The organism is Mesorhizobium sp. B2-5-4 (assembly GCF_006441095.1).
In the GTDB taxonomy this organism is placed as follows: domain Bacteria; phylum Pseudomonadota; class Alphaproteobacteria; order Rhizobiales; family Rhizobiaceae; genus Mesorhizobium; species Mesorhizobium salmacidum.
In genome coordinates this window covers 113856-170279 of record NZ_VFUR01000012.1, presented here as the reverse complement: position 1 = coordinate 170279, position 56424 = coordinate 113856, and the positions used below count along the sequence as shown (strand labels likewise).

Genomic DNA, 56424 nt, shown 5'->3' with positions numbered 1-56424 from the left:
GCGCGCCGTAGGAGAACTCGATCATCCGCGGCCCAAGCTCCGGGCCGAACATCGCCTCGATGGTGTCCGGATCGTATTTGAGGCCGGGATTGACCTGGCCGCCATTTCTGCCCGACGCTCCCCATCCCGGCTGATGGGTCTCGATCACGCAGACGTCTTCGCCGGCTTCCGCCAGATGCAAGGCGGTGGAAAGGCCCGTGAAGCCACCGCCAACGATGGCGACACTTGCCTGCTGCGGACCGGCAAGGGCGGGGTAATTGCCGGCGCCGCCAGCCGTTTCGCGATAGAGGCTCCTGGGCGGGCTGCTTTCCAGCATATGACGGGCTCTCACGATAGGGCGGCGGGCTTGACGGGCAACCGGCTTTCAACTGCCCGATATCCGGCACGCGCGGCAGACCCAGACTTTTTTGTCGGGTACGCCAGGTAATTCTGCAGGGCTTTCGGAATCTCAGCTTTGGACATGTTGGTCTCCCCCATCGCCGGCCGATTATCGTCTTGGACAAACCTCGAACAATCGCCGCCCGTGGCATCTCGTATGAACGAGCTAACTTTGTGATCGCGCGTGCGGCGGATAACGTCACCCTCAATCTCACTCGAGGCTGTTTGTACATGCTTGTATATGCAAGTCGATCTGATAGTCTCTCTGCCACGCAACCGGAGCGGCCAAGGAGGATCAATGCGCAACGCTTCTCTTTTCGACCTTTCGGGCAGGAAGGCGCTTGTCACCGGCGCCAGCCGCGGCATTGGCCGCAGCATCGCCGAGGCGCTGAGCGCCGCCGGCGCCGACGTCGCAGTCACAGCGCGTAACCGGGACTCGCTCGGTGAGACGGTGGCGGCCATCCGCGCCGCCGGCGGGGTCACGCATGCCATTGCCCTTGACGTGACCGATGTCGGCCGGTGCCGTGCGGCCACCGCCGAGGCAGCCCGCCTGCTTGGCGGCCTCGACATTCTCGTCAACAATGCCGGGGTGGAAGAGGTCCGGCCCTCGCTCGACGTCGACGAGCCCCTCTGGGACCGGATCATCGATACCAATCTCAAAGGGGCGTTCTTCTGCGCCCAGGCGGCAGCGCGGCAGATGCGGGACGCCGGGCGGCCCGGCGCTATCATCAACCTCTGCTCGCTGACTTCAGAAGTCGGCATTCCAACGGCGGTGCCATACGGTTCGTCGAAATCGGGCCTGCTCGGCATGACACGGGCGCTGGCAGTGGAATGGGCGGAACTTGGCATCAGGGTCAACGCCATCGCCCCGGGCTATTTCAGGACGGCGATGACGGAAGTGTTCTACGGCAACGAGGCGTGGCAGCAATCCATGCTCGCCAAGATTCCGCAGCATCGTTTCGGCGATCTGCGCGATCTGCACGGCATCGCCGTGTTCCTTGCCTCGGATGCCGCAGCCTACATAACCGGCCAGTCCATTCCGGTGGATGGCGGTTTCCTCGCATCGATCTGAGGCGGCTCGCCCAGGTTTGAAAACAGAGTCTTCCGCAATGTGACCGGCCGGCACATTGCGTTCCAACAGGAGGGAATACCATGTCCGACATCAACTTCCATGATCTGTCATCCCTCGATGCCACCCGGCGGGCCGGTCTGCTGAAACGCGCCGAGAGCGATCTGTCGGTCTTCGTCGAAAAGGTCCGTCCGATCATCCAGGTGGTCAGGGACGAGGGTGACGCCGCCCTGATCCGCTTCGCCAGGGATTTCGACAAGGCCAATGTGGCCGAAGGCGGACTGAAAGTGTCGGAAGCGGAATTCGATGCCGCCTTCGACAAGGTCGAGAAGGATGTCGTGGAGAGCATCAGGTTCGGCATCGAAAACATCCGGCATTTTCATGAAGAGCAGAAGCCGGAGACCATGTGGCTCAAGGAGGTCCGGCCGGGCGCCTATGCCGGCGACCGGTATACACCGATCGCATCGGTCGCGCTCTACGTGCCGCGCGGCAAAGGCGCCTTTCCGTCGGTGACGATGATGACGTCGGTTCCGGCTGTCATTGCCGGCGTGCCACAGATCGCCATCGTGACGCCGCCAACCTCGGATGGCTCTGTGGACGCGGCCACGCTGGTCGCCGCTCGCCTCGCCGGCGTCGAGACCGTGTACAAACGCGGCGGCGCGCAAGCCGTCGCCGCGGTCGCCTACGGCACCGAGACGGTGAAGCCGGCGCTCAAGATCGTCGGCCCCGGCAGCCCTTGGGTGGTGGCGGCCAAGAGCGTGCTGTCCTCGATCATCAACACGGGTCTGCCGGCCGGGCCGTCGGAAGCCATTATCTTTGCCGACGACAGCGTCGACGGAGGCCTTGCCGCGCTCGATCTGCTGATCGAGGCCGAGCACGGGCCGGATTCCTCGGCCTATCTGGTGACGCACAGCCGCAAGGTTGCCGAAGCAGCACTTGCTGCACTTCCCGACCACTGGTCGCGCATGACCGAGCAGCGTGTGGAATTCTCGCGCGCGGTGCTGACGGGAGAGCGCGGCGGCATCGTGCTGACCGCGTCGTTGGAAGACTCCTACCGCTTCATCAACGACTATGCGCCCGAACATCTCGAGATACTCTCGAAGGAGCCGTTCGCGCATCTCGGCCACATCACCGAAGCGGCCGAAATCCTGATGGGTCCGCACACGCCGGTCACCCTCGCCAATTTTGTCCTCGGGCCGAATGCCGTGTTGCCGACCAGCCGCTGGGCGCGGACCTATGGGCCGCTCTCGGTAACGGATTTCGTCAAGCGTTCGTCGGTCGGCTATGTCACCTCGGCCGCCTATCCGGAACTGGCGCTGCATGCCCGCAGGCTCGCCCGCTACGAGGGCTTCAGTTCGCACGAAAACGCGGTTTCGGAAATCCGCGACCGCTATCTCGCCGGCTGAGCGGAGACGATCACGATGAAGGCGGCACGACTTTATGGACCGGGCGATCTGCGCGTCGAGGATATCGCCGCGCCAGGCATTCCGGATGCCGGCTGGGTGAAGCTCAGGGTCGATGCCGCAGGCATCTGCGGTTCGGATCTGCACAATTTCCGCACCGGCCAATGGATAAGCCGGTCGCCTTCGACAGCTGGCCATGAGCTGACCGGCACGGTGATCGCGCTGGGCGAGGGCGTCGATACCGTCGCCGTCGGCCATAGGGTGGTCGCGGATTCCCGCTTCTGGTGCGGAGATTGCACGCAATGCCGCGCCGGCAAGCGGCATCTCTGCACTTCGCTGGGCTTCGTCGGCGAAATCTGCGATGGCGGCTTTGCCGAACAGGCGGTGCTGCCCGCACGTCTGCTGCATGTCATCGACGCCGGTCTCGACGAGCGGGTCGGTGCCATGGCCGAGCCGCTCGCGGTCGCGCTGCACGCGGTGCGGCGGTTGCCGAGAACGGCGGGCTCGGTGCTTGTCGTCGGTTGCGGTCCGATCGGTGGTCTCGCCGCGCTGCTGCTCTCCCGAACCTCCGCCGGCACGGTGCTTGTCGCTGACCGCAACCGGGACCGCTGCGCCCGGGTGGCGCGGGTGACCGGCGCCACCATCGTCGATCTCGACCGCGATGCCATTGCAGCCGCGACCGCCAATGCCCCGCTGCTGGCGGCCGTCGAGGCGACGGGCAGCATCGCCGCATTCAACCAGTTGCTCGGCGTTCTCGATCCCGGCGGCGCGGTGGCGATGGTCGGCATCTTCCATGGCCGGCTCGACATCGACCCCAATGTTCTGGTCGAGCGCGAGATCGCATTGCTCGGATGCAATGCCTTCGCCGACGAATTGCCAGAGGCCGTGCGGATGCTGGGCGAACTAAGTGAACCGCTGCTGGCCCTGATCGACCGTGAGATCGGCCTGGACGAGATTCCAGCCGCCTATGAGCGGCTGCTGGCCGGGAAGAGCGATGGCTTGAAGACAATCATCCGCGTGCGGCAACCTGCCGGAAAGGATTTTTGAGATGATCGATTTGCCCGACACGGCGAGCCCCCTTTACGAGAAGGTGAAGGATTACATCCTGACCAACATCGGAACGGGCAAATGGGGCAAGGATCGCAAGCTGCCGTCCGAGAACGAGCTGGTGGTTTCGCTGGGTGTGTCGCGGATGACGGTTCACCGGGCCCTGCGGGAACTGACCGCCGCAGGATTCCTGATCCGGCTGCAAGGTGTCGGCACGTTCATCGCGCCACCCCGGCCACAATCGACGCTGATCGAGATCAACAACATCGCCGCCGAGATCGTCGAGCGCGGCAACAGGCATCGCTCCGAAGTTCTCGTCCTCGAAACCATCGTGCCCACGAAGGAACTCGCGCTGTCGTTCGAGTTTGCGAAGCGCACTTCGGTCTATCACTCCGTCGTCGTCAATTTCGAGAACGACCTGCCGGTGCAACTGGAGGAGCGTTTCGTCAATCCGAACCTGATCCCCGACTACGACAAGCAGGACTTCACCAGGACGGCGACCTACGACTACCTCATGCAGAAGACCCCGGTGACCGAGGTCGAGCATATCATCTCCGCCATCCCGGCCGACAAGGAGACGGCGCAGCATCTCGGTATCGATGTCGGCAGTTGCTGCCTTCTCCTGCATCGCCGGACGTGGACGGGGGCGGTCGTGGCCACGATCAGCAAGCTGACCTATGCCGGCAGCCGCTACTCGCTCGGCAGCCGCTACTCGCCTTCCAGGGCAAGCTGAAGCCAACGAGCCAATGCAAGCCGAGATTTCACGGCGACAGGAAAAGTCCTGATCGCAGCATTGCTCGCCAATCCACCGGCAGCATGCCGCGACGCTCGAGTTCCAACAGCAAGGAATGGTCGGCGGCGCGCCCGATGGCGGAACCGACCGGATGACCGGTTTTCTCGATCCGATCGATCCTGAAAAAGCGTGAGCACTCGGGCGGGAGATTCGCCGGTTCAAACGTAAGATTGGACTCCATCAACTTGTATATGCATGTATGTATTTCCGCCTTGACATCCGCTGCCGCTGACGCTGAGATATGTCGGCACTTCAACCATGAAGTGGCGGGCAAGACGCCGAGGCACAGTGCCGCAAGAGCAGAACCCCGCAGTCTCACCAGACCGGATGCCTGGGTAAAAGCGGTCTGATCATCAAGGGGAACGAAAGATGATGCTCAACCTAGCAGGACAATTTCGCGCATTGGTAATGGCCGTTGCCGTCGGGCTCACCGCCGCCCCGGCCGCCCATGCGGCCGATGCGGCCATTCCCACGACGCCCGAGGCCGGATCGTTCAAGATCGGCATCGAGCCCTGGCTTGGATATGGCCAGTGGCACGTCGCCGAGGCCAAGGGCCTGTTCAAGACGAACGGCCTGTCGGACGTCCAGATCGTCAATTTCGCCGAGGACAAGGATATCAACGCGGCACTCGCAAGCGGCCAGCTCGACGCCGCCAACATCGCCACCCACACGGCGATGGGCATGGTTGCGGCCGGCCTGCCGGTAAAGATCGTGCTGCTGCTCGATGTCTCCATGACGGCCGACGCCATCGTCGCCGGCAAGGACATCACCTCCATCGCCGATATCAAGGGCAAGCAGGTCGCTTTCGAGGAAGGCACGACGAGCGACATCCTGCTCAAATACGCGCTCGCCAGGAACGGCATGTCGGTAGCCGATATCCAGCCGGTTCCAATGCCTGCCGCCGACGCCGGCAGCGCCTTGATCGCGGGCCAGGTGCCGGTCGCGGTCACCTACGAGCCGTACCTCACTGTCGCCATGGCGCAAAACAAGGATGTCAAGCTGCTGTTCACCGCCGGCGAGGATCCCGGCCTGATCAGCGACGTCCTGGTGGTGCGCGACGAGGTGATCAAATCTCGGCCCGGCCAGGTGCTGGCCATGATCAAGAGCTGGGACGCCGCGCTCAAGGACTACAAGGCCGACACCCCGGGCGGCCGCGCCATCATCGCCAAGGCTGTCGGTTCCGACGTCAAGGACCTCAACACCGCCTTCGACGGGGTGCGCTACTATTCCCTGGCCGAAAACAAGACGGCGCTCACCGGCGATTTTACCACCAAGACATTCGCCGACGTCGAAGCGGCCGCCAAGAACGCCAAGCTACTTCAGGCCGACGTGACGCCGGAGCAGATGATCGACCCGTCCTTCGTCAAGGCGGCGCAATGACGAGATCCGGATCGCGGTGGTAACGCAGATGTCCGGGGAGCCTCCCGCGAAAACCGGTTTGGCCCGCCCGACGCCGGCGCCCGCCGCAAAACCGGCGAGGCGTCGCCGATCCTCCGGGATCGGCGTGCCCATCGCCAGGTCGCGTTTCCTGGCGATAGCGGTGGCTGTCTTTGTCGGCCTTGGTCTCGCCTGGTGGGCGGCGACCGGGCTGGAATGGGTGAAACCCATCTTCCTGCCGTCGCCAGGCAGCGTCGCGACCCAGATCACCAAGCTCGCGGCCGACGGTACCTTGTGGCTGGACCTCAGGGCCTCGATGTACCGCATTTCCATCGGCTTTCTTCTCGCCTCGGCATTGTCCATACCGATCGGCGTGCTGATCGGCAGTTTCCGCTCCTGGGAGGCGGCCATCGAGCCGCTGGTGGATTTCATCCGCTATATGCCGGTTGTCGCTTCGTGCCGCTCTCCATCCTGTGGGCCGGTACCGGAGACACCCAGAAATTCCTGATTATCTTCATCGGCACCTTCTTCCAGCAAGTGCTGATGGTCATGGACAATGTGAAACGGGTTCCTACCGACTTCATCGGCCTTGGCCGCACGCTCGGTCTGCCGGACCGCAAGATCCTGACGCGCATCGTCGTGCCCAGTGCCTTGCCGGGCATCTGGGACACGCTGCGCATCAGCCTCGGCTGGGCATGGACCTGGCTGGTGCTGGCCGAACTCGTCGCGGCGACATCCGGCCTGGGCTATCGCATCACCGTGTCGCAGCGCTATTTCCAGACAAACACCATCATCGGCTACATCCTGCTGCTGGGCGTGCTCGGCCTCATTACCGACCAGGTCATGAAGGCCTTGGAGAAGGTACTGTTCCGGCAGGAGGGCCACCCGCAATGAGGAACCGCCGATGACAGTTCCCAAATTGCGCATCGCCGGTCTCGACAAGAGCTTCGGCACCGGCGAACGGCGTACGCAAGTGCTGCGGGACATCAATCTCGACCTTGCCGACAATGAGTTCGTCTCCCTCGTCGGCACATCGGGCTGCGGCAAGAGCACGTTGCTGTCGATCGTCGCCGGACTGCAGGATTTTGACGCCGGCGACCTCAGCATCGATGGCGCACCGATCTTGCAACCGGGTCTCGACCGTGGTGTCGTGTTCCAGTCCTACACGCTGCTTCCCTGGCTGACGGCGCGGCAGAACATCGAGTTTGCCCTGAAGGCGGCCGGCTATGACCGATCCTCGTGCCGCGAGATCGCGCTCGAGCATCTCGACCTCGTCAAGCTGTCGCAAAGCGCTGATCGTTTCCCGTCCGAACTGTCGGGCGGCATGAAGCAGCGCGTCGCCATCGCGCGCGCGCTCTCCTATCGCCCCAAGATGCTGCTGATGGATGAGCCCTTCGGTGCGCTCGATGCCTTGACGCGGCATCAGATGCAGGAACTGCTGACCCAGATCTGGGAAGAGCATCGGCTCACAGTGCTGTTCGTCACGCATGACGTCGAGGAGGCCGTCTACCTCTCGGATCGCATCGTCGTCATGGGGATCGGCCCCGGACGCATCATGCAGACCTTCAACGTCGACATCGAGCGCCCGCGCCGGGAAGAGGTGATGGAAACTCCGGCCTTCATGGATTTGCAGCGCGGCGTTCACAAGGCGATCCGCGAGGCGTCAAGACGTCCCGAAATGGCGTAATACCAGCAAACTTCGTTGGCCACCGACGGTCAGGAATCAGGGGCCGTGGGGACTGCATATGTCGAGCGTCCATGCGATGGTGCCGCAAAAGTCGCCGGCATACCCACGGTAACTGCCGTAACCATTGTAATAGCTGTCCATCCAGTTGCTGTTGTCGGTCGAATTCTCGCCGGTCCAACCGGCATCAACCCAAACGTAACGATGTCTGTGTCCGCGGCTCGCGGCGTGCGTGTGGCCATTATGGGCGGTGGTGACGCGGACATAGTGATGCCTGGTGACTGCGGCATCGGCGACAGTGGCAAACGGGACAGCGCTCGTGGCCAACGTCAACACGATGGAACAGAGGAATACGCTTGGCTTTCTCATAAGCATGTCTCCTTTTCATTCGAGACATATGGAAAAGAACGCGCGCCTCCCCGCACACGTTCCTTCACGAAATCGGGCCTTCACGGTCCCGAGGACGGCGTGCGGGTCAGCGGCCACATCAGGGGATCTCTCGGCAAGGGGTATGGAAGCAATCCGTCCGTTCGCACCCCGCCAGCACGAGCTTACGTTGCTTTGCCGGCCGCCGCGTCCATTCCCATCTCTTCCGCGGAAATGTCGTCGAAGGAAGCGTAGTTCATATTGTAGAGGCGGGCATAGAGGCCTTTCCTCTTCATCAGCTGCTCATGATTGCCGCTTTCGACGATCTCGCCGTTCTGCAGCACGATGATGCGGTCGGCGCCGCGGATGGTGGCCAGGCGATGCGCGATGACCAGCCCGGTGCGGCCCTCCAGCAGTTTGATCAGCGCCTTTTGGATCAGCATCTCGGTGTAGGAATCGATGCTGGCCGTGGCCTCGTCGAGGACGAGGATCTTGGCGTCGGCCACCAGCGCCCGCGCGAAGCTGATCAGTTGGCGCTGGCCGAGCGAGAGGTTGCCGCCGCGCTGTTCGAGCTCGGTGTCGTAGCCATCAGGCAATTGCTCGATGAAGTCGTGCGCGCCGACGGCCTGGGCGGCGCGCACCACCTCTTCACGGCTGGCACCGGTCTTGTGATAACGGATATTCTCCAGCACGGTGCCGGAGAACAGGAACGGCTCCTGCAGGACCATGGCCACCTGGTCGCCGAGCGAATCCTGCGTCAGGTCGCGCACATCATGACCGCCGACCAGGACTTCCCCCGACCAGACATCGTAGAAGCGGTGCACCAGCGCCATCGAGCTCGACTTGCCCGATCCGGTCGGGCCGACAAGCGCGACCGTTTCGCCCGAATTGACGCGGAAGGAGACGTTCATCAGCACCGGCTGGTTCGGCCGGTAGCCGAAAATGACATTCCGGAACTCGACCGAGCCGTCCATGTCGCGCGACAGCGCCACCGCATTTTCCTTGTCGCTGACATCCACCGGCACGTCGAGCACTTCGGAGATACGCTGGCCCGAAGCCATGGCGCGCTGCATGACGCTGTATTGCATGGTGAGCGAGCGGATCGGGTCGAAGAAGCGCTGGATGTAGAACAGGAACGCCACCATCACGCCGATGTCGAGACTGTGCGACAGCACCATCGACCCGCCGACGACGATCACGGTCGCCATGGCGATGCCGGTCAGCGTGTCGACGATCGGCACCATCACCTGCGCATATTTCGCGGACCGCAAATGGGCGTTGAGGTTGGCCAGCACCTTCTCGTCATAGAGGTCGAAATTGACGTGCTGGCGCTCCAGGCTCTGCACGGTGCGCACGCCATGGATGCCTTCCGCAAGCGCGCCGTTGGCGATGGAGTTGGTCTCGTGCGCCGCCATGAAGGCGACCTTGGCGCGCGGCAGCCAGAACAGGCGCACGATGAACAGCATCGGCATGGTCGACAGCGTCAGCAGACCGAGCCGGAAATCGAGCCACAGCAGGACGGTGACGATGCCGAACAACAGCACGATGTCGCCCACTGACATCACGGATGTCTCGAGGAATTCCTGCATCGAATTGACGTCGCCCTGCAGGCGCGACATCAGCCGGCCGACCTCGGTCCTGTCCATGAAGCCGAGAGAGACCCGCTGCAGGTGGCTGAACATGGCACGACGCAGGTCGGATAGCACGTTTTCGGCCACCTTGCCGACAACGCTCTCCTGGACATGGCTGGCGGCGTAGTTGATGAGGATGATGACGGCAAAAGCGACGATCGCGGAGATCATCACCGATCGGTCGAGCTTGCCTGGCGCCATGCCGTGATCGATGGCGTAGCGGATGACCAGCGGGATCGCCAGTTGCGTCAGCGTGAACACCAGCACCGCGGCGACCGAGATGAAGATCCGGCCCTGATATGGTCTGACGAAACTCCAGATGCGCCTGACACTGCGCGGATCGTAGGCCTTGCCGAAGACCTCTTCCTCATCGCGGTGCGAGCCGACGACCGCCTTGGTCGGGCGCCGGCTTGTGTCTTCCTTCTCGTCGTCGTCCTGCGTCGACATCAGGCGGCTCCCTCGAGCCGATCTTCGTCCGGCCGCAGCTGCAGGTCGTAAAGCGCGCGGTAGCGTCCGCCGAGCGCCAGCAATTCCTCATGCGTGCCGCGTTCCACGATCCGGCCGCCCTCGACGAACAGGATCTGGTCAGCATGCATCAGCGAACTCAGCCGATGCGAAATGATGAGCGTCACGCGATCCCTGGCGAAGCGCTTCATCGCCGCCCGGATCCGCTGCTCGGTGCCAGCGTCGACGGCGGCCGTGGAATCGTCGAAGACCAGCACCGATGGCCGCAGCATCAAGCTGCGCGCGATGGTCAGGCGCTGCCTCTGACCGCCCGAAAGCGACGCCCCACGTTCACCGACGACCGTGGTGTAGCCGGCCGGAAGGCCGATAATGTAATTGTGCAACTGGGCATACTCAGCGGCCTGCCCGATGCGGGTCTCGCGCGCCCAGGGATTGCCATAGGCGATGTTGTTCTCGATCGAGGTGGTGAACAGGAACGCGTCCTGCTGCACGACGCCGACAGCCTTGCGCAGCGATTGCAGCGTGACTTTGCGGATGTCCTGCCCGTCAATGGTGATCGCGCCTGAGGTCACGTCGTAGAAACGCGGGATCAGATGCGCGATCGTCGACTTGCCGCTGCCGGGCGGGCCGACGATGCCGACGGTCTCGCCGGGCCTGGCTTCGAAGGAAAGGCCGGAAAGCATCGGACGCTCGCCGGCGCCCTCATAGCGGAAGCCGACATTGTCGAAGCGCAGCACGCCGTCGGTGATGACCAGGTCTTTGGCATCGGGCGCGTCCTCGATGTCGAGCTCCGCATCGAGCAGTTCGAACAGCCGCGTCCCGCAGGTCGAGGCGCGCGCGAAGGAGTTGACCATCAGGCCGAGCTGGCGCACCGGCATCTGCAAGATGGTCATGAAGGTGAGGAACTGGGCCAGCGTGCCGACGCTGATCTGGCCCGCGATCACCTTCTGGCCGCCGAACCACAGCACCAGGCCCATGGCGGCCAGGAACGAAAAGTTCATGGCGCTGGTGTTGGAGACGCGGATGTCGACGCGCTCATTGGCGAGCTCCAGCGCATCCTGCTTGGCGCGGTCGAACTTTGCCAGCTCATGCCGCTGAGCCGCGAAGGCGCGCACGACACGGATGCCGCCGAGATTCTCGTCCATCACCCGGCTCAGCACCGACAGCCGCTCCTGCAGCGTCAGCCAGGTGCTGCGCAGCCGGAGCTGCGTCACCGAGGAGCGCCAGGCGACGAATGGCACGAAGCTGAGGCTCAACAATCCGAGCACGAGATCGGTGCTGATCAACAAATAGGCGCCGACGCCGATCAGCACGCCAAGCAGCACCACGCGCAGGATGCCGGTGGAAAAGAACATGCGCACGCCGTCGAGATCGAGCAGCCCGAGCGTGATGAGGTCGCCGGTATGGACCTTGTCGTGGAAGGAAAAGCTCAGCCGCTGGATCTTCTCGTAGAAGGCGAGCCGCAGCTCATAACCGGTCTGATGGCCGACGGCCTCGCCATAGTAGTTCTGCGCCATGGTGAAGAGGCCGCGCAGGATGCTGACGACCAGCAGCGTCAGCGCGGTATTCCACAGCGCCTGCTCGGCCGCGGTGCCGGCACCCGTGGCCATCACACCTTGCGCCTGGTCGATGGCGCGGCCCAAGAGGCGCGGAATGAAGAGCTGCAGCGTCGCTGCGACAAAGGTCGAGATGAGGGTGATGGCAACCTGCCAGGGATGGCGCAGCGTCATGCGCACAATGCGCAGCAACGTGCTGAGGCCCTTGCCCCAGGAGGCTTCCGCCACATGGGCAAATGATTTGCCGCGCTTGGCCGCGCTGGTTGCATCCGTGTGCAAGGAAAATACCCAGACCAATCCGGACATTAGCCCGAACGAATGTAGCAGACTCAATCAGATAGCGCGATTTTACGCGCGTCCGGCTTGCCCGTTCAAGGGGCCAATGACGGCATCGCACTGTACCTGAAAGGCGGTGCCGCGTGCCATCTCGGCCATGGCCATCAGGGCCTGATCGGCGGTGCGGTCACCGGCAAGATCGTGTCGCAACTCGCCGCTGGTCTGCCGCCGGTGATCGATCCCGCACCATTCCGGGCGGATAGGTTCTGGTTATTCAGCGCCTGCTTTATCAGTAGGCCTCCGTCCTGCATGAGGGAACGACGTGACCGCGACCACAGACATACACGCCGTTGAGCCGATCGATCCGCAACGCGCCTACGCCGTTCTGGTCTGCGACCTGATCGGCCTGCGCTTCGACGCTGATGGAAAGCCAGACCCTTCGGAGGTGTGTGCCCATATCGAAGCCAAGGGCGGCCGCTTTCATGCGACCGGACTTGGCGACAAGACCGCTCTCGAACCTGGCCGGGTGCATTTCTTCTACCAGCCGGATCTCAGCACCCGCGAAGAGCTGATCGAGGCCGCCGGTGACGGACGCTATGACGCCGTCATTGCCGCCGCCACCTTCCTGCCTGCCGAGACCGTTTTTCCGCTGGCCGGCGTGCGGATCGGCGCCGGCACCGGCAATATGGGCTCGCGCTCGTGGGGCGGCGGCAGTGGCGAGGGCGGCTCGGCGGTGCTGATGAACACGCCCGGCATCAACAGCCGCGCCACCGCGCAGATGGTGATGAAGGCGATCCTGAAAGTGCTGCCGGATCTCCCGGTCGACACACTTCACGACCGGGTGGCGCGGGGCGCCTTCGACACCGGCAGGGAACTGCGCGATTTCCCCACCGAAAAGCTCGAAGGCAAAACGATTGCGATCATCGGCTACGGCAATATCGGCCGCGAGGTGGCCAAGCTTGCCCGCGCTTTCGGCATGCGCGTGGTGATCCATGCGCGGCCTCGGCATCGGGACTGGATAGAAGCCGAGGGCTTTGCCTATGCGGCGGACCTCGCCGACGCGGCTCAAGGCGCCGATGTGCTGAGCGTTCATGTCGGCTTGGGCAAGCAGGATGCGCGGACCGGCCGCTATGCCAATGCCGGGCTCATCGGCACGGACATTTTATCTCGCATGAAAAGCGGCGCGGTGCTGGTCAACTACGATCGCGGCGAGCTCGTCGACGTCGCGGCCTTGGGCGACGCCCTGAATGCAGGGCAGGTGCGCCACGCCGCGATCGATGCCGACCTGTTCAGGGATTCCTCCACTGGCAGCCTGTCCGGCCCGATGCTGCCTTATCTCGGCTTGGTCGAGAGGCATGGCGCCAGGCTTGAGCTCCTGCCGCATGCGGCGGCCGACACGGATCATCCCTCGCGCGTCGCCGGCGCCAAGCAGGCCGTCGACCAGATATTCGATGTCCTCTGCCGCGAGACAGTGACGAATGCAAAAGGTACCGTGCCGCCAGGCTATCTTTCGCTTGGAGCGACCACGCCTCCCGGCATCGGGCCGGTGACTGCGGATCATCTATTGAAATTGACCTCCAACGACTGCGCTGAATTGGCAGACGTCTGTGATCGGCAGAACCGGTTGTGGAGGATCTTGGCTGACATGCCGCAGCCCGAGCGCGGTAAGATTGTCGCCGAACAGGGTGAGGCGCTTGTCAGGCTGATCGACCGCTTCTGCCTTTTGGCCGAGCAACTGAATCTCCGGGGCCCGTTCCAATAGGAACGCGATTGCTGGATGGAGCGCCGGCTCAGTCCCGGGGACCGGACACCATACGGGCGACCCGAGTCATGTCGGCGCTCATCTCGCGGTCGTCGTCGAGCGGGCTGACGAGCGCACGGACGGCGGCAAAGGTGCGCTGCGGTCCTTCGCCCATGCTGTCGACGACACCCCGCAACTCCACGCCCGTCGCCGCGAAGATCAGTTCCATAGCAACGAGGTAGCGCAGGCGCTCGACAATCTTGGCGGTTTTGGCCACCACGCGCGGCGCCATCGACGACTGGTCTTCGATGCCGTCCGATACGGCAAGCGGGCTGAGCGACATCGGGTTGGCGAGATGCCGGATCTCGGCTTCCAGCGCGGCGAGCGGCTTTTGCAGTTCAGCGTAGCCCTGGCGGCTGCCGCCCCTGGCCGACAGGAAGCGCGGCAACTCCGCAATTGTCGGCGACATCAGCTTCATGCAGCGGTTGGCGGTGCCCACCGCGCAATGGGCGAGGGCCTGGCCGAGATGCTCCCAGGCCAACGTCATCGCCGTGAGGTCGAAATTGCCGTTTGAGACGACGCGTTCGTCCTCGGGCAGGATCACCGGGTTGTCGCCGGAATGGGTCAGTTCGATCTCCGTCGCCAGCTTCGCCTGTTCGAACGCATGCAGCAGGCCGCCCCAGACCTGCGGCACGCAGCGATAGCTGAGCGGATCCTGGAGCCGCCGCGCCGCTTTGTCCTTCAACAAGCCGCTTCCCGCCAGTTCCGCACGCAGCCGGGCGCCGATCTCGCGCTGGCCGAACGCCGGCCGGGCGGCCAGGGCATCCTCGTCGATCGCGGTCAGGGAAGAACGGAACGCCTCGTAGTTGAGCGCCACCGCGGCCAGCGCCCAGTCGATGAGATGGGCGACGTCTTCGAGACACAGGCACGCCGTGCCGGTCGACAGGCTGTTGGCGACGATGATGGCGTGGCCGTCCTTCTCGCGCAGGTCGAGCGGTTCGAGCCCGGCGAGTGCGAGCGCCTCGGCCGACGGCATGATCTTGCACTGGTATTCCGTCTCGCCGTCGCCGCGCAGCGCTCGCGCCATATGGCCGAGATGGGCAAGGTCCGCCGCGCCAATCGATCCCCAGGTGGGGATCACCGGATGGACGCCGGCGTTGAGCGCCGCCACGAGGCCCATCACCACGCGTTCGGAAGTGCCGGTGCCGCCCGCAGCCATGCCTGAGATGCGCGCGGCCATCAGCGCCCGCACCGCCTCGGTCGGAAGGGCCGGGCCGATACCCATGCTGTGGCTGAGCGGCACGCTGTGCTGGAAGGCGATCAGATCGGCCTGCGCGAGCGGCGTGTCGACACAGGCGCCAAGGCCGGTCGTGACGCCATACATCGGCTTGCCGAGTTGCGTCAGCTGCTCGACGAGCGCGCGGCTCGCCCGGATGCGCCGCATCGCCTCCTCGCCCAGCGTCAGCCGCGCATTGCGCCGCGCGATCTCGGCGACGTCAGCCGCGCTGAGCGGCTTGGCGTCGAGCAGTATCATTCGGGCTGTCATGTCTCGCCTGTATCCCGTGACCGGATGCCCGGGCCGGTGGCGCTGCGAGCGTCATCGTTTGTGGCGCCTTGCTGGCACGACTGCAAGCCATTCCGATTATGACAGCAGCAGGGCGAAGGAGTTTCGGGCGAAAGGCCGGGGTTCCGGCTAGGCGAGGCGCTCCGTGACAGCGTCGGGCACCACCACCAGCTTGCCCACGAAATCCTTGGCGACGAAATCGGCCTGCGCGTGGTGGAAATCGGACAGCTTGTAGACGCCGCCGACCAACGGCCTGACCTTGCCCTCCTCGATGTAGCGAACGATGCGGCGGAAATCGGCGCGCGTGCCCTGGCTCGAACCATGCAACTGCAGCTGCTTGAGATACATGGTCCTGAGGTCGAGCTGGACGACCGGGCCTGCAATCGCGCCGGCGGTGGTGTAGCGGCCTTCGGGTCGCAGGATGCGCAGCAGATCGTTGAAGATCGCGCCGCCGACGAGATCGGCGACCACGTCGATCGGCTGGCCGCCGGTCGCTTCGGTCACGGCTCGCGGCAGGTCTGCGACGCCACGGGTGATGACCGCCTCGGCGCCGATGTCGAGTACGGCCTGTTCCTTGCCTTTGCCGACGACGGCATAGGGAATGGCGCCACGCGCCCGCGCCAGCTGCACGATGCCGGAACCGACGCCGCCCGAGGCGCCGGTGACCAGCACCCGTTCTCCGGCCTTAAGTGCGGCGCGTTCCAGCATCTGCTCGCCAGTAAGGTAGGCGCAGCAGAACGTGGCGAGTTCGACGTCGCTCAAGGTGGTGTCGACGACATGCGCGTTGTCAGCCGGGACGGTCTGGTATTCGGCATAACCGCCATCGCGGCCATGGCCCATATAGTCGATGTCGGCGAGTGAATCGTCGTCGCGGTTGTAGATGGAGAAATCGACCATCACCCGTTCGCCGATGCGATCGGGCGAAACGCCTTCGCCGACGGCAACGATGGTGCCGACCGTGTCGGTGCCCTGGATGCGCGGGAAGGTCAGCGTATTGCCCTGCCTTCGCCAGGTCGACACCGCGTCCGCATCCTTCTCGGTACCATAGGCGCCCTGACGCACCCAGACATCGGTGTTGTTCATCCCGCAAGCGCTGACCCTTATCAGCACTTCACTTGAAGCGGGGGCAGGCACTTTGACATCGGTGCGGTAGACGAGCTTTTCCGGTCCGCCGTGCCCGGTGAGCAGCACGGCGGCCATGGTGGCGGGGAGGGTTTTGGTCATGGCATTCATGGGTCGGTCTCAGAGATTGGCGAATACGCTGCTCACGGCATCGGCGGTCTTGGCCACCACGATGTCGGCTTCCTCGCGGGTCAGGCACAGCGGCGGCGCGAAGCCGAGAATGTCGCCCTGCGGCATGGCGCGGCCAATGACGCCGCTTGCGGCAAGGGCCGTGGCAATTTGCGGTCCGATCTTCAGCGAAGGGTCGAAGAAGACACCGTCGTCACGATCTCTCACGAATTCGACCGCTGCCAGCATGCCGTCGCCGCGCACCTCACCGACGTGTTTGTGACCGCCGACGGCCTTGGCCAGTTCGGCACGGAAATAAGCGCCGGTCTCGCCGGCATTCCGCACCAGGTCCATCTCGTCGATCAGTTCGAGATTGGCGACCCCGGCGGCGACGCAGATCGGATGCGCCGAATAGGTCCAGCCATGGCCGAGCGAGCCGAGCTTGTCGGAGCCCTGCACCAGCACCTGCCACATCTTGTCGGCGACGATGACGCCCGACAGCGGCGCATAGGCAGAGGTCAGACCCTTGGCGATGGTGATCAGGTCCGGCTTGATGCCGTAGTGGTCGGAGCCGAACATCGTGCCCAGCCGGCCGAAACCCGTCACCACCTCGTCGGCGACCAGGAGCACATCATACTTTTTCAGCACCGCCTGGATTTTTTCCCAGTATCCGGCGGGCGGCGGCACGATGCCGCCGGTGCCGAGGATCGGCTCGCCGATGAAGGCGGCAACCGTGTCGGGACCTTCGGCCAGGATCATCTCCTCGAGTTTGTCGGCGCAATGCTGCGAGAATTGCTCCTCGTTCATCGAGCGGTCGGCGCGGCGGAAATAATAGGGCGCCTCGGTGTGCAGGATCGGCGCACGCGGCAGGTCGAAGGCGTCGTGGAAGAGGTCGAGCCCGGTCAGCGAGCCCGTCATTACGCCCGAGCCGTGATAGCCGCGCCAGCGCGAGATGATCTTCTTCTTCTCCGGGCGTCCCAGCACGTTGTTGTAGTACCAGATCAGCTTGATGTTGGTTTCGTTGGCATCCGAACCGGATAGGCCGAAATAGACCCTCGACATGCCCTTCGGCGCGCGGTCGATGATCATCTTGGCCAGCGTGATCGAGGCCTCGGTGCCGTGCCCGACATAGGCGTGGTAATAGGCGAGGTTCTTCGCCTGGGTCGCGATGGCATCGGCGATCTTCTGGCGGCCATAGCCGACATTGACGCAATAGAGGCCGGCGAAGGCATCGATGCTCTTCTTGCCGTTGTTGTCCCAGACGGTGACGCCTTCACCACCGGCCATGATCCGCGTCGGGGTCTCGCCACGGGCATGCGTGCCCATATGCGTCGAGGGATGGAAGAAGTGGTCGCGATCCCAAGCGGCGAGTTCGTTGGACTGATCGAGCATCTTTTTTGACTCCTTGAAAGAGATCCGGGTGCGAGCCTACGCCACATCCAGGCAAAGGTATTTGAGGTCGGTGAAAGCTTCCAGCCCGTGGCGCGAGCCTTCGCGGCCGATGCCGGACTGCTTGACGCCGCCGAACGGGATCGGCGCGCCGGTGATCTTCACACGGTTGATGGCGACCATGCCATAGTCGAGCGCGCGGCCCATGCGCTGTTGGCGGGCGCCGTTCTCTGTCACCACATAGGCGACGAGGCCATATTCGGTCGCATTGGCGCGGGCGATCACCTCGTCCTCGTCGTCGAATGCTGTCACCGCGGCGACCGGACCAAAGGTCTCCTCGCGCATGATCAGCGCTTCGTCGGCGACATCGACGAGCAGTGTCGGCTGGTAGAACAGCGGCCCGGCCTGATGCCGCTTGCCGCCGGTGAGGCAACGCGCGCCAAGGGCCATGGCGTCAGCAACCTGTTCCTCGACCTTCTTGACGGCGCGCTCATGCATCAGCGGCCCGATGTCGATGTCATCGGCCAGGCCATTGCCGGCCCGCAGCGCCTCGATGCGCTTGGCGAAAGCGATGCAGAATCGGTCGTAGAGCGGACGCTGGACATAGATGCGGTTGGCCGCAAGGCAGTCCTGGCCCGAGGTGGCGAATTTGGCGTCGATGGCGATGGTCACCGCTTTGTCGATATCGGCGTCGGCAAAGACGATCAGTGGCGCGTGGCCGCCGAGTTCCATCACCAGCCGCTTCATCGTCGGCGCACTTTGCGCCGCGATCAGCCGGCCGATCTCGGTCGAGCCGGTGAAACTCATGGCCCGCACGCGCGGGTCTTCGCACATGCGTCCAACGATCGTCGCGGCCTTGCCGGTGACGATGTTGAAAACGCCGGCGGGCAGGCCGGCGCGTTCGCCGAGTTCGGCCAGCGCCAGCGCCGAAAGTGGCGTCTCCGAGGAGGGATGCGCGACGATGGTGCAGCCGGCGGCGAGTGCGGCAGCTGCCTTGCGCGTCAGCATGGCCGACGGAAAATTCCACGGCGTGACCACGCCGACGACGCCGAGCGGTTCGCGCCGCACCATCATCTCCGCGTTCGGCAGATGGCTGGTGACACTCTCGGCGTTGAGACGTTTCGCTTCCTCGGCATACCATTCGATGAAGGAGGCGGCGTAGTCGATCTCGCCGAGCGACTCCTTCAACGGTTTGCCCTGCTCCAATGTCATCAGCAGGGCGAGGTCGTCTTTCGCCGCGATGATCAGGTCGAACCATTTCCGCAGGATTTTCGAGCGCTCCTGCGGCAACAGCGCCCGCCACGCCGGAAAGGCGCGCGCGGCGGCGTCGATTGCCTTTGTGGTCTGCCCGGCATCGAGCGCCGCAACGAAGGCCACGGTGGCGCCGGTCGCCGGATCGGTGACCTCGAAGCTCTCCGCAGCCTCACTCGCCGTCCAATGGCCGTCGACGTAAGCGAGTTCGCGCAGCAGCCGGCGGTCGGCGAGCCGGTCTAGCGCTTCGTGGCGATGCGAGCGGGCGAAATGCGCGGACATGGTCGAAGCCTCCCGGTTCGGTTTGATGCGGGGAGACTATCCATCAGCGGCAGACAGAGAGGCTGTTTGAACGCCTGGCCGTAGAGAGAATCTCTCTATTGCACCGAGAGGGCAGCCCATTTCTCCGGCGCTATGTCGGTGCCGGCAGCAGGTCCGCTATCGGCAGCGCGACATCATCTTTTACCGTCTTGATGACGATGTAAGTGAAGTAGCGGTCGATGCCGATCTCGCGATCGAGCAAGCCGTCGACCAGCCGCTGATAGGCGTCGATGTCGCGTGCCATCACCTTCAACACATAGTCGACGCCTCCACCCACCGACCAGCAGGCGACGATCTCGGGGATGTCGCGGATGACGCGCTCGAAGCGGTCGAAATCGGCCTGGCGGTGGCTGGCGAGCGTCACCTCCATCAGCACCGTGGCGACCGGCGCCACGACGCGTATGGCGATCCGGGCGTGATAGCCCGAAACGATGCCGGCTTTTTCGAGCTTGCGCAGCCGCATCCAGCACGGTGTTGGCGACAGCCCGACCTGCTCGGCCAGCGCCAGCTTGGTGATACGTCCGTCACGCTGGATGGCGTCGAGGATTTTAAGGTCGATCGCGTCGAGTTTCGCGGCAGTCATCAGCGCTCACTTTTTCGTCGATCGTACCATGACGGCGCATTATTTCGATTGTCAATTGCACTGATTTCGATCTCTAATAAGTCATGACATTGTGGCAACCCGATCCTACGCTCATCCGGCGGCCAGCCTATCAATCGTTGGCCGATCAGTTCGCGCGCGCCATCCATGACGGCCGCCTTGCCAATGGCGCGCGGCTGCCGACGCATCGCAGGCTGGCGGACGATCTCAAGCTGTCAGTGCAGACCGTGAGCCGCGCCTACGAGGAATTGATCCGGCGTGGCCTGATTTCGGGCGAGATCGGCCGTGGCAGCTTCGTCCAGACGCAGCGCCGCGAACCGGAGCCGCCTTATCTGCCCGAGCGCCTCGGCGAGGTCATCGACCTGTCGATTCTGAAACCGGTCTGCGAGCCGATGCACCTGGAGCGCATGAAGCAGGCGCTGGGCTGGCTCGCCGAAAACCTGCCGTCGAGTTCGGTGCTGTCGTTCCGGCCAAACATGGTATTCCCGCGCCACCGCGCCGTGGCGGTCGAGTGGCTGAAATTGTGCGGCCTCGATGCCTCCCCGCAGAACATCAGCCTGACCAATGGCGCCACCGCCGGCATGACAGTGGCGCTGATGAGCGTGGCGCCGCCGGGCTCCACCGTCGCCACCGAGGCGATCGGCCATCACACGCTGGTGCCGCTCGCCCGTTATCTCGGCTTCAATCTCGAAGGCCTGCCGATTGACGGCAATGGCTTGATTCCGGAAGCGCTGGACGAGGCCTGCCGGCTTTCCGATATCCGCGCCGTGTTCGTCCAGCCTTCCGTCATAAATCCCACGGCAACGCTCATGGATGCGGCGCGCCGCGAGCAGATCGCGGCGGTGGCGCGCAAGCACGACATCGCAATTATCGAGAACGATGTGCTGGGTCCGCTGGTCGAGGATCGACCGCCGCCGGTCGCCGCTTTCGCACCGGAGCGGACGCTCTACGTCACCTCCTTCACCAAGATCACCGTGCCCGGCCTGCGCATCGGTTATCTCGCCGCGCCCGATCGTTACGTTGCGGCCGTCGCCAACCGGCATCTTGTCTCGAACTGGATGGCGACACCAATGGTGGCCGAGATCGCCACCAAATGGGTGACCGACGGCACCGCGATGGAACTGGTGCGCTGGCAGCGCGCGGCGTTGCATCGCCGGCAGGATATCGCTGGCGAGGTACTCTCAGGCGTCGACTACCGTGCCCGCCGCGACGGATTGCATATCTGGCTGCAACTGCCGGCCGACCGCTCCGAGGAGAGCTTTGTCGCCCAGGCCCGGTTGCAAGGCGTGGCCATTGCGCCAGGCACCTCCTTTCGCATTTCGGATGCGCCCTGGCATCCGGCGGTACGCATCTCGCTGGGTTCGACCACCGAGGGGGAACTGCGGGCCGGTCTCGGCGTTGTCACCAAACTCTTGCTTGGCGATCCCGAGCATTTGCTGCTCGCAATCTAAGCGTGCCCCGGCTGTGCTTGAGTGGAAAATGTGCGCAATCGGAATAATTGTCATGATATTATTTTCCCAATTGACATGATTTGGCACGTTCAGCATCGTTAAGGGCACCAGCCTTCTCCAGCACGGGGAAATTCATTTGTCCGCATCCGCACCCATCATCAAGGTCGACAGCATCTCGAAGAGCTTTGGCAGCTTCAAGGTCCTGGACGGCCTCTCGATGCAGGTCATGCCGCGCGAGAAGCTGGCGCTGATCGGCCCCTCCGGCTCGGGCAAGACGACGATCCTGCGCATCCTGATGACGCTGGAGCGCATCGACGGCGGTCACATCCAGATCGACGGCGAGCAGCTCTACCACATGGAGCGCAACGGCCAGCTGCTGCCGGCCGACGAGCGCCATCTGGCGCGGATGCGCCAGAAGACCGGCATGGTCTTCCAGCTGTTCAACCTGTTTCCGCACAAGAGCGTCATCGACAATGTGACGTTGGCGCCGATGCTGACCAAGGGAACGCCGCGCGCCGCTGCCGAGAAGCGGGCGATGGAACTGCTCGAGATGGTCGGCATGGCCGACAAAGCGAAGGCGATGCCGGCCCAATTGTCCGGCGGCCAGAAGCAGCGCGTGGCGATCGCCCGCGCGCTCGCTTTGCAGCCGAAGATCATGCTGTTCGACGAGGTGACGTCGGCGCTCGACCCGGAGCTGGTCGAGGAGGTACTCAACGTCTTGTGGCGGCTCTGCGCCGAAACCGACATGACCATGCTGCTGGTCACGCACGAGATGGGTTTCGCCCACGACTTCGCCGACCGGGTGCTGTTCTTCGATCGCGGCCGCATAGTCGAGGAAGGCAAGCCAGACGAGATTTTCCGCAATCCCAAGCAGGAACGCACGCAAGGGTTCCTGAAGAAGATCATCGCGGCCGGACACCGTGTCTGACCGCATGCCAAAGGCGGCTAAGCCGTCCTGAAATCACGCAAACCAAGACAAGAACAAGGAGTTGGGAACAATGAAGAAATTTGGCATTCTGGCCGGCGTCGCTGGCCTCGCACTGACGGCGGTGCTTGCGACATCAAGCCTGGGCTCGGCCGCGGACAAGAAGCTCGAACAACTCAAGGCGCAAGGGTTCGCACGCGTCGCTATCGCCAACGAGCCGCCCTACACGGCGGTCGCCGCCGATGGCAAGGTTTCGGGCGCCGCGCCCGACGTGGCGCGCGAGATTTTCAAGCGTCTCGGAGTGGCCGATATCGTCGCCTCGATCTCTGAGTATGGCGCCATGATCCCCGGCCTGCAGGCCGGCCGCTTCGACGTCGTCACCGCCGGCCTGTTCATGAAGCCGGAGCGTTGCGCGGCGGTCGCCTATTCGGAGCCGGTGCTGTGCGACGCCGAGGCGATGCTGGTGAAGAAGGGCAATCCGAAAGGCTTCAAGAGCTACGAGGATGTCGCCAAGGACACGTCCGCCACCATCGGCGCGCCCGGCGGCGGCACCGAGGAGAAGCTGGCGCTCAACGCCGGCGTGCCGCGCGAGCGCGTCATCGTCGTGCCGGACGGCCAGAGCGGCCTGAAGATGGTGCAGGACGGCCGCATCGATGCCTATTCGCTGCCTGTGCTGTCGATCAACGATCTGATGAAGAAGGCCGCCGATCCGAACCTCGAAGTCATCGCTCCGGTGCAGGGTGCGCCGGTCTATTGCGACGGCGCCGCCTTCAAGAAGGGCGACGAGGCTCTGCGTGATGCCTATGATGTCGAACTGGCAAAGATGAAGAAGTCGGGTGAGTTCGCCAAGATCATCGAGCCCTACGGCTTCTCGGCGGCGGCGGCAATGTCGACCACGCGCGACAAGCTCTGCTCGGCGAAGTAGCGCGCGCTTTTCTTGCCTTCTCCCCGTTCACGGGGAGAAGGTGGCCCGAAGGGCCGGATGAGGGGCGGCGCCGGTTTGCCGAGCTGGCGCTGCCCCTCATCTGCCTGCCGGCAATCTTCTTCCCGTAAACGGGAAGAAGGACCCTAGTACTACAAACGTTGGAACCTCAATGACCCAGTGGTCCGGCTATTTCGGCCTGATATTGCAGGGAGCGCTTGTCACCATCGAGCTGACGCTGATGGGGTCGGTGCTGGCCCTGATCATGGCCTTTCTCGCCGGCTTGGGGCGCCTGTCGCGCTTCTTCGCGCTGCGGGCCCTGGCGACGGCCTATATCGAATTCTTCCGCGGCACATCGATCTTCGTGCAGCTGTTCTTCGCCTATTTCGTGTTGCCCCTGCTGGGTCTCGAACTGACCCCGTTGCAGGCCGGCGTATTGGCGCTGGGCTTGAATGTCGGAGCCTATGCCGCAGAGGTGGTGCGCGGCGCCGTGCAATCGATCGGCCGCGAACAGCATGAGGCCTGCATCGCGCTCAATCTGGGCCGCTGGCAAGGCATGCGCCACGTCATCCTGCCACAGGCGTTTCTGGTGATGCTGCCGACCTTCGGCAACAATGCCATCGAGCTGCTCAAGGCGACATCGGTCGTCTCGCTGATCTCGCTTGCCGACCTCACTTTCCAGGCACAGGTGGTGCGCGCCCAGACGGGCAACACCATGGTGCCGTTCACCACCATTCTTTTCATCTATTTCATCCTGGCGCTGCTCATCTCGTGGGGTGTGCGCTCGCTGGAACGCCGCATGGCGCGCGGCCTCGACGGAGTGCGGGTCTGATGGCCGGAGCATTCCTGATGAATTGGGTTCGCTGATGGATTGGGATTGGGATTTTGTCCGGCAGATCCTGCCGACCCTGATCCAGGGGGTGAAGATCACCATCCTGGCGACGCTGCTCGGCTCGGTGCTGGCGGCGATCGTCGGCTTGGGCATCGCGCTGGCGCGCCGCTCGCCCAACAAAGCGGTGTCGCGTACCGTCGGTTGGGTGGCCGAATTCATCCGCGGCACACCGCTCCTGGTGCAGCTCTATTTCATCTTCTATGTGCTGCCCGACATCGGCATCCTGCTGCCGCCTCTGGTCGCCGGCGTCATCGGGCTCGGCCTGCACTACGGCACCTACACGGCGGAGGTCTACCGCGCCGGCATCGACAATGTACCGCGTGGCCAGTGGGAAGCCGCCAAGGCCTGCAATCTCAGCGCCCGGCAGACCTGGACGCATATCATCATCCCGCAGGCCATTCCGCCGATGATTCCGGCATTGGCCAACTACTTCATCGCCATGTTCAAGGAGACGCCGCTGCTCTCGGCGATCACCGTTCTAGAGCTGATGAACCAGGCAAAAAGCGTCGCCAACACCTACTATCGCTACCTCGAGCCGATCACGTTGGTCGGTGCCTTCTTCCTCGCCATCAGCCTGATTTCGGTCGTGCTGCTGCGCTGGCTGGAACGCCGCTATGGCAAGATCGAAAGATAAAAGATGAAGCCCTTGCCCGAGATCAAGCTTGTGCCCAACCGGCCAGCGCTCGATGAGCGTCCGCTGGAGCGGCGCGTCGGCCTCATCATCCTGGCCACCGACCATACCACCGAGCCGGATTTTCGCCGCATGGTGGCGAGCGAACGGATCGGCGTCTATGTCGCGCGCATCCCCTATGCCAATCCGACGACGCCTGAGAACCTGCGCAAGATGCAGCCGGCGTTGACGGCGGGCGCCGCCTTGATCCTGCCGGACGAGCCGCTCGACGCCATCTGCTATTCCTGCACGTCGGCCTCGGTGGTGATTGGCGATGGAGAGGTCGAGGCTGCGATCCAGGCCGCCAAAGCAGGCGTGCCCGTCGTCACGCCAACAATGGCCGGCGTGCGCGCGCTGAACGCGTTCGGCGTGCGCAGGATCAGCATCCTCACGCCCTATACCATGGAAACCTCCAGGCCGATGGCGACCTATTTCGCCGAACGTGGCTTCGAAATCCTAAGCTTTACCTGCCTCGGCTTCGAGGACGATCGCGAGATGGCGCGCATTGCTCCGGCAGCGCTTGTCGATCTCGCGCGCCAGGCGATGCACCCGCAGGCCGATGCGCTGTTCTTGTCCTGCACGGCACTGCGCGGCGCACTCGCGGTCACCGGCATGGAAGAGGCGATCGGCCGCCCGGTGGTGACCAGCAACCAGGCGACCGCCTGGAACTGTCTGCGCCTTTGCGGCGACGAGACAGCCCATCCCGAATTCGGCCGTCTGATGACGCTGCCCCTGCCGCGCGACTGACGATCATGGCGACAGTAACCCTTGGCGATATCCGCGCCGCACGTGAGCGAATTGCAGGCAAGGTCGAGCGCACTTCGGTCGTGCTTTCGGCGAGTCTCTCCGAGCGGCTGGGCGTGCCGGTCCATCTCAAGCTCGAGCACCGCCAGACCACCGGCAGCTTCAAATTGCGCGGTGCTTCGAACGCCGTCGCTTCGCTGGATGCCGAGGAGAAGGCGCGCGGCGTCATCGCGGCATCGACCGGCAACCATGGCCGCGCGCTCGCCCATGCGGCAAAGCTCGAGCGTATGCGTGCGGTTATCTGCATGTCGCGTTTGGTACCCCAGAATAAGCTCGACGAAATCCGCCGCCTCGGCGCGGAAATCCGTATTGTCGGCAACAGCCAGGACGATGCCCAGCAGGAGGTCGAGCGGCTGGTGGCGGAGGAAGGGCTTGTCATGCTGCCACCCTTCGACCATCCCGCGATCATCGCCGGGCAAGGCACGCTCGGGCTGGAGATGATGGAGCAGGTCCCGGATGCCGCTCTGGTGCTGGTGCAACTCTCTGGAGGTGGCTTGGCTTCCGGTGTCGCCGCCGCCATCAAGGGCGTTCGTCCCGGGGCAAAAGTCGTCGGCATCTCGATGGCGCGCGGCGCCGCGATGAAGGCGAGCCTCGATGCCGGCCACCCCGTGCTGGTCGAGGAACTGCCGACGCTGGCGGATTCGCTCGGTGGCGGCATCGGCCTCGACAACCGGCTGACCTTCGCCATGTGCCGCGACTTGCTCGATGATGTCGTTCTGCTCAGCGAGGACGAGATCGCCGCCGGCATTCGCCATGGCTATGAACAGGAACGCGAGATCGTCGAAGGAGCAGGCGCGGTGGGCATCGCGGCGCTGCTCGCTGGCAAAGTCAAGGCCGAGGGGCCGGTCGTGGTTCTGCTTTCCGGCCGCAACATCGACATGGAACTGCACAGGAAGATCGTCTGCGGGGAGATACCATCGATTTCGGAGCGCGCCGCATGAGCAGGATGACTATCCTCACTGAAGCTGAACTGCGCGCAATCGTGACACTCGACCTCGATGCCGTCGCCTGTGTCGAGAATGCCTTTCGCGCGCTTGCCACACTGCCCGTGGCGATGCCGCCGATCCTGCGGCTCGATATTCCGCAGCATCGCGGCGAGGTTGATGTGAAGACCGCCTATGTGCCTGGGATCGATGGCTTCGCCATCAAGATCAGCCCCGGCTTCTTCGACAATCCCAAGCTCGGCCTGCCCAGCGTAAACGGCATGATGGTGCTTTTGTCAGCCAGAACCGGCCTGGTCGAAGCCTTGCTGCTCGACAACGGCTATCTCACCGACGTCCGTACCGCTGCTGCGGGAGCAGTCGCGGCCAAACACCTGTCACGGCCGGACTCATCCGTCGCCGCGATCTTCGGCGCTGGGGTCCAGGCAGGGCTGCAACTGGAAGCGCTGATGCTGGTGCGGCCGATCAGGCAGGCGCGCATCTGGGCGCGCGATGTCGCCAAGGCGGAGACCGCCGCGGCTACCTTGCGCGAAAGGCTCGGCATCGACGTGCGTGCCGAACCCAATGCGGCCAACGCCGTTGCCGGCGCCGACATCATCGTCACCACCACGCCGTCGACCGAACCGCTGATCAAAGCCGGGTTTGTCTCGGCCGGCCAGCATATCACCGCCATGGGTTCCGACGCCGAGCACAAGAACGAGATCGCGCCGGCGATCCTGCGCATGGCTGATCTCTATGTCGCCGACAGCGCGAAGCAGACGCGGCGGCTGGGTGAATTGCACCATGCCATCGCGGCAGGCGTGATGGCCGCTGACACTGATGTGACCGAGCTCGGCCAGATCATCGCCGGCGCGAAGCATGGCCGGCGCTCGGCCAGCGACATCACCATCGCCGATCTTACCGGCACCGGCGTGCAGGATACGGCGATCGCCACGTTCGCCCGCGACCGTGCGCTGGCCGCGAAAGCCGGAACGGTTTTTGAAAGCTGATCCCGGCCGCAGGAGCATGATCCGGAAAAAGTGGCGACCGGTTTTCCCGGCAGATCATGCTCCGACAAAAAAGAATTTCCTGGAGCCGGATTCAACAAAGTTGAAACGGGCTCCAGCCCCAAAAAACGAGGACCAACACTATGCAGCCGAACCTGAAATTCTCGCGAAGCGAATATGCGGAACGCCTCGCCAAGACGCGGAAAGCCATGGAGGCGAAGGGCGTCGATCTTTTGATCGTCAGCGATCCCTCCAACATGGCCTGGCTGACCGGCTATGATGGTTGGTCGTTTTACGTCCACCAGGCGGTCATCGTGCCGCCGTCGGGCGAGCCGGTCTGGTATGGCCGTGGCCAGGACGCCAACGGCGCCAAGCGTACCGCCTATCTCGCCCATGACAACATCGTCGGCTACGCCGACCATTATGTGCAGTCGACCGAGCGCCATCCGATGGACTTCCTGTCCAGCGTGCTGACCGATCGCGGCTGGGGCAAGCTCACCGTCGGCGTCGAGATGGACAATTACTGGTTCTCCGCCGCCGCCTTCGCCTCTTTACAGAAACATCTGCCCAACGCCCGCTTCGTCGATGCCACCGCGCTGGTCAACTGGCAGCGCGCGGTGAAGAGCCCGACCGAAATCGACTATATGCGCAAGGCCGCCCGCATCGTCGAGGCGATGCACCAGCGCATCGTCGACAAGATCGAAGTCGGCATGCGCAAATGCGATCTGGTCGCCGAGATCTACGATGCCGGCACGCGCGGCGTCGACGGCATCGGCGGCGATTATCCCGCGATCGTTCCGCTGCTGCCGTCGGGCGCGGACGCCTCGGCGCCGCATCTGACCTGGGACGACAAGCCGATGAAGCATGGCGAGGGCACGTTCTTCGAGATCGCCGGCTGCTACAACAGGTACCATTGCCCGCTGTCGCGCACCGTCTTTCTCGGCAAACCAACGCAGGAATTCCTCGATGCCGAGAAGGCGACGCTGGAAGGCATGGAAGCAGGTCTTGCCGCCGCCAGGCCGGGCAACACATGCGAGGATATCGCCAACGCCTTCTTTGCCGTCCTGAAGAAATACGGCATCGTCAAGGACAACCGCACCGGTTATCCGATCGGTATTTCCTATCCGCCGGACTGGGGCGAACGCACGATGAGCCTGCGTCCCGGCGATCGCACCGAGCTCAAGCCCGGCATGACTTTCCATTTCATGACCGGTCTCTGGCTGGAGACAATGGGACTGGAGATCACCGAGTCCATCCTGATCACCGAAACCGGTGTGGAGTGCCTGGCCAATGTGCCGCGCAAACTGGTGGTGAAGGATTGAGCCCGATGTCCAGTCTTCGCCCGTCGCCCATCGCGCCGACCGTCGATTTCGATCGCGGCGGCGTCCAACATGGTTTCCTGCGCCTGCCCCATAGCCGCGACGACTCGGCCTGGGGCTCGGTGATGATCCCGATCTGCGTCATCCGCAACGGCAAGGGGCCGACGGCGCTGCTGACCGGCGGCAATCATGGCGACGAGTATGAAGGGCCGCTGGCGCTCTACGAACTCGCCAGGACGCTCGATCCCGACCAGGTCAGCGGCACGGTGATCATCGTGCCGGCGATGAACTATCCGGCCTTTCGGGCCGGCACGCGCACCTCGCCGATCGACAAGGGCAACATGAACCGCAGCTTTCCCGGCCGGCCCGACGGCACGGTGACGCAGAAGATCGCCGATTATTTCCAACGCGAGCTGCTTCCCCGCGCCGACATCGTCTTCGACTTCCATTCCGGTGGCAAAACGCTGGATTTCGTGCCGTTCTGCGCCGCCCATACCTTGCCCGACAAGGCGCTGGAGCAGAAAGCCTTTGCCGCGGTGGCGGCATTCTCGGCACCGTTCTCGATGCGCATGACCGAGATCGACGCAATCGGCATGTATGACACGGCGGCCGAAGAAATGGGCAAGGTCTTCGTCACCACCGAGCTCGGCGGCGGCGGCACTTCGCGAGCCGAGACGGTGCGGATCGCCCGGCGCGGCATCCTCAACGTGTTGCGTCATGCCGGTATCGTCGCCGGGGCGGTCGAGACCGGCAAAACCCAGTGGCTGGACATGCCCTCGGGAGATTGCTTCTGCTTCGCCGAGGACGACGGCATGATCGAAACCATGGTCGATCTCGGCGAGCCCGTCGAAGCGGGCGTGGTTCTGGCGCGTATCCATTCCACCGGCCGCACCGGCGTTGCTCCGCAGGATATCCGGGCGAAAATGTCGGGCATGCTGGCGGCGCGGCATTTTCCTGGCCTGGTCAAGGCTGGCGACTGCGCCGCGGTGGTCGCCGTGAAGGTCGATTGACTGATGTGATTTCCCCGCCCGGACCATGCCGGGACGCCGCTGCCAGCGGACCGGTTCGCTGCTGCTTGGTCTGGAGCGAATCACCGCCTGCCACCGGTTCGCGGAATTGCGCGGAGTTTCAGCTCTGCGCCGGCTTGCGTTCGACGATGTAGATGTGGTCGGCCGCCAGCACCACCTCGCCACGCTGGTTGATTACCTCGCAGCGCTCGATCACCCGCCCCGAGGTGGGCCGCTTGGGGTCGTCCTCCTTGGCCGCGATGGTGGTGCGCGTGCGGATCGTGTCGCCGATGAACACCGGCTTGATGAAGCGCAGCCGGTCATAGCCATAGGAAAAGGCGACAGGGTTGATCACGTTCGCCGTCAGCCCGATGCCGACCGACAACACCAGCGTGCCATGCGCGATGCGCTGGCCGAACGGCGTCGTCTTCATGAACTCGGCGTCCATGTGGTGCGGGAAGAAATCGCCGGTGTGTCCGGCATGGACGATGAAGTCGGTCTCGGTGATCGTGCGGCCGCTGGTCAGCCGCGTCGAGCCGATCTCGTAGTCTTCGAAATAGGTGATCTGTTCCATGTCCTGCCTTACGGCTTTTCGGCCAGCGGCGTCGCCGGCGCCGCGCTCGATTTATAGGCGGCTTCCACCAGCGCCATGGTGGTCCAGGCGTCTTCGACCGAACTGACCAGCTTGTCGTCCTCTCCGCAAGCAAAGCGCTGGACATTGGCCATGCGCCCGACAAAGGCGTCGGGAAACCATTCGCCGGCCAAAGGCACGGCTATCCAATCGGTCCCGCCTTTCGGATAGATCTCCAGAATGTCCGGTTCGCCACGGGGATAGTCGAGGTTGAGGCCGAGCTTGAGATAAGCGGCACCTTCCGTGCCGCAGATGCGGAACTCGCAGGCCTGGTGCCGGCGCCCGAACTTGTGGTCGTGATTGATCGACAGCGCGCAACGCACCGTGTCGCCATAGTCGAGAATGGCGCTGGTGCGCGTCTGCGCCACCTTGTGGTTGGGATGGCCGAGTGTCTTGGCGTGGACGCCCCTGGGGTCGCCGAGCAATTGCCGGATCAGATCGAGATAATGGATCGAATGCATGGCGATCTCGACGCGCGGCGCCTTGAGCAGGAATTCCCACAATTGCCACGGCGTCGCCAGCGCCAGCCAGGCGTCGAAGTCGACGACCTCGCCGAGCCAGCCCTTGGCGATCGCGTCCTTCAGCGCCAGCATCATCGGCGCGAAGCGCAACTGGAAATTCACGGCCGCTTTGAGGTTCTTGGCGCGACATATCTCGAGGATTTCGGTTGCCTCGCCGAGATAGTTGCCCATCGGCTTTTGGATCAGCGCGAACGCACCGTCGGGCAGAGCCTTCAGGATCTCGGCGTGCCGCCCCGGTGGCGTTGCCAGATCGAAGATCGCGTCCTTCACTTCAGCGGCCTCTTCCACCGAGCGGAACGCCGTCACGCTCCATCTATCGGCCAGGGCCTGCGCCTTGGCCTGGTCCGGATCGTAGAGGCCTGCGATCGGAAATTCCGCCTTCCGGTAGGCCGGAAAATGCGCGTCGCCGACGATAGATCCGGCACCGAAGGTGACGATCGGTCGGGGTTTTGAGGGTTTTGGCCAGGACTGGATGAGCGAGGCGGGGTCGAAACCGGCCTCAGTCATGGTGGAAGACTTCGTCCATCGAAGCCCACCACTCACCTTCCTTGCGGGTTGCAAGCGGCTCTTGGCAGGGCACGCAGACGGACCACCATTCCTGCGTCTTCGGGTCGGCCGCCATCTTGGCCATATCGGCCGCGTAGTCGGTGCCGTGATATTCGTAATAGGAAAACAACAGGTTCTCCGGTCGCTTCAGGTAGATCGAATAATTCTTGATGTTGCAGGCCGAGATCATGGTCAGCACATCCGGCCAGACGGCGGCATGGAGGCGGACATATTCCTCGACCTTTTCCGGCTTCAGCCCCAGAACCATTCCCATCCGCTGCATGTTCGTTCCCCTATTTCGTGATCGCCGTGGTGAATTCGGCGATGCTCATGGCCTTGACCGCGTCCCAGTCCCAATCGATGCCGATACCGGGCTCGTCGGGCGCCAGCGCATGCCCATCCTCGATGCGCATGTGCCTGCCGGTCAACTGGTCGAGTTGCGGAATGTACTCGACATACCTGCCGTTCTGAACAGCACAGGTCAGGCTGACATGCAATTCCATCAGGAAATGCGGGCAAACCGGAATGTCGAAAGCCTCCGCCGCATGGGCGATCTTGAGCCAGGGGGTGATGCCGCCGATGCGGCCGACATCGACCTGCACGACCGAGCAGGCGCCTTTCTGCATGTATTCGCGGAAGTGGCGCATGGAATAGAGCGATTCGCCAACCGCGATCGGCGTCGGCGTCGAGCTCGACAACCTGATATGTCCGTCGATGTCGTCGGCCGGCAGCGGCTCCTCGATCCATGCGAGATCGAGTTCGCGCAACCTCGCCGCACGCCGGATCGCCTCGTCCACCGAGAAGCCCTGATTGGCGTCGGTCATGATCTCGTAGCCGTCGCCGACCGCCTTTCGCACCGCCGACAGGCGCGCGAGATCCTCAGACCCATGCGGCCTGCCGATCTTCACCTTCGAGCCACGAAATCCCTTCGCCTTGGCGGCCAGCGCATCGTCGACCAGCGCCTGCGTATCGATATGCAGCCAGCCGCCTTCGGTCGTGTAGAGCGGGCAGCGGTCCTTGGCGCCGCCGGCGAGCTTCCACAGCGGCAGGTTCTTTTTCTTCGCCCTGAGGTCCCATAGTGCGATGTCGATTGCCGCGATGGCGATCGCCGTGATCGCACCTATCGTGGTGGCATGGGTGGCGAATTCGAGATCGTGCCAGATCGCCTCGATCATATCAGGATCGCGGCCGATCAGGCGCGGTACCAGGTGGTCGGACAAGAGCCGCATCACCGACGAACCGCCGGTGCCGATCGTGTAGCTGTAACCGGTGCCGACCGCGCCGTCGGAATCGGTGAGCGTCACGATAGGCGTTTCCTGGCTGACGAAGCTCTGGATGGCGTCTGTGCGCTTGACCTTTGGCACAAGGTCCACCATCCGCAGTTCGATTTTCTCGATCCTTGCCATGTCGGTCAGCTCCGCAATGTCTTTCCGGTCTCGCTGGCAAACAGATGCGCCTGCGACAGGTCGAGGCTCATGGCGACGCGCTCGCCGGATCGCAGCGGGCGGGGGTTCAGCATGCGCGAGACCCAATCGCTGCCGTTGAACTCGACGAACACCAGCGTCTCGTTGCCGAGCGGTTCGGTGACGGTGATCGGCAATTCGATCTGGTGCACGTCGGCGGAACTTCCCGAACTGATGCCATGGCCGGTCGGGTAGATGTCGTCGGGTCGCAGCCCGAACACGACCTTGTCGCCGATGGCGACATTGGCCTTGAACTGGCTGGGCAGCGGCAGCTTGGCGCCGCTGGCGAAAGCCAGCTGGCCGTCGTCTATCGTGGCCTCATGCAGGTTCATAGGCGGCGAGCCGATGAAGCCGGCGACGAAGCGTGTCGCCGGGCGCCGGAAAACCTCGTCTGGTGTGCCGACCTGTTCGATGTAGCCGTCGCGCATGATGACGATGCGGTCGGCAAGCGTCATCGCCTCGACCTGGTCGTGGGTGACGTAGATCACCGTCGATTGGACCTTGGCATGCAGCTTCTTGATCTCGGTGCGCATCTGCGTGCGAAGCTTGGCATCGAGATTGGAAAGCGGCTCGTCGAACAGGAAGACATCGGGGTCGCGCACGATGGCGCGGCCCATGGCGACGCGCTGGCGTTGCCCGCCGGAGAGTTGCGACGGGCGGCGGTCGAGCAAAGTATCGAGCCCGAGGATGGCTGAAGCCTCGGCGACACGGCGGTCCATATCCTCCTTGGCGGCACCGGCGATCTTCAGGGAGAAGCCGAGATTTTCGCGCACCGTCATATGCGGGTAGAGCGCATAGGACTGGAACACCATCGAGATGTTGCGCGAGCGTGGCGGCAGGTCGTTGACGACGCGCCCGCCGATCTCGATCGAGCCGGCGCTGATCTCTTCCAGCCCGGCGATCATGCGCAGCGTCGTCGATTTGCCGCAGCCTGACGGGCCGACCAGCGCGATGAATTCGCGGTCGGTGATGTCGAGGTCGATGCCATGCACGATCTGGATATTGCCGTAGCGCTTGGTCAGCTTTTTGAGGGAAACCGTTGCCATTGGATCAGCCTTTCACCGCGCCGGAGGTTAGGCCGCCGACAAGGTGTTTCTGGACGATGAAAGTGAGGGTGAGCGCCGGGATGATCATCACAACGGCGAGCGCGCACATGCCGCGCCAGTCGATGGTGAACTCGGCCGTGTAGTCGAGCAGGCCGACCGGCAGCGTCTTGGCGCTCACCGAGCGGGTCAGTTGGGAAGCCAGCGCGAACTCGTTCCAGCAGGTCAGGAAGGCGAAGATCGCCGCCGACGCAATGCCCGGTCCGGCGAGTGGGAATTCCACCTGCCAGAAGGCCTGCCAGCGCGTGCAGCCGTCGATCTGCGCTGCTTCCGCGAGGTCCTTCGGCACCTGGCGAAAGAAGCCGTCGATCAGCCAGATGGTGAACGGCACGTTGAGTGCGACATAGGCGAGGATCAGCCCGAAATGCGTGTCGATGATGCCGAGCCGCACATAGAGGAAGAACAGTGGCAGCGACAGCGCGATGCCCGGCACCGTGCGCGTCAGCATCAGGCCGAGGAAGACGCTCGACTTGCCGCGGAAGCGGTAGCGCGCGAAGGCATAGCCACCGGCCATGCCGATGGCGACCGCGATAACCGTCGAGGTCACCGAGATGATCAGCGAGTTGCGGAAATACTCGATGACCGGAATGCCGCCCTTGCCGATGCCTGAGAACATCGCGACATAGGCATCGAACGAAATGTCCTGCGGGATCCACACAGGCGGCTTCGCCATGATCTCGACCGTCGGTCGCAGCGACGACAGAACGATCCAGAGGCCGGGCAGGCAGATCGTCAGCATCGCCAGAAACAGGCCGATACGATAGACGATATCAAGCAGCCGGCGCTTGAGGCGGGCGGAAGAATTCTCCTCCATCTTCACCACTCGGCACCGGTCTGCGTGCGCGCCGCGGCGAGCTTGTTGAAGAAGTAGACTGTGAAGGCGATCGACAGCAGGATCGAGAAATAGGCCATGGCGTTGGCCATTCCCATGCGTCCGTCGCTATAGGCGGTGCGCGCCACCAGCGTCCAAAGCAGTTCGGTGCGGCCGGCCGGCCCGCCATCGGTCATGATCTTGACGATGTCATAGGCGCGCGCCACGTCGAGCGAGCGGATGGTCATGGCGATGTAGGCGAAGGGCATGACGAACGGCCACGTCACATAGCGGAATGTCTGCCACGGCGTGCAGCCATCGACGCGAGCCGCCTCGATCGGTTCCTTGGGCATGGCGAGCAGCCCGGCCAGGATCAGGATGGCGAAGATCGCCGTCGACGACCAGATCTCGGCGACTGAAATTGCGACGAAGGCGAGATGGCCTTCGATCAGCCACGGGATGGCGTCGCTGGTGATGCCGAGCGACTGCAGCGCGTTGTTCACCAGACCGATATTATCGTTGAACATGAACTTGAACTGGAAGCCGACGAGGATCGGCGAGAACATCATCGGAAACATCATCAGCGTGCGCAGGATGCGCTGGCCGCGTGTCGCCTTCTCGACCAGCATGGCGAGGCCGAGGCCAAGCAGCATTTCAAGATTGAGCGCGATCGTCAGCAGCAGAACCGTGCGCCCGAACGCCCACCAGAAATCGATATTGGCCAGGATCGAAAGATAGTTCCGCAAGCCGATGAAGACGAAAAACGTCTCGGGCTTGGTCAGCCGGAAGGGCGTGAAGCTGGAATAGAGCGAGAGAAGCAACGGCACCACCACGACCGCCGCCAGCACGATGAACGCCGGAAGCAGCAGCAGGAATGGTGCGGATGGCTTGAAGCCCTTCATCGGGGTCCTTTGGTATCTGGCATGCAATTTTGGGCCGGGGCCCGACCGGTGAATGGACAGCACCGGCAAGACGCGATCGCCTCCCCCATTCACAGTGGGGGAGGCGGTCTTGAGAACAATGCTTAGAGTTTGCCGGCGTCCTGCAGGATCTGCGTCGCCTTGGCGGCGGCTTCATCCAGTGCCTGCTTGGAGGTCTTGTCGCCGAGGATAGCGGCCTGCAACTCGGGATAGACGGCGTTCGAGATCTCGATCCACTCAGGCGTCTGCGGCACGGCAAAGGCGTGCTTGGCTTCTTCCTGGAAAGCCGACAGAACCTCCTTCTTGTAAGGATCGTTCGCGGCCTGCTGCAGGTCCCAGTCCCAGACCGCGGTGCGCGTCGGCAGCGGGCCGGCGGCGGCCTCGAGCTTCTGGCTGTCCTCATTGGTCAGCCACCATACGAGCGACGCGGCTGCCTCCTTGTTCGGGCAATTCTCGGTCACCGAGAAACCATGGAAGCCCGACCAGCCGGTGCGCACTCCAGCGGAGCCTTTCGGCGCGACCTTGACGCCGACATTGCCGGCGACCTTCGACGACTTCGGATCGTTGAAGAATCCGGCCCAGCCCGGCCAGTCCAGATTGATGGCGACGGTGCCCGAGGCAAAGCCCTGGCCGAGATCGTCCCAGAGGTAGTTGGTGGTTCCGGCCGGCACGGCCTTGGCCTTGTAAAGGTTGACGAACCAGTCGAGCGCCCGGATGCCGGCATCGGAATTGAAGACCGGCTTGCCGTCCTTGTCGAGATATTCGCCGCCCTCGGCGACCACCATTTCATAGAAGCGGCCGTTGATCGCCTCTTCCTTGCCGGCGAACTGGGTGCCGTAGAAATTGGGCGGGTTGGCGAAGAACTCGGCCTGGTCGGTGACTTCCTTCCAGGTGTCCGGCGGCACCAGGTCGTAGCCGTATTTGGCCTTGAACTTGGTCTTGTTGTCGGCGTTTTCGTACAGGCTCTTCTGGTAGTAGAGCGCCGAAACGTCGAACTGCGCACGCGGCAGCATTTCCAGCTTGCCGTCGATGGTTGCCGCCTTGATCGTCGACGGCACGAAGCCGTCGATCTCCGACTTCGGCAGGAGCTTGCTGAGATCGGTGTAAAGGCCGGTGTACTGCGGCGCGAAGGAGGAATGGTTCCAGCCGACGCACCAGTTGGTGCTGCCCGAGGCGATGTCGGACTTGAGCTCCTTGTCGATATCGAAGCCGTTCTTCTTGGTCAGGATATTGACCTTGGCGCCGGTCGCCTTCTCCCACTCCGGGATGCGCTCGTAGAGCTTTTCATATTGCTGGCCGCCGATCAGCTTTACGTCGACGGTCACGCCTTCGAACTTGCCGGGCAGGTCGCCGGCGAGAGCAGCACCCGCGCCAAATGCGAGTGCCAATGCGCCGGCGGACACGCCGGAAAGCAGTCTGTTCATTGATATCCTCCCTTGGTGCGCCTCAGCGGCGACCGCAACTCGTCTGATGACAAGAAGTCCTACATTCATATACAAACAAAACATTCATGGATACGTCAAGGCGAAATTTGTTTCCGCCAGCCACGTTCCTGCGTATATGAAGAGCTGAATTCACTGGAGGGACGAGCCATGGAAGACAGCGAAGACGAGCGCTACCGCGCGCCGGCGCTCGACAAGGGGCTCGACATCCTCGAGCTGCTGGCTGGCGTCGATGGCGGCCTGACGCAGGCGGAAATCGCCAAGAAACTCGACCGCAGCCCCAATGAATTTTATCGCATGCTGGACCGGCTGGTGCGGCGTGGCTACGTCACGCGACTGGACGGCGACCGCTATTCGCTGACGCTCAAGCTGTTTGGCCTGGCACAATTGCACGCGCCGGTGCGGCGGCTGGTTTCCTATGCGACGCCGCTGATGCGCGAGTTGGCCGAGATCTCGCAGCAAGCCAACCAACTCGTTGTTTTTGACCGCGGTTCCGCTGTCGTGATCGGCCAGCAGGAGGCGCCGAACTACTGGGGCATTTCGATCCGTGTCGGCTCCCACATTAGCCTGTTCGATACCGGTTCAGGCCACGTCCTGCTCGCCTTCCGTTCGCCGGAAGAGCGGCAGATGATGATCTCGGAGCATGTCCGTAGCACCGACAAGACCGCGCAGCCGGCCGAGTTCTTCGCCCGTCTCGACCAGATTCGCGACCGCGGCTACGAGATGATGGCTTCCATGCAGACCGCAGGCGTCTTCAACCTCTCCGCCCCGGTGCGCGGTTCCGACGGCAAGGCCATCGCGGCGCTGTCGATCCCCTACATCACCGTGGTCAACGCGCCGTCCGCGCCCGATATCACCCGGACCATCGAGTTGTTGCTGGCAACCTGCGAAAAGCTGTCGCACCTGGCCGGGTCGGCCGTCGGTTCATCGGCATGAATTCTTATTTGAATGAAGAATTCCCCCGTGAGATGATCTGAGAAAGCCAGAGGAGGAGCATCGCCATGATCATCGACACCCATTTGCATCTCATCGATCGCTCGGTGCTGCGCTATCCCTGGCTTGCCGGCGAGCCGGCACTGAACCGCGATTTCTCCTATGAAGAATACGCCACGGAGGCCCAGCGTGTCGGCGTCGGCTGCGTGCTGCATATGGAGGTGGATGTCGACCCGGCCGATATCGAGGCGGAAACCACCCGTGTCGAGGGCCTGTCGCGGCAAGCAGGCAGCATGCTCGCCGGGGCGATTGCATCTTGCCGTCCCGAGGAGGCGGATTTCCCTGCCTATCTTGAACGCCAGCGGGCAAATCCCTTCGTCAAAGGCTTTCGCCGTGTCCTCCACGTCGTGCCGGACGATATTTCGGAAGGGGCATTGTTCCGTGACAACATTAAGCGGCTTGGCGGCACCGGCCTGACCTTCGACCTCGTCGTACTGCCGCATCAGGTCCCCAAGGCGATGGCGCTCGCCGATCTGGCTCCCGATGTCCAGTTCGTGCTCGACCATTGCGGTGTCCCCGACATCAAGGGCAACGCTGAGCATCCCTGGCGTGAACACATGAGCGAGATCGCGCGGCGTCCGAACGTCATGGCCAAGGTCTCCGGGGTGGTCGCCTATGCGGACTCCGGCAGTTGGACGGTCGAGACACTCCGGCCTTACGTCGAACACACCATCAATTCATTCGGCTGGGACCGTGTTGTCTGGGGCAGCGACTGGCCGGTCTGTACGCTTGGTGGTGGTCTCTCGACCTGGGTGGCGGCGACACATGCGCTGCTTGCCGGCTGCAGCGTCTCGGAACGTGACAAGCTTTTGTCGGGTAACGCCCGCAAGCAGTGGCGGTTGAAGTAACGATCCAGTCCCTCAGGTGGCCGCCTGGATACTGGCCCGGAACAGGCTGATGAGATCGGCGACGACCTGGCCGGCCGGGTCGCCGGAGGTCAGACCGGAATTGATGCGGTCGGACGCCGCCTGCTGGAACGCCATGTAGCCGTCATGGCGCGGCCGCATCCAGGCGTCCTCCAGCGTCGCGCGCGTGTCCCGATAGAAGTTAGCGGTCGCTTCATTGACCGTCTGGTCTTCCCAGGCAGCCGCATGGCCCGGCTGGCCGCCGGCGGCGGCATAGATGCCGCGCTGGACATCGCCGCTGGCGATCCAGTAGGCGAAGTCGATCGCGGCGTCCTTCGCCTTGGAAAAGGCCGAGACCGCAATGCCTGTGCCGCCGAGCGCCGAGCCGATCGGGCCATTGGAACCAATGACCGGAATATCGGCAAAGGCCAGCCTGTTCGCGCGAAAACCCGACGCCGCATAAGAGACATAGCCATAGATCAGCGGCGCACAGACAATGCGGGAGCCGGCCTCGGCCATGCGCTCCGAAACGGCGATCGGGTCCATGTCGAAGCAGGTGGGGTCGACCAGCGCCGCGATCTCTCGCATCCTATCGAAGACTTCGCAGCCCATCTCGACGTCGATAAGATCGCCCGACGGATCGGTCGCGCAGGGATGCCCGAGATTGCCGGCCAGCGTGTAGAATGTCATCAGGCAATGCGGTGGCCGCAGTGGCAGCAACACGCCGCCCTGCCGGGCGACAGCGAGCATCTCGCTCCACGTCGCTGCCGGCGCATCGAGCGCGTCCGGCCGCCAGGCCTGCACCTGCGCCGCCGCGTCGATCGGAAACGCCCATTGCCGGCCCTGCCAGGTGTAACTCGGATAGGATTGGCCGACGCTGCCCGAGGCAAGCGCGGCGCGCTGCGCCTCGCGGCCGGTGACGTCGAGAGGCTCAAGACAGCGCTCCGCCGTGATCTGGCCGACATGCGGATGGTCGATGACGATCAAATCATAGGCGCGCGCCAACTCCTCGACCGGATAGGATTCGAAATCCTGCAGCGAACGCTTGTCCCACTCGATCGGAACGCCGGTCTTCTGCTCCCACAGAGATGAACACGCGATCATCGGATCATAGCCGCGCGGGTGGCTCCAGGTCATGCCCTTGAGCGTGCTCACAGGCCGAATTCCTCGCGGATTTTCGTACTGTGCTCGCCGATGCGCGGCGCCGCGCGGTCAACCTTAGCTCTGATCCCATCAACCCTGAGGGGTGAACTGGTGGTCAGGATCGAGACGTCATCCTCACGCGTCACCGTCTGCAGCATGTCGAGCGACTGGAAACCCTGGCTTGCCAGCATCTCCGGCCAGTTCAACACCTTGGCGCACCAGATGTCGGCCGGCTCCAGGATTTCGAGCCATTCGTCGATGGTCTTGGTGGCGATCCTCCGGGCGATGATCGCCTTGATATCGTCGCGCGCGGTGAACCAGGATGCCGGCTTGTCGCAATAGGGGGCCAACTCGCTGAGCGACAAGAGTTCGGCGAGCTTGGGGATAGGCGTCATGGCGATGGCGAGATATCCGTCCTTGGCCGGATAGACGCCATAAGGCGCGGAGAGATAGGCATGCGCGCTGCGGAAACTTGAGCGCCTGGGCAGGCGACGACCGTCATTGAGATGCGTGGTCAGCACCTCGAACTGGAAGTCGACCAGCGCTTCCAAAAGGCTGGTCTCTATATGGCTTCCCTGACCGGTGATGCCGCGCCGCACCAGTGCTGCCAGGATGCCTTGCGCGCAGGCCGCACCCGCCAGCATGTCGCCGATGGCGAGCCCGAACGGCACCGGCCCCTGGTCTTCGTCGCCATTCAACCACATCACGCCGGAGCGCGATTGCGCCAGAAGATCCTGGCCCGGGCGCTTCACCCACGGACCCTCCTCGCCATAGCCGCTGATCGAGGCATAGACCAGGCGCGGGTTGATCTGGCGGACGGCCTCGTAGTCGAGGCCAAGGCGTTCGATGACGCCGGGCCGGAAATTCTGGATCAGCACATCGGCCTTGGCCAGCAGCCCGCGCAATACCTTGAGGTCCGCCTCCTTCTTCAAATCGATGGCGAGGCTTTCCTTGGCCCGGTTGATGGCATGGAAGATCGTCGAATCGCCGCCGATCTCGGTGTCGCTGAGATAAAGCCGGCGCGACAGATCGCCTCCGTCAGGACGCTCGACCTTGATGACGCGGGCGCCGAGATCGAGCAGCCTGAGCGAGCAGTACGGCCCAGACAGGAATTGGCTCATGTCGACGACGACGAGGCCGGCCAGCGGCAATTCGGCTGCTGCCGGCATCTCTATTTCTCCGTCTTGCCGACGAAATCGGCAGGGTTGCGGTACTTCACCGTCTGCAGATGCTCGCAATAGAGCACCAGCTCGCCTTCGCCCTTGAACACCTCATAGCTGGCGCGGATCAGCCCCATCTCCTTGTAGCGGGGCTTCTTGTCGAGGTTGGAACGGATCGAATAGATGGTATCGCCGATGAAGACGGGCTTTATGAAGCGGAGCTTGTCATAGCCGTAGGAGAAGGCGTTGACGCAGTTGGTGGCGACCAGCCCCAGCCCAGCCGAGAAGACGAAGGCGCCGGCGATCAGCCTCTTGCCGAAAATGCCCTCGCTCTCGGCAAACATCTGGTCCTGCACGTAAGGGTGGACGTCGAGCACCAGCGTGTTGAAGAGATGGCTGTCGCCTTCCGCCATGGTGCGTCGCAACGAACGGATTCTCTGGCCAACCGGCCAGTCCTCGTAGAACCAGTTCTCGGCGTTCCACACCGGCAGGGCGGCATGATCGGCAGGCATATTCTTGGGGTACGTCGAGGCAATGCCGACGGTGGGTGCGAAATCATTCATGGCTCAATCCACCGGTCTCGCGAGAGCGCCAGATGATCATTCGACCACGCATCGAAGCGCCTGATGGCACGATGTCTCCTCCTCGCCAATCTTCTTTTGTAAATACTATTTTCACATATGAGGTTATGTTGCAAGCGAGGACAGGCGAAATTTGGCCGGTTTTGCGCGTGGAAGCGCGGCCAGGGCAGGAGCAAATCATGCGCGGTGCCTGGAATGGTCTGTCTGGTGTTTGTCGGCAGCCTGAACCGGGAGACGCCTTATTTTCACGGTGCCGGCGGTGCTGTCTCCGCCATCGAGATCAGCACGCCGATGTGCGTCAAGATCGTGGCTTGATCGCCAATGAACTCGCCAGGCTCAAGCCTCCTGTATCGCCGAGAGCTTCCAGTTCGAGCCGTTCTGACGCGTGAACGTCCACAACTCGGTCGTCTCGGTGGGGTGGCCCTCGTCGCCCTCGACGACCTTGCCGCTCGCCCGTTCGCGCATCACGTCGCGAGACTCGTAGCGCAACGCGGCCGTGGCGTAGTCGCGGTCATCCTCGCGCCAGCTTTCCGCGATGTCGGCCTGCAGCAGGGTGACGTCGGACACTTCGTTCCTGAGACCTTTCTGGGCATTGTCGGCCAGCTCTTCCGACAGATAGGACACCATCTCGGGTGTCACCGACCGGCGCAATGCCGCGTGGTCTTCGCGGCCGAATGCTTCTTGGACATCAGTCAACAGCTGCTGGAATGCGTCGAGGTCGGCCTGGGCCAACGTGATCTCTTCGGATCGGGTGGTCTCATGGCCTCCGCCCGATCCGCCGCCAAACCCGGGAATTGTGAAGGAGCCAGCGCCGCTCGTGTTCTGCTGTGCCGTTGCGCGGTTCTCGAACCGTGAGGCCTGGGCATTGCCCATGCCGGCGAGCGCGGGCGCCGGGCCACGCGCGGATTGTGACCGGAAGAACCTGATGGCCAGCATGATCGCGCCACCGATGAGCAGGGCCTGGAGCAGGAATCCGAACATTCCGGCGAGGCCGCCGAAACCTTGGCCAAGGAGCAGCCCGATCAGGCCGCCGATCAGCAGGCCGCGCATCATCGTTCCACCGAAGCCGCTCATGAAGCCGGGCCTCTGCGGGCCGGCCTGTGGTTGCCGGGCAGCATTGTTCACGCCGGTATTGGGTGTCATCGAACGCTCGACCGGCGCGGTCGGCGCGGGCGCGGTCCGGGTCGGCGGTGCCGATTGGAACGTGCGCGTGCCACGGCTGCCGAAGCTGCCGCCGCGCCGCGCCTCGGCATGATCGATCGCGACCATGGAGAAGGCGAGGAACAGGCCGGCAAAGAGGGTAGTGAATCGGCTTGTGCGGGAAATCATCTGATAGAACCTTATCGATGTCGTTTCGGAAAATTTCAGCAAGGCGCTGGCCCCGGGTCGCGGGCGTCATAAGGGTCAGTCGAACAGCTCTTCGAAGAATGACTTCTTTCGCTTCGGATAGCGTTGGCCATGCGAGCGGGAATAGTCGTCATCGCGGTCCCGGCTGTGTTGCGGCTGCGCAAATGGGGCGGGCTGCGCTTGCGGCGCGGGCGACGCATCCCTGCCGGAACGTTCGATGATCTTGTCGAGTTCGCCACGATCAAGCCAGACGCCGCGGCACTGCGGACAGTAGTCGATCTCGATCCCCTGGCGTTCGCTCATCACGAGGGCGACGCGGCAGGAGGGGCAGACCATACCAAGGAGAGATGACGTCATCAGGGGCTCCTAACCAGAAAGGAATGAGCCCGCTCGACCGAAAGGAATGGAAACGGGCCCGTTGAAGCGGTCCGACATCACGGTCGCCAGAAGCGACAGTCAGAGGGGCCCGGCCCGCATTCGGGATTTAGGAATGCGGGGCGGCCCCTTCAAGGGGCAATATTGCCGGCGAGAATGATTGCTGCTCAAACCGTGACGACGATCTTGCCGAACTGTTCGTTCGATTCGAGATAGCGATGCGCCTCGACGATCTGGTCGAATGGAAACGTTCTGTGGATGATCGGTCTCAGCGTGCCGTCCCCAAGCCCTTCGAGGATGAACGCCTTGGCAGCCTCCAACTTCTCAGGATTGCCGGTGATCTCGTGGACGAGATAGCCGCGCAACGTCAGCGTCTTGCCCAGTACCGCAGGCAACGGAAACGGCGTCGGGTCGCTGCTGAGGCCGCCATATTCGATCAGAATGCCGCCCTTCGACATGGCTGCGGTCAGCGGTTCGAAGATCGGGCCGCCGACTGCATCGAGCACGACGCGCACGCCATCCTGCCCAGCGATCCCACTCAGCCGCATGGCAAGATCTTCGTCGGCGAGGACCACGACTTCAGCCGCTCCGGCGTCAAGCAGGGTCTGTCTTTTTGCGGATGTCCGCGTCACCGCGATCGCTGTCGCGCCAACCCTGTTGGCGATCTGGATCGCGGCAAGTCCGACGCTGCTCGAGGCCGCGGTGATGACAACGGCATCTCTACTGCTCAAGCTGGCGATGTCGATCAGGGCGCCGTAGGCAGTGAGATACTGCATCCAAACCGCCGCCGCGGTTTGCCAGTCGAGGGACCGTGGGTGTTTGACGATGAGCCCGGCGGGGAAAGTGACAAGCTCACCGTAGGCCGGCCAGCGAACCATCGATTGCGGCGGGACGACACTGACCGCGTCGCCGGGCGCCAGCTCCGTCACGCCTTCGCCAATCGCCTCGATGACGCCTGCCGCTTCCAGCCCGAGACCGGACGGGAGCACGGGTGTCTCGATATAGCTGCCGGCGCGCAGCAGCGCCTCGGCGCGGTTGAGGCCGAATGCCCTGACGCGGATTTGAACTTCATCCTGGCCCGGTGGGGGCAGGTCGACCTCCTCGATGCGCAGGACCTCGGGACCACCATGCTGGTGGAAGCGGACTACACGGGTCATTCGGCCAACTCCAATTATCTGAACCGAATGAGCTATGACGCGAGGGCTTTCGGCGATAAATGGCTGTTCTGGTTATGCACTAGAAACCAGGAGTTTCGAATATGGATAGGCTCGAGAGCATGGCCGTGTTCGTCAGGGCGGTTGATCTCGGCTCGTTCGCAGCGGCGGCCACTGCGCTCGATCTGTCTGGACCGATGGTCGGCAAGCATGTCCGATTTCTTGAGGGCAGACTTGGCGTGCGTCTCATCAACCGGACCACGCGCCGGCAGAGCCTGACCGATTTCGGCCGCGCCTACTATGAGCGGTGCCGCCTGGTGCTGGCCGAGGCCGAGGCCGCCGACGCGCTCGCCGCCGACCAGCTCTCGGAACCGCGCGGAAAATTGCGCGTCACCATGCCTGCGCATTTCGGCCGCCACTGCGTGACCCCCGTATTGCTGCAACTGGCGCGGCGGTATCCGATGCTGGAGCTCGACCTCTCGCTCAGCGACCGCTTTGCCGATCTTGCCGAGGATGGCTACGACCTCGCCATACGGACCGGTGAGCTGGACGATAAGGCCGGCGTGATCGCGCGCCGTGTTGCACGCCAGGACATGGTCGTCTGTGCCGCGCCTTCCTATCTGGAAATTCATGGCGAACCACGGCGGATCGAAGATCTCGCCGATCATCAGGCGATTGTCTATCGCCGGCTCGGCATGATCGTTCAGCCCTGGCTGTTCGCGCGCCAAGGACAAGCCGCGCTCGAGGTCATCCCAAACGGCCGGCTGCGGTTCGACGATCTCGATGCCATCGCCGATGCCGCTGTCGGCGGCATGGGGCTGGCGTGGTTGCCTTACTGGCTGGCTCGCCAGCGCATCCAGGTCGGCGCGCTGGTCGAGCTGTTGCCGGACCAGCCACGCTATCCCTACGACTGTCATGCACTCTGGCTGCAGACGCCGCATCTGCCGCTCAAGGTCCGGCTGGCCGTCGACGCATTGGCGGCCGCCTTGCCGAAAATGATGGCGTGATTGCCAGCATACGACTTGCGCTCTTTGAGGCGTCGCGTTCCGGTGCCATATGAAGATGGCTGATGGAATGCGCGCATCGCAGGAGAGACGGTTCATGACCAAGGGTTCGGATCTGTTCGTGGCGGCCCTCGAGAATGAAGGGGTCGATCGGATCTTCGGCATTCCGGGCGAAGAAAATCTCGACATCGTCGAATCCATCCGCCGCTCGTCGATCCAGCTGATCCTGACCCGCCACGAGCAGGCGGCCGCCTTCATGGCCGCCACCTATGGCAGGCTCACCGGCAAGGCAGGAGTGTGCATCACCACGCTCGGCCCCGGCGCGCTCAACCTGACGACCGGCTCGGCCTACGCGCTGCTCGGTGCGATGCCTATGATCATGATCACCGGCCAGAAGGGCATCCTGTCGTCCAGGCAGGCGCGCTTCCAGATCGTTGACATCGTTGCGGCGATGAAGCCACTGACCAAGCTGTCGCGCCAGATCGTCTCGCCGAAGATGATCCCGTCGCTGGTGCGCGAAGCCTTCCGCGTCGCACAGGAAGAGCGCCCCGGCCCGGTGCACCTGGAACTGCCGGAAGACATCGCGGCGGCGGAGTGCGAACCGATCGCGTTGGTGCCGACGCATCCGGTCGAGTTGCCCCTGGCCAGCGCTGGCGCGCTCGATCGCGCCGCCCGCATGATCCTCGAGGCCAAGCGCCCGCTGCTGATGTTCGGCGCCGCGGCGTCACGGCCGCGCGTGACCCCCGACGTCGCCCAGTTCGTGCTGCGCACGCAGATTCCCTATTTCACCACGCAGATGGGCAAGGGCACCGTGCCCGGCGGCACCGAGCTTTACATGGGAACGGCGGCGCTTTCGGAGCGCGACTATGTCCACGAGGCCATCGAACAGGCCGATCTGATCATCACCATTGGCCACGACACGGTCGAGAAGCCGCCGTTCATCATGGGCGCGAAGGGACCGAAGGTTATTCATGTCGGCTACCAGTCGGCTGATGTCGAGCAGGTCTATTTCCCGCAAGCCGAGATCGTCGGCGATCTCGGCCCGTCGCTGGCGCTGCTGGCCGACCGCATCGAAGGCAAGATCCCCAACGCGCAGGCGCTGCTGCCGCTGCGCGAAGGCATTTTGAGCCGCATCGCCGCGCGCGCCACCGAAGACCGCTTCACGCCGCAGCGCATCGTGCACGACGTGCGCGCCGTGATGCCGGCCGACGGCATCCTCGCGCTGGACAACGGCATGTACAAGATCTGGTTCGCGCGCAACTACCGCACGCGCATGGCAAACACGCTGTTGCTCGACAACGCGCTGGCCACCATGGGCGCCGGGTTGCCGTCGGCGATGATGGCGGCGCTGCTCTATCCCCAGCGTCGTGTCATGGCCATCTGCGGCGATGGCGGCTTCATGATGAACAGCCAGGAACTGGAGACGGCTGTCAGGCTCAAGCTGAACCTCGTCGTCCTGCTGCTGGAAGACCATGCGTATGGCATGATCCGCTGGAAGCAGGCGGTCGACGAATTCCCGGATTTTGGCATGACCTTCGGCAATCCCGACTTCGTTAGATACGCCGAGGCCTATGGCGCCAAAGGGACCAGGGTTGGCGCGATCGCCGAGTTGCGGCCGACGCTGGAACAGGCCTTCACCGGCGGCGGCGTGCATCTCGTCGTCGTACCCATCGACTATTCCGAAAACACCAGGGTGCTTGTCGACGAATTGCGCGAACGGCTGCCGGCGCCGCAGGCGACCTGACGGAGACGCTATCTCAGAGCTTGCCTGCTCGTCGCGGTGCGACGTTCTCGCTCTGGGCGCCCCGTTCCACATCGAGCAGCGGAATCTGCGGCGCCGCATCGCGCGGCAAGGTTCCCTTTATCCGGGGATCGTCGATGATCTCAAACCCGGTCGCGAAGGGCACGAACCCGCATGCGCCGTAGAAGCCGATGACGCTGTGATGATCGAAGCTGCTGGTGTGCAACCAGATGCGGCTCGGGTTCAGGCGCCAAGCCAGGTCGAGCGCGCCGGCCATCAGCCGCTTGCCGAAACCGCGGCCGGTCAGGGACGGGAACAGGCCGAAATAGGTGATCTCGATCTCGTTGCTGTCGGCAACGAAGAATTCGACCATGCCGATGTGGGCGCCGGTTTCATCGTGGCCATAATAGAGGTGCTGACGCGGGTCGGCGAAGTGAGCCATTATCTCGGCGTCGGACATTTCGGACACGCGGTCCCACAGCCAGGGAGCGCCGATTTCGCGGAAGATCGCCCGATACGAGGTGCAGTCGGGCGTCGTGATCCGTTTTATGGCGAGCGGCCGCGCCAGACCGAGCAGGGGAGCGCGCGCCTCCATCCAGGTCACCGCATTGGCGAGCTTGCCGGCCGGCAGGCGCCGGTAGCCGACGGTGAGATCGGTGATTTCAGCCGGCAATGTGCCTTCGGTGACCTGCATCTGTCCTCGATCTTCCGCCGCGCAGCCTTGCCGGCGCTTCAAGCTGATGCCAACTCTGCTGCCGCCTGCCAAGAGCTCCAGCGGTGGGCCATGATTTTGGCCGCCTGCCTTCTTGCGCTTCCGAGAAATGGCATATGAGATATGATACATCATTTCTGGGAAGGCGGAATATCATGCCTGAGCGAATTGCGGACGAGGCCATCTTGCGGGCGGTCGACGATGGCTTCGACTGCCAGCTCGCTTTCCTGGCCGATCTCGTGCGCTTTCCCTCCCAACGCGGTGAGGAACATGCCGCGCAATCCTTCATGGCGGCTGCCTATGAAGCCAATGGCTATGCGGTCGACATGTGGCGTGTCGATGTCGATGCGATTCGCGACCTGCCTGGCTTCTCACCCATGGCGGTGTCCTACGATGACGCCTTCAACGTGGTCGCCACCCACACGCCGAGAAACGCCACCGGCCGCTCGCTGATCCTGAACGGTCATATCGATGTGGTGCCGACGGGACCGCTCGATCGCTGGGTGCGCGACCCCTACGATCCCGCGATCGAGGACGGCTGGATGCATGGCCGCGGCGCCGGCGACATGAAGGCCGGCCTGTCGGCTTGTCTCTATGCCCTGGCCGCCTTGCGGGGCCTCGGTTACCAGCCGGCGGCGAAAGTATTCCTGCAGTCGGTCGTCGAGGAGGAGTGCACCGGCAACGGCGCGCTTGCTTGCCTGCAGCGCGGCTACCGCGCCGACGCCGCTTTCATTCCAGAACCGCTGGAGCCAAGGCTGATGCGGGCGCAGGTCGGGCCGATCTGGTTCAGGGTCGAGGTCGACGGCGATCCGCAGCACGCGTCGGGCGCTTTCTCGGCCGGCGCCAATGCCATCGAGAAGGCCTTCCTCATCATACAGGCTCTAAAGCAGCTCGAAATCGTCTGGAACGCGAGAAAAGTCGATGACAAGCATTTCTGCGATCACCCGCACCCGATCCGCTTCAACCTCGGCAAGATCGAGGGCGGCGAATGGACATCGAGCGTTCCGGCGCGCTGTGTCTTCGAGATGCGTGTCGCGACCTATCCCGGCCAGAAGCTGGAGGACGCCAGAGCCGAACTCGAGGCCTGCATCGCCGATGCGGCGCGCGCCGATCCGTTCCTGGCCAATCGCCCGCCCAGGATGACCTATAACGGCTTCATGGCCGAGGGCTATGTGCTGGAAGGTGCCGACGAGATGGAAGCCGTGCTGCGGCGCAGCCATACCGCCGTGTGGGGCGAGCCGCTGACAGAGCATGTCACCTCAGCCACCACCGATGCGCGCTTCTTCGGCCTCTATGCCGACACGCCGACGATCGTCTACGGCCCGATCTGCCGCATGCCGCATGGCTATGACGAGGCCGTCGATCTCGACTCCGTCCGCAAGGTCACCCAGACCATCGCGCTCTTCATCGCCGACTGGTGTGGTCTTGAGCCCATCGATCCCGAGGTCAGGCTATGAACGCGGCCGTATCGGATGCCTTCGGCGAGACGCTCGCCGAAGATGCGCCTGACGTTTCGATCGCCGACGCGTTGGCCCTATTGCGCCGCCACTACGGAATTATCGGCAGCGCGCGTGCGTTGCCAGGCGAACGCGACCACAATTTCCATATCCAGACCGAAGGCGAGGGCGAGTTCGTCCTGAAGGTCTCGCATCCGGCGGAAGAGGCCGGCTTCACCGATTTCCAGAACAAGGCGCTCGACCATATTCTGACAGTCGACCCGGCCTTGCCGGTTCCCTCGGTGCGCAAGAGCCTTGAAGGCGAAGCACAGTTTATGGTCAGCGTCGGCGGATCGGCGCCGCGCATCGTCCGGCTGGTCACCTATCTGCCCGGCCAGTTGCTTTCGCGCTCGCCCACGTCGGCGGCGCAGGATCGCAATCTCGGCATCTTCCTCGCCCGGCTTGGCCGGGCACTGCGCGGCTTCTTCCATCCGGCCGCCGGCAGCGACCTTTTGTGGGACATCCGCAAGGTCGCCAAGACACGGCCCATGCTGGCGCATATCACCGACGCCGGCCATCGCGCCATGGTCGAGCGTGTCATCAACGCTTTTGAAGAACATGCAGCGCCGGTCATCCCCGGGCTGCGCGCGCAGATCGTCCACAACGACATGAACTCCTACAATGTGGTGATGGATGCCTCGCGGCCGGAAATGGTCAGCGGCATCCTCGATTTCGGCGACATGATCCACTCGCCGCTGATCTGCGATCTCGCCATCGGTGCCGTCTATCGTTGGCCAGCTGAAGGCCATCCGCTGGCGCCTGCGGCACGCTTCGTCGCCGGTTACCAGTCCGTGCAGCCGCTCGAGATTGAAGAGCTTGGCATCCTCTTCCACCTCATTCGTGCCCGCCTCGCACTCATCGCCAATATAGCCAGCTGGCAGGCCGAGCGGTTTCCGGCCAAACGTGACTATGTCCTGCGCCTCATCACCGAGGTCTGGGCCTCGCTCGAACGGCTGGACGGTCTCTCATCCGCTGAAGCCCGCCGCTATTTTCTCGACCATTCCAAGCCGGAGTAGATGCCGTGTCCCAGCCCTCGCTCGCAAGTGTTTCTGCCGATGCCGAGCGCGCGCTGCTCGAACGCCGCGCCAGGTTGCTCGGGCCGACCTATCGCGCCTTCTACCGCAACCCGATCCATCTGGTGCGTGGCAGCGGTGTCTGGCTCTACGATGCGCAGGGCCGAAAATTCCTCGATGCCTACAACAACGTCGTCTCGGTCGGACACTGCCATCCGCGCGTCGTCGAGGCATTGTCGGCGCAGGCAGCCACGCTCAACACGCACACGCGTTATCTCAGCGAGATCATCCTCGACTACGCGGAAAAGCTTCTCGGCACGCTTCCGTCCCATCTCGGCCACGCCATGTTCACCTGCACCGGCAGCGAGGCCAACGACCTCGCCATCCGTATCGCCCAGCATTCGAGCGGCGGCACCGGCGTGATCATCACCGACTTCGCCTATCACGGCGCCACCATCGCCACCGCGCAGCTGTCGCCGGCGGCGGTCGGCGCCAAGGGCGTACCCGCGCATCATCGAGCCGTGGCAGCGCCGGACACGTTCCGCGACGGCGGCCGCGCCGCGCGTGATTTCGCCAGGAATGTCGCCGCCGCCATTGACGATATGCGCGCGCAAAACATCCGCCCGGCGGCGCTGCTGCTCGATTCGGCCTTTTCCAGCGATGGCATTTTCTTCCCCGATGGTTCTGTCATCCGCGAGGCGGCCGATCACGTCAGGAAAGCCGGCGGCATCGTCATTGCCGACGAGGTCCAGTCCGGTTTCGGCCGGCTTGGCCAGGGCATGTGGGGCTTCGCCAATTATGGCCTCGAGCCTGATATCGTCACGTTGGGCAAGCCGATCGGCGACGGGCATCCGATGGGTGCGGTGATCGTGCGGCCGCAGCTGGTGAGCTCGTTCGGTTCGAACACCGGCTACTTCAACACCTTCGGTGGCAATCCGGTCGCGGCCGCCGTCGGCATCGCAGTGCTCGAGGTGATCGAGGGCGAGGGGCTGATCGAGAACGCGCGGACAGTCGGTGCCTATACGAGGAACCTGCTTCGCGCCTTGCAAAGCCGGCACGGCATGGTCGCCAATGTCAGGGACAATGGCCTCTATTTCGGCGTCGAGCTGACGGCGGAGGATGGGGCCACTGCCGCTGCCAAGACCTCTTCCGTCGTCGAAGCCATGCGCGAGGACGGCGTGCTGATTTCGTCCTGTGGCCCACACGGCAATGTGCTGAAGATCAGGCCGCCGCTGCCCTTTTCCAGGGACAATGCCGAGCAACTGGCCGAGACGCTCGATCGCGCGCTGTCGAAATGGTGAGCCGAGCGGTCCGCGCATGTTGAAGCTCGAGCATCAAACCCTCAATGACCGCGCCTACGGCGCGCTCAAGCAGGAATTGATTTCAGGTGGTTTCAGCCCGGGCCAGACACTGGTCATCCGCAAGCTCGCCGAAACCTTTGGCATTTCGACCACACCGATCCGCGAGGCGCTGCAAAGGCTGGTTGCCGAGCGGCTTCTGGAAATGCAGAACAACCGCTCGATCATCGTGCCGTTGCTCTCCGCGCCCGCTTTCGCGGAACTGACGCGCATCCGCATCGCCGTCGAGGGGCTGGCGGGCGAGATGGCTACGTCACGGATGACTGAAAGCGGGCTGGCCGACATACAAGCCGCGCTCGCCGGCATGCAGCGGGCCGTCGAGGCGCAGGACGCCACGACCTATCTTTCCCTGAACGAAGCCTTCCATTTCGCTATCTATGAGCATGCCGGCGCGCCCATCCTCTTGAACATGATCCGCGATCTCTGGGGTCGGGTCGGGCCCTATCTCAAGCTCCTGATGCGGGCCGATCGCTACATCCCGCAGTCCAATGACGCACACCGCGCGATCGTCGCCGCGCTGGAACAGCGCAACGGTCCAGCCGTTCGGGCTTCCCTCGAGCAGGACATTGTCGCGGCGGCCGCTATCCTCTCCGAAAACCTTTGCACGGCGGACTGATCGCACGGCAGGCTCGGTCGGCCTATGCCGTCTCGTCCATCCGGTCGCGCAGCATGCTCCAGCCAAGCAGCATGTTGGGTGCGTGCCGCAGCAGGGCATGGAACGGGATCTGCGCCGGCGGTGCAAAGGGCAGCGGCAAATCACGCGCGTCGGTTCCAGCGGCCCAGTCGGCCAGCACCTTGCCCATCGCCGTGGTCATGGCGATGCCGCGTCCATTGCAGGCGCGGCCGGCAATCAGCCCCGGGCCGAGATCCAGGAGGTGCGGCAGGAAATCCGGTTCGACCGCCGCGATTCCCGACCAGCTGTAGGCAAGCGGCGGCAAATCGGGCAGGTCGAGGTGGCTGGCAAGCCGCCGCAAGATTGTTTGCGGCACGCGCGTATCGGCGCCAGTGCCAAGAATATGCATGCCGCCGCTGATCAGCCGGTTATCGGCGTCGAAGCGAAAGGTGAAGAGATTGCGCCTGGTATCGCCGACGCCTTGCCCCCCGGGAAGCAGTCGCGTGCGGATTTCGAGCGGTAGCGGCGCGGTCGCGATCTGGAAAACCTTCAGCGGAATATAGGTTCGCCGCAGCAACGGACTGAGCGACCCGCCATAGGCGTTGGTGGCGATCAATACCTTGGCCGCGCGCACCAAGCCCAACCCTGTTTTAAGCACCCAGCCATCGGCCCCGCGATCGATCGAGGTGACCGGCGTGTGTTCGAAAATCTTCGCGCCAGTCTTCTCCGCCGCATCGGCCAGTCCGCGCGCATAGGCGACCGGATTGAGCACGCCGCCGGAACGATCCATCCAGGCACCGACATAGCCGCGCGCGCCGGTCAGCGCTTCGACCTCCTGCCGATCCAGGGTGACGGCAGGCCGTCCGCGCCGCGCCCATTGGTCCGCACGTGATTTGGCCTTCTGCAAGGCGCCGGGCGAGTGCGCCGGCTGGATCCATCCGTTCTGCACAGCGTGGCAGTCGATGCCGTGCCGCCGGATCAGGCCGAAAACGAGGTCGGCACTGCCGGCGGCGAAATTGATGAGGCGTTCACCGCGCTCGGGGCCGAGATGCGCAAGGATGTTGTCCGGATCCATCCTGGCGAAGTTCGGCACGACGAAACCCGCGTTCCTGCCGGTCGCGCCCCAGGCGATGATCTCGGCTTCGAGCACAGCGACGGAGATGCCTTTTTCAGCGGCGTGCAGCGCGGTCGACAGACCGGAAAATCCACCGCCGACGATGGCCAGATCGACATCGAGCCTGCCTTGCAGCGTCGGCCGTTCCCGGCGATCGCGGTTGATCGCATACCAGAGCGAAGTGCCATTCGCACCCAGCCGGACCGGAGCATTCATGAGCCGGAACTGCTTTTGTCCGTAGCGATCCGCTTACGCTTGCCAAAGCGCGGCCGCCTCGGCCTGTCGCCGAACAATCCGTTCGGCCGGATCAGCAGGATCACACAAAGCATGACGCCGATGGCGACGATCTGCAGCGAGGCAGCGCGTGCCTGCTGCTCGGGCGGGAAGAACACGCTGGTCAGCGTGCCCGATCCCGCCCATATCCCCCAGACCAGGACACTGCCGATGACGGCGCCAAGATTGCTGCCCGAGCCGCCGACGATCAGCATCACCCAGACCTGAAAGGTGAGGATCGGCAGATAATTGTCCGGCGCGATGAAGCCGGTGAAGTGCGCCTGCAGCGCGCCGGCCAGCGCCATTATGGCGCCGCCGACGGCAAACGCCTGGACGCGATAGAAGCGCGCGCTCTTGCCGAGTGAAATCGCCGCCCGCTCGTCCTCCCGCAGCGCCTTCAGCACGCGACCCCACGGGCTTCGAGACAAATGCTCCAAAGCGAGATAGGCAATCAGCGTCACGGCACAAACGACAGCAAGGTTCGACAGGTTGAACAGCAGCGGCGTTTCGGCCAGGCCGCCGAAGGGACGCGGGATGAAGCCAATGCCGAACGGTCCGCCGGTCAGCTTCTGCGCGTTGAGCGCGACCAGCTGTACGACGACGGCCACGCCGAAGGTGGTGATCGCCAGATAGTCGGATCTAAGACGCAGCGTCGCCATGCCGGTAAGCGCGGCGGCAATGCCGCCGACGGTCATGGCGCCCGCCCAGCCGGCGAGGATGGGCAGGCCGAAGCCGCCGAGGCGCGCGGGATCGTCCGGTGTCGTCAGCAGTGTCGAGGTGTAGGCGCCGATGGCGACAAAACCGGCGAGGCCGACGTTGAACAGGCCGGTCAGGCCCCATTGCAGATTGAGCCCCAGCGTGACCAGCGAGAAGATCAGCGCCGTGGTCAGGAAGAACGCGCCGTAGCCGATGAGATCGATCATCTTTCCCGAACTCCGAAAAGGCCGATCGGCCGCACGAACAGCACCGCCATCAGGATGATGAAGGAGACGGCGGCGCGCCATTCGGCGCCAATCAGTTGCACCGCGCCGGCTTCGGCGAGCCCGATGATCAGGCCGCCGAGCACCGCGCCTGGGATGCTGCCGATGCCGCCGAGGATAGCGGCGGCGAACATGGGCAGCAGCATGTCGAAGCCCATGAACGGGCGGATCTGCACCAGAATGCCGATCATCACGCCAGCCACGCAGGCGAGCGCGCCGCCGATGATCCAGGCGACGCGCACCACCTTGGCGACGTCGATGCCGACGATGCGGGCCAGTGCCGCGTTCTGGCTCAAGGCCTGCATCGAGCGGCCGGTCTGCGTACGCGTCATCAACAGATGCACGCCGAGCACGAGCACGGCGGTCAGCAGCAACAGGGCGATCTGGTCGGGCGTGATGCGGATGCCGAAGCCGACCGGCATGGCGATCTGGATCGCCCGGCTGAAATAGGTCGGCCGTGAGGTGAAGGTGAATTCGAGCAGGCTGCGCAGCGCCATCGAGGCGCCGAAACTCGCCATCACAACGATGATCGCCTGGCCTTGCGAGCGCAGCCGCGAAAACAGGACCTTGTCGAGCAGCAGCGCCAGCAAGGCGGTGAAGGCCATGCCGACGACCAATGCAACAAGGAGCGGCCAGCCGAAGGACAGCGGCCCGATCGGCGCTACCTTGCCGGATATCGCACCGATGGCACTGACCATGGCCAGCGTCGCATAGCTGCCCCAGGCCATGAAGTCGCCATGCGCGAAGTTCGAGAAGCGCAGGATCGAATAGGTGAGCGTGACGCCGATGGCGCCGAGGCCGATCATCGAGCCGGTCAGCAGTCCGTCGACGATGAATTGCAGGCTCATGCCGCGCCTCCCTGCTGATGCTGGGGGCGCTGGCCAAGATAGAGCTCGGCCACGACAGGATCATTCCACAATTCGGAGGCGATGCCCTCGTGCCGGTCCTTGCCCTCGACCAGCACATAGGCGCGGTCGCCAATGGCAAGCGCTGCCTTGGCGTTTTGCTCGACCAAAAGAATAGTAA

The 56424-nt window shown here is 63.8% G+C and carries 54 protein-coding genes and 1 pseudogene (2 of these 55 running past the window's edge); 27 read left to right on the top strand and 28 right to left on the bottom strand.

Annotation, left to right across the window (positions count from 1 at the left end):
- Window positions 1–316: the 5' end (the start) of an FAD-binding oxidoreductase gene (locus FJ492_RS17315; RefSeq protein WP_140771131.1), read on the bottom strand. It extends 968 nt beyond the left edge of the window; the window shows 316 of its 1284 coding nt (coding positions 1–316); it begins with the start codon at window positions 314–316; the stop codon falls past the left edge of the window.
- Window positions 317–676: 360 nt separating this feature from the next.
- Between FJ492_RS17315 and FJ492_RS17310 the strand changes: the two genes are divergently transcribed.
- From FJ492_RS17310 to FJ492_RS17275, 7 genes and pseudogenes are all read left to right on the top strand, one after another.
- Complete coding sequence (locus FJ492_RS17310) at window positions 677–1450, top strand: glucose 1-dehydrogenase (RefSeq protein ID WP_140771129.1); 774 nt, start codon at window positions 677–679, stop codon at window positions 1448–1450.
- Window positions 1451–1530: 80 nt separating this feature from the next.
- On the top strand, window positions 1531–2853 hold the full coding sequence (hisD, locus tag FJ492_RS17305; RefSeq protein ID WP_140771127.1) for a histidinol dehydrogenase: 1323 nt from the start codon (window positions 1531–1533) through the stop codon (window positions 2851–2853).
- Between the two features lie 15 nt (window positions 2854–2868).
- Window positions 2869–3897, top strand: a complete 1029-nt coding sequence (locus tag FJ492_RS17300) for an alcohol dehydrogenase catalytic domain-containing protein (RefSeq protein ID WP_140771125.1) — start codon at window positions 2869–2871, stop codon at window positions 3895–3897.
- Between the two features lies 1 nt (window position 3898).
- Window positions 3899–4630, top strand: coding sequence for a histidine utilization repressor (gene hutC, locus FJ492_RS17295; RefSeq protein ID WP_140505789.1), 732 nt, complete (start codon window positions 3899–3901; stop codon window positions 4628–4630).
- Window positions 4631–5062: 432 nt separating this feature from the next.
- A complete protein-coding gene (locus FJ492_RS17285) occupies window positions 5063–6070 on the top strand; it encodes an ABC transporter substrate-binding protein (protein WP_140771145.1) in 1008 nt (335 codons plus the stop codon).
- Window positions 6071–6098: 28 nt separating this feature from the next.
- Window positions 6099–6961 (top strand): annotated as a pseudogene (locus FJ492_RS17280) (ABC transporter permease).
- A gap of 10 nt (window positions 6962–6971) precedes the next feature.
- The gene (locus tag FJ492_RS17275) at window positions 6972–7754 is read left to right on the top strand and encodes an ABC transporter ATP-binding protein (protein WP_140745985.1); all 783 of its coding nucleotides are present in this window, start codon (window positions 6972–6974) and stop codon (window positions 7752–7754) included.
- 36 nt (window positions 7755–7790) lie between these two features.
- On the opposite strand, the gene FJ492_RS17270 is transcribed toward FJ492_RS17275, so the two are convergent.
- The 3 genes from FJ492_RS17270 to FJ492_RS17260 all read right to left on the bottom strand — a co-directional run bounded on the left by FJ492_RS17270 (window position 7791) and on the right by FJ492_RS17260 (window position 12048).
- The gene (locus tag FJ492_RS17270; RefSeq protein ID WP_140771120.1) at window positions 7791–8120 is read right to left on the bottom strand and encodes a hypothetical protein; all 330 of its coding nucleotides are present in this window, start codon (window positions 8118–8120) and stop codon (window positions 7791–7793) included.
- Window positions 8121–8302: 182 nt separating this feature from the next.
- Window positions 8303–10195, bottom strand: a complete 1893-nt coding sequence (locus tag FJ492_RS17265; protein ID WP_140771118.1) for an ABC transporter ATP-binding protein — start codon at window positions 10193–10195, stop codon at window positions 8303–8305.
- On the bottom strand, window positions 10195–12048 hold the full coding sequence (locus FJ492_RS17260; protein WP_140771115.1) for an ABC transporter ATP-binding protein: 1854 nt from the start codon (window positions 12046–12048) through the stop codon (window positions 10195–10197). The genes FJ492_RS17265 and FJ492_RS17260 overlap by 1 nt, the downstream gene beginning before the upstream one ends.
- A gap of 319 nt (window positions 12049–12367) precedes the next feature.
- Here FJ492_RS17260 and FJ492_RS17255 point away from each other — a divergent pair, with 319 nt between their 5' ends.
- Window positions 12368–13807 carry an NAD(P)-dependent oxidoreductase gene (locus FJ492_RS17255; RefSeq protein WP_140771113.1) on the top strand — a complete coding sequence of 480 codons (1440 nt, stop codon included), beginning with the start codon at window positions 12368–12370 and terminating at the stop codon, window positions 13805–13807.
- Window positions 13808–13835: 28 nt separating this feature from the next.
- Here FJ492_RS17255 and hutH read toward each other — a convergent pair whose 3' ends face one another.
- From hutH to FJ492_RS17230, 5 genes are all read right to left on the bottom strand, one after another.
- Entirely contained in the window at window positions 13836–15332 is a 1497-nt protein-coding gene (gene hutH, locus FJ492_RS17250) for a histidine ammonia-lyase (RefSeq protein WP_140771111.1), read from the bottom strand.
- Between the two features lie 147 nt (window positions 15333–15479).
- Window positions 15480–16583 carry an alcohol dehydrogenase family protein gene (locus FJ492_RS17245; protein ID WP_140771109.1) on the bottom strand — a complete coding sequence of 368 codons (1104 nt, stop codon included), beginning with the start codon at window positions 16581–16583 and terminating at the stop codon, window positions 15480–15482.
- 9 nt (window positions 16584–16592) lie between these two features.
- Complete coding sequence (locus FJ492_RS17240) at window positions 16593–17972, bottom strand: aspartate aminotransferase family protein (RefSeq protein WP_140771107.1); 1380 nt, start codon at window positions 17970–17972, stop codon at window positions 16593–16595.
- A 36-nt stretch (window positions 17973–18008) separates the two neighbouring features.
- Complete coding sequence (locus FJ492_RS17235; RefSeq protein WP_140771105.1) at window positions 18009–19502, bottom strand: NAD-dependent succinate-semialdehyde dehydrogenase; 1494 nt, start codon at window positions 19500–19502, stop codon at window positions 18009–18011.
- Between the two features lie 130 nt (window positions 19503–19632).
- Entirely contained in the window at window positions 19633–20124 is a 492-nt protein-coding gene (locus tag FJ492_RS17230; protein WP_140771103.1) for an Lrp/AsnC family transcriptional regulator, read from the bottom strand.
- A gap of 83 nt (window positions 20125–20207) precedes the next feature.
- On the opposite strand from FJ492_RS17230, the gene FJ492_RS17225 reads away from it, so the two are divergent.
- The 10 genes from FJ492_RS17225 (at window position 20208) to doeB (ending at window position 30062) form a co-directional block, all read left to right on the top strand.
- Complete coding sequence (locus FJ492_RS17225; RefSeq protein WP_140505768.1) at window positions 20208–21593, top strand: PLP-dependent aminotransferase family protein; 1386 nt, start codon at window positions 20208–20210, stop codon at window positions 21591–21593.
- A 136-nt stretch (window positions 21594–21729) separates the two neighbouring features.
- Window positions 21730–22521, top strand: a complete 792-nt coding sequence (gene ehuA, locus FJ492_RS17220; protein WP_027145205.1) for an ectoine/hydroxyectoine ABC transporter ATP-binding protein EhuA — start codon at window positions 21730–21732, stop codon at window positions 22519–22521.
- 70 nt (window positions 22522–22591) lie between these two features.
- Window positions 22592–23443: an ectoine/hydroxyectoine ABC transporter substrate-binding protein EhuB gene (gene ehuB / locus FJ492_RS17215; protein ID WP_140714868.1), complete on the top strand. Its 852-nt coding sequence runs from the start codon at window positions 22592–22594 to the stop codon at window positions 23441–23443.
- Window positions 23444–23612: 169 nt separating this feature from the next.
- Complete coding sequence (ehuC, locus tag FJ492_RS17210) at window positions 23613–24272, top strand: ectoine/hydroxyectoine ABC transporter permease subunit EhuC (protein WP_140714866.1); 660 nt, start codon at window positions 23613–23615, stop codon at window positions 24270–24272.
- Window positions 24273–24306: 34 nt separating this feature from the next.
- Window positions 24307–24966: an ectoine/hydroxyectoine ABC transporter permease subunit EhuD gene (gene ehuD / locus FJ492_RS17205; RefSeq protein WP_140505765.1), complete on the top strand. Its 660-nt coding sequence runs from the start codon at window positions 24307–24309 to the stop codon at window positions 24964–24966.
- 3 nt (window positions 24967–24969) lie between these two features.
- Complete coding sequence (gene eutA / locus FJ492_RS17200) at window positions 24970–25749, top strand: ectoine utilization protein EutA (RefSeq protein ID WP_140771101.1); 780 nt, start codon at window positions 24970–24972, stop codon at window positions 25747–25749.
- Window positions 25750–25754: 5 nt separating this feature from the next.
- On the top strand, window positions 25755–26747 hold the full coding sequence (gene eutB / locus FJ492_RS17195) for a hydroxyectoine utilization dehydratase EutB (protein ID WP_140771099.1): 993 nt from the start codon (window positions 25755–25757) through the stop codon (window positions 26745–26747).
- On the top strand, window positions 26744–27736 hold the full coding sequence (eutC, locus tag FJ492_RS17190) for an ectoine utilization protein EutC (protein ID WP_140771097.1): 993 nt from the start codon (window positions 26744–26746) through the stop codon (window positions 27734–27736). Before eutB ends, eutC begins: the two co-directional genes overlap by 4 nt.
- 140 nt (window positions 27737–27876) lie before the next feature.
- Window positions 27877–29055, top strand: coding sequence for an ectoine hydrolase DoeA (gene doeA, locus FJ492_RS17185; RefSeq protein WP_140771095.1), 1179 nt, complete (start codon window positions 27877–27879; stop codon window positions 29053–29055).
- Window positions 29056–29060: 5 nt separating this feature from the next.
- Window positions 29061–30062 carry a N(2)-acetyl-L-2,4-diaminobutanoate deacetylase DoeB gene (gene doeB / locus FJ492_RS17180; RefSeq protein ID WP_140771093.1) on the top strand — a complete coding sequence of 334 codons (1002 nt, stop codon included), beginning with the start codon at window positions 29061–29063 and terminating at the stop codon, window positions 30060–30062.
- Between the two features lie 118 nt (window positions 30063–30180).
- Here the strand turns inward: doeB and FJ492_RS17175 are convergent, their stop codons facing one another.
- The 8 genes from FJ492_RS17175 to FJ492_RS17140 form a co-directional block, all read right to left on the bottom strand.
- Window positions 30181–30633: a MaoC/PaaZ C-terminal domain-containing protein gene (locus FJ492_RS17175; protein WP_140771091.1), complete on the bottom strand. Its 453-nt coding sequence runs from the start codon at window positions 30631–30633 to the stop codon at window positions 30181–30183.
- Between the two features lie 8 nt (window positions 30634–30641).
- Window positions 30642–31718, bottom strand: coding sequence for a Gfo/Idh/MocA family oxidoreductase (locus tag FJ492_RS17170; RefSeq protein WP_140771089.1), 1077 nt, complete (start codon window positions 31716–31718; stop codon window positions 30642–30644).
- The gene (locus tag FJ492_RS17165) at window positions 31711–32040 is read right to left on the bottom strand and encodes an L-rhamnose mutarotase (protein WP_027145216.1); all 330 of its coding nucleotides are present in this window, start codon (window positions 32038–32040) and stop codon (window positions 31711–31713) included. The genes FJ492_RS17170 and FJ492_RS17165 overlap by 8 nt, the downstream gene beginning before the upstream one ends.
- Before the next feature lie 10 nt (window positions 32041–32050).
- Complete coding sequence (locus FJ492_RS17160) at window positions 32051–33163, bottom strand: mandelate racemase/muconate lactonizing enzyme family protein (RefSeq protein WP_140771087.1); 1113 nt, start codon at window positions 33161–33163, stop codon at window positions 32051–32053.
- Window positions 33164–33168: 5 nt separating this feature from the next.
- Window positions 33169–34266 (bottom strand): sn-glycerol-3-phosphate ABC transporter ATP-binding protein UgpC, encoded by a 1098-nt coding sequence (gene ugpC / locus FJ492_RS17155; protein ID WP_140771085.1) that lies wholly within the window; start codon window positions 34264–34266, stop codon window positions 33169–33171.
- 4 nt (window positions 34267–34270) lie between these two features.
- Window positions 34271–35137: a carbohydrate ABC transporter permease gene (locus tag FJ492_RS17150; protein ID WP_140771082.1), complete on the bottom strand. Its 867-nt coding sequence runs from the start codon at window positions 35135–35137 to the stop codon at window positions 34271–34273.
- A gap of 2 nt (window positions 35138–35139) precedes the next feature.
- The gene (locus tag FJ492_RS17145; RefSeq protein WP_140505744.1) at window positions 35140–36036 is read right to left on the bottom strand and encodes a sugar ABC transporter permease; all 897 of its coding nucleotides are present in this window, start codon (window positions 36034–36036) and stop codon (window positions 35140–35142) included.
- A gap of 122 nt (window positions 36037–36158) precedes the next feature.
- Entirely contained in the window at window positions 36159–37478 is a 1320-nt protein-coding gene (locus tag FJ492_RS17140; protein WP_140771080.1) for a sugar ABC transporter substrate-binding protein, read from the bottom strand.
- 168 nt (window positions 37479–37646) lie between these two features.
- Between FJ492_RS17140 and FJ492_RS17135 the strand changes: the two genes are divergently transcribed.
- Window positions 37647–38432 carry an IclR family transcriptional regulator gene (locus FJ492_RS17135; RefSeq protein WP_140771143.1) on the top strand — a complete coding sequence of 262 codons (786 nt, stop codon included), beginning with the start codon at window positions 37647–37649 and terminating at the stop codon, window positions 38430–38432.
- 65 nt (window positions 38433–38497) lie between these two features.
- Window positions 38498–39337 carry an amidohydrolase gene (locus tag FJ492_RS17130; protein ID WP_140505739.1) on the top strand — a complete coding sequence of 280 codons (840 nt, stop codon included), beginning with the start codon at window positions 38498–38500 and terminating at the stop codon, window positions 39335–39337.
- A gap of 12 nt (window positions 39338–39349) precedes the next feature.
- Here FJ492_RS17130 and FJ492_RS17125 read toward each other — a convergent pair whose 3' ends face one another.
- From FJ492_RS17125 to FJ492_RS17115, 3 genes are read right to left on the bottom strand one after another with little or no spacing between them, the layout of a single operon-like run.
- On the bottom strand, window positions 39350–40471 hold the full coding sequence (locus tag FJ492_RS17125; protein ID WP_140771141.1) for an extracellular solute-binding protein: 1122 nt from the start codon (window positions 40469–40471) through the stop codon (window positions 39350–39352).
- Between the two features lie 14 nt (window positions 40472–40485).
- Entirely contained in the window at window positions 40486–41646 is a 1161-nt protein-coding gene (locus FJ492_RS17120) for a CaiB/BaiF CoA-transferase family protein (protein ID WP_140771078.1), read from the bottom strand.
- Between the two features lie 2 nt (window positions 41647–41648).
- On the bottom strand, window positions 41649–42200 hold the full coding sequence (locus FJ492_RS17115) for a MaoC family dehydratase (RefSeq protein ID WP_140771076.1): 552 nt from the start codon (window positions 42198–42200) through the stop codon (window positions 41649–41651).
- 204 nt (window positions 42201–42404) lie between these two features.
- On the opposite strand from FJ492_RS17115, the gene FJ492_RS29480 reads away from it, so the two are divergent.
- Window positions 42405–42533 (top strand): hypothetical protein, encoded by a 129-nt coding sequence (locus tag FJ492_RS29480; RefSeq protein ID WP_281408169.1) that lies wholly within the window; start codon window positions 42405–42407, stop codon window positions 42531–42533.
- Window positions 42534–42554: 21 nt separating this feature from the next.
- On the opposite strand, the gene FJ492_RS17110 is transcribed toward FJ492_RS29480, so the two are convergent.
- The 3 genes from FJ492_RS17110 to FJ492_RS17100 form a co-directional block, all read right to left on the bottom strand.
- Window positions 42555–43547: a Tim44 domain-containing protein gene (locus FJ492_RS17110; protein ID WP_140771074.1), complete on the bottom strand. Its 993-nt coding sequence runs from the start codon at window positions 43545–43547 to the stop codon at window positions 42555–42557.
- Between the two features lie 75 nt (window positions 43548–43622).
- Window positions 43623–43922, bottom strand: coding sequence for a zf-TFIIB domain-containing protein (locus FJ492_RS17105; protein WP_027145106.1), 300 nt, complete (start codon window positions 43920–43922; stop codon window positions 43623–43625).
- A 185-nt stretch (window positions 43923–44107) separates the two neighbouring features.
- Window positions 44108–45097: a zinc-dependent alcohol dehydrogenase family protein gene (locus FJ492_RS17100; RefSeq protein WP_140771072.1), complete on the bottom strand. Its 990-nt coding sequence runs from the start codon at window positions 45095–45097 to the stop codon at window positions 44108–44110.
- A 101-nt stretch (window positions 45098–45198) separates the two neighbouring features.
- Between FJ492_RS17100 and FJ492_RS17095 the strand changes: the two genes are divergently transcribed.
- Window positions 45199–46101 carry a LysR family transcriptional regulator gene (locus FJ492_RS17095; RefSeq protein ID WP_140771070.1) on the top strand — a complete coding sequence of 301 codons (903 nt, stop codon included), beginning with the start codon at window positions 45199–45201 and terminating at the stop codon, window positions 46099–46101.
- A 94-nt stretch (window positions 46102–46195) separates the two neighbouring features.
- Window positions 46196–47842, top strand: a complete 1647-nt coding sequence (locus FJ492_RS17090) for an acetolactate synthase large subunit (RefSeq protein ID WP_140771068.1) — start codon at window positions 46196–46198, stop codon at window positions 47840–47842.
- A 13-nt stretch (window positions 47843–47855) separates the two neighbouring features.
- Here the strand turns inward: FJ492_RS17090 and FJ492_RS17085 are convergent, their stop codons facing one another.
- A complete protein-coding gene (locus FJ492_RS17085; RefSeq protein ID WP_140771066.1) occupies window positions 47856–48533 on the bottom strand; it encodes a GNAT family N-acetyltransferase in 678 nt (225 codons plus the stop codon).
- 173 nt (window positions 48534–48706) lie between these two features.
- On the opposite strand from FJ492_RS17085, the gene FJ492_RS17080 reads away from it, so the two are divergent.
- The 4 genes from FJ492_RS17080 to FJ492_RS17065 are packed head-to-tail and all read left to right on the top strand — an operon-like array spanning window position 48707 to window position 53034.
- On the top strand, window positions 48707–50008 hold the full coding sequence (locus tag FJ492_RS17080; protein ID WP_181166671.1) for an ArgE/DapE family deacylase: 1302 nt from the start codon (window positions 48707–48709) through the stop codon (window positions 50006–50008).
- A complete protein-coding gene (locus tag FJ492_RS17075; protein ID WP_140771064.1) occupies window positions 50005–51063 on the top strand; it encodes a phosphotransferase in 1059 nt (352 codons plus the stop codon). The genes FJ492_RS17080 and FJ492_RS17075 overlap by 4 nt, the downstream gene beginning before the upstream one ends.
- A 5-nt stretch (window positions 51064–51068) precedes the next feature.
- Window positions 51069–52361, top strand: coding sequence for an aspartate aminotransferase family protein (locus FJ492_RS17070; protein ID WP_140771062.1), 1293 nt, complete (start codon window positions 51069–51071; stop codon window positions 52359–52361).
- A gap of 16 nt (window positions 52362–52377) precedes the next feature.
- The gene (locus FJ492_RS17065) at window positions 52378–53034 is read left to right on the top strand and encodes a GntR family transcriptional regulator (protein ID WP_140771060.1); all 657 of its coding nucleotides are present in this window, start codon (window positions 52378–52380) and stop codon (window positions 53032–53034) included.
- Window positions 53035–53056: 22 nt separating this feature from the next.
- On the opposite strand, the gene FJ492_RS17060 is transcribed toward FJ492_RS17065, so the two are convergent.
- The 4 genes in view from FJ492_RS17060 to FJ492_RS17045 are tightly spaced (each overlapping or abutting the next) and all read right to left on the bottom strand, a layout consistent with a single transcriptional unit that may run on beyond the window.
- Window positions 53057–54361 (bottom strand): FAD-dependent oxidoreductase, encoded by a 1305-nt coding sequence (locus tag FJ492_RS17060; protein WP_140771058.1) that lies wholly within the window; start codon window positions 54359–54361, stop codon window positions 53057–53059.
- Window positions 54358–55341 (bottom strand): branched-chain amino acid ABC transporter permease, encoded by a 984-nt coding sequence (locus FJ492_RS17055; RefSeq protein WP_181165846.1) that lies wholly within the window; start codon window positions 55339–55341, stop codon window positions 54358–54360. The genes FJ492_RS17060 and FJ492_RS17055 overlap by 4 nt, the downstream gene beginning before the upstream one ends.
- Window positions 55338–56246: a branched-chain amino acid ABC transporter permease gene (locus tag FJ492_RS17050; RefSeq protein WP_140771056.1), complete on the bottom strand. Its 909-nt coding sequence runs from the start codon at window positions 56244–56246 to the stop codon at window positions 55338–55340. The genes FJ492_RS17055 and FJ492_RS17050 overlap by 4 nt, the downstream gene beginning before the upstream one ends.
- Window positions 56243–56424 carry the 3' portion of an ABC transporter ATP-binding protein gene (locus FJ492_RS17045; RefSeq protein ID WP_140771054.1) on the bottom strand. The gene runs 565 nt beyond the window's last position, so 182 of the gene's 747 nt are visible here — the last part of the coding sequence; its start codon lies beyond the right edge, outside the window; the stop codon is at window positions 56243–56245. Before FJ492_RS17045 ends, FJ492_RS17050 begins: the two co-directional genes overlap by 4 nt.

Coding starts and splice junctions, on each gene's coding strand:
- FJ492_RS17310 (WP_140771129.1), top strand. CDS start 677: ATGCGCAACGCTTCTCTTTTCGACCTTTCGGGCAGGAAGGCGCTTGTC.
- hisD (WP_140771127.1), top strand. CDS start 1,531: ATGTCCGACATCAACTTCCATGATCTGTCATCCCTCGATGCCACCCGG.
- FJ492_RS17300 (WP_140771125.1), top strand. CDS start 2,869: ATGAAGGCGGCACGACTTTATGGACCGGGCGATCTGCGCGTCGAGGAT.
- hutC (WP_140505789.1), top strand. CDS start 3,899: ATGATCGATTTGCCCGACACGGCGAGCCCCCTTTACGAGAAGGTGAAG.
- FJ492_RS17285 (WP_140771145.1), top strand. CDS start 5,063: ATGCTCAACCTAGCAGGACAATTTCGCGCATTGGTAATGGCCGTTGCC.
- FJ492_RS17275 (WP_140745985.1), top strand. CDS start 6,972: ATGACAGTTCCCAAATTGCGCATCGCCGGTCTCGACAAGAGCTTCGGC.
- FJ492_RS17270 (WP_140771120.1), bottom strand. CDS start 8,120: ATGAGAAAGCCAAGCGTATTCCTCTGTTCCATCGTGTTGACGTTGGCC.
- FJ492_RS17265 (WP_140771118.1), bottom strand. CDS start 10,195: ATGTCGACGCAGGACGACGACGAGAAGGAAGACACAAGCCGGCGCCCG.
- hutH (WP_140771111.1), bottom strand. CDS start 15,332: ATGACAGCCCGAATGATACTGCTCGACGCCAAGCCGCTCAGCGCGGCT.
- FJ492_RS17245 (WP_140771109.1), bottom strand. CDS start 16,583: ATGAATGCCATGACCAAAACCCTCCCCGCCACCATGGCCGCCGTGCTG.
- FJ492_RS17240 (WP_140771107.1), bottom strand. CDS start 17,972: ATGCTCGATCAGTCCAACGAACTCGCCGCTTGGGATCGCGACCACTTC.
- FJ492_RS17235 (WP_140771105.1), bottom strand. CDS start 19,502: ATGTCCGCGCATTTCGCCCGCTCGCATCGCCACGAAGCGCTAGACCGG.
- FJ492_RS17230 (WP_140771103.1), bottom strand. CDS start 20,124: ATGACTGCCGCGAAACTCGACGCGATCGACCTTAAAATCCTCGACGCC.
- FJ492_RS17225 (WP_140505768.1), top strand. CDS start 20,208: ATGACATTGTGGCAACCCGATCCTACGCTCATCCGGCGGCCAGCCTAT.
- ehuB (WP_140714868.1), top strand. CDS start 22,592: ATGAAGAAATTTGGCATTCTGGCCGGCGTCGCTGGCCTCGCACTGACG.
- ehuC (WP_140714866.1), top strand. CDS start 23,613: ATGACCCAGTGGTCCGGCTATTTCGGCCTGATATTGCAGGGAGCGCTT.
- ehuD (WP_140505765.1), top strand. CDS start 24,307: ATGGATTGGGATTGGGATTTTGTCCGGCAGATCCTGCCGACCCTGATC.
- eutA (WP_140771101.1), top strand. CDS start 24,970: ATGAAGCCCTTGCCCGAGATCAAGCTTGTGCCCAACCGGCCAGCGCTC.
- eutB (WP_140771099.1), top strand. CDS start 25,755: ATGGCGACAGTAACCCTTGGCGATATCCGCGCCGCACGTGAGCGAATT.
- eutC (WP_140771097.1), top strand. CDS start 26,744: ATGAGCAGGATGACTATCCTCACTGAAGCTGAACTGCGCGCAATCGTG.
- doeA (WP_140771095.1), top strand. CDS start 27,877: ATGCAGCCGAACCTGAAATTCTCGCGAAGCGAATATGCGGAACGCCTC.
- doeB (WP_140771093.1), top strand. CDS start 29,061: ATGTCCAGTCTTCGCCCGTCGCCCATCGCGCCGACCGTCGATTTCGAT.
- FJ492_RS17175 (WP_140771091.1), bottom strand. CDS start 30,633: ATGGAACAGATCACCTATTTCGAAGACTACGAGATCGGCTCGACGCGG.
- FJ492_RS17170 (WP_140771089.1), bottom strand. CDS start 31,718: ATGACTGAGGCCGGTTTCGACCCCGCCTCGCTCATCCAGTCCTGGCCA.
- FJ492_RS17165 (WP_027145216.1), bottom strand. CDS start 32,040: ATGCAGCGGATGGGAATGGTTCTGGGGCTGAAGCCGGAAAAGGTCGAG.
- FJ492_RS17160 (WP_140771087.1), bottom strand. CDS start 33,163: ATGGCAAGGATCGAGAAAATCGAACTGCGGATGGTGGACCTTGTGCCA.
- ugpC (WP_140771085.1), bottom strand. CDS start 34,266: ATGGCAACGGTTTCCCTCAAAAAGCTGACCAAGCGCTACGGCAATATC.
- FJ492_RS17150 (WP_140771082.1), bottom strand. CDS start 35,137: ATGGAGGAGAATTCTTCCGCCCGCCTCAAGCGCCGGCTGCTTGATATC.
- FJ492_RS17145 (WP_140505744.1), bottom strand. CDS start 36,036: ATGAAGGGCTTCAAGCCATCCGCACCATTCCTGCTGCTGCTTCCGGCG.
- FJ492_RS17140 (WP_140771080.1), bottom strand. CDS start 37,478: ATGAACAGACTGCTTTCCGGCGTGTCCGCCGGCGCATTGGCACTCGCA.
- FJ492_RS17135 (WP_140771143.1), top strand. CDS start 37,647: ATGGAAGACAGCGAAGACGAGCGCTACCGCGCGCCGGCGCTCGACAAG.
- FJ492_RS17130 (WP_140505739.1), top strand. CDS start 38,498: ATGATCATCGACACCCATTTGCATCTCATCGATCGCTCGGTGCTGCGC.
- FJ492_RS17125 (WP_140771141.1), bottom strand. CDS start 40,471: ATGACCTGGAGCCACCCGCGCGGCTATGATCCGATGATCGCGTGTTCA.
- FJ492_RS17120 (WP_140771078.1), bottom strand. CDS start 41,646: ATGCCGGCAGCAGCCGAATTGCCGCTGGCCGGCCTCGTCGTCGTCGAC.
- FJ492_RS17115 (WP_140771076.1), bottom strand. CDS start 42,200: ATGAATGATTTCGCACCCACCGTCGGCATTGCCTCGACGTACCCCAAG.
- FJ492_RS17110 (WP_140771074.1), bottom strand. CDS start 43,547: ATGATTTCCCGCACAAGCCGATTCACTACCCTCTTTGCCGGCCTGTTC.
- FJ492_RS17105 (WP_027145106.1), bottom strand. CDS start 43,922: ATGACGTCATCTCTCCTTGGTATGGTCTGCCCCTCCTGCCGCGTCGCC.
- FJ492_RS17100 (WP_140771072.1), bottom strand. CDS start 45,097: ATGACCCGTGTAGTCCGCTTCCACCAGCATGGTGGTCCCGAGGTCCTG.
- FJ492_RS17095 (WP_140771070.1), top strand. CDS start 45,199: ATGGATAGGCTCGAGAGCATGGCCGTGTTCGTCAGGGCGGTTGATCTC.
- FJ492_RS17090 (WP_140771068.1), top strand. CDS start 46,196: ATGACCAAGGGTTCGGATCTGTTCGTGGCGGCCCTCGAGAATGAAGGG.
- FJ492_RS17085 (WP_140771066.1), bottom strand. CDS start 48,533: ATGCAGGTCACCGAAGGCACATTGCCGGCTGAAATCACCGATCTCACC.
- FJ492_RS17080 (WP_181166671.1), top strand. CDS start 48,707: ATGCCTGAGCGAATTGCGGACGAGGCCATCTTGCGGGCGGTCGACGAT.
- FJ492_RS17075 (WP_140771064.1), top strand. CDS start 50,005: ATGAACGCGGCCGTATCGGATGCCTTCGGCGAGACGCTCGCCGAAGAT.
- FJ492_RS17065 (WP_140771060.1), top strand. CDS start 52,378: ATGTTGAAGCTCGAGCATCAAACCCTCAATGACCGCGCCTACGGCGCG.
- FJ492_RS17060 (WP_140771058.1), bottom strand. CDS start 54,361: ATGAATGCTCCGGTCCGGCTGGGTGCGAATGGCACTTCGCTCTGGTAT.
- FJ492_RS17055 (WP_181165846.1), bottom strand. CDS start 55,341: ATGATCGATCTCATCGGCTACGGCGCGTTCTTCCTGACCACGGCGCTG.
- FJ492_RS17050 (WP_140771056.1), bottom strand. CDS start 56,246: ATGAGCCTGCAATTCATCGTCGACGGACTGCTGACCGGCTCGATGATC.